The organism is Paraburkholderia ribeironis (assembly GCF_900019265.1).
GTDB lineage: Bacteria > Pseudomonadota > Gammaproteobacteria > Burkholderiales > Burkholderiaceae > Paraburkholderia > Paraburkholderia ribeironis.
Genome location: NZ_CYGX02000045.1, coordinates 364 through 57,463, shown reverse-complemented (window position 1 = coordinate 57,463; position 57,100 = coordinate 364). Strand labels below are relative to the sequence as shown.

Sequence of the window (57,100 nt, the reverse complement as noted above, 5' to 3'; positions counted from 1 at the left end):
GATCAGATTCAGGCGGATACCGACGATGCCGGCACGCGCCATCGTCGCCAACGTGTCAGGTCCGCAGTTCGGCTCGATGACGGCGACGCCGCGAAGCCGTTCAGGCGCGCGACGTAACGCGTCGAGCAGATAACTGCAATCGGTGCCGAGAAAGCTGGGCTGCACCAGTACCCCATGCGACACGCCGTGCTGATCCAGTTGCGCGAGATATGAATCGAGCGGCGCATCGTAGTCGGGCGCGTAGCGACGCTGTCGTGCGAGCGGCAAGCCGCACTCGAACACATGTGCATGCGCATCAATCGACGCGATATGGGGCGGACGATGCACTGCCAGTGTCTGACTCGCGTCCGAACCCTGCTTCTCCATCATTGATGTTCCTCTACTATCCTTCAGTGACCTCGTGACAGCGGTCTTCTTCAATGTCTGCGCGCCTGCAGCAGAGTGCCTGCATGCTCCGCTTCAGGCACGACTTCATCGAGCGCGCGGCCGCGCGTTTCCGGCAGCATGAGTACAGACAGCACCACGATCGCATAGGCCAACCCTGCATCGATGCCGATGGCGGTTCCGAGCGACATGGTCGCCGACATGTGGCCAACGAGCACCGGAAAACCTGCCGACACGACGCGGCCGAAGTTATAGCAAAAGCCGACGCCTGTGCCGCGGATGCCACGCGGATAAAGCTCGTTGAAAAGCGCGCCCATGCTCGCCGGAATCCCTGCTGCGAAGAAACCGAGTGGAAAGCCGAAGAACAGCATCGCGGTGTTGCCGAGTGGCAGAAACACATAGCCAACAACAGTCAGCACGCAGCAGATTGCAAACAGGAGGATGGTCTTGCGTCGCCCGATACGGTCGAGCATTTGCGCGCTCGCGAGGCACCCGCAAAAGAATGCGACGATCACGACGGCGAGATAGCCGCCGGTGCCGAGCACGGACAGATGGCGTTCGGTCTTCAGAAACGTCGGAAGCCAGGTCATCAGCGCGTAGTATCCGCCATGCGCGCCGACACCGAGTAATGCACCAATGAGCGTCATGCGCAGCACTTGCGGAGAAAAGATGCCGACGCGAGGTCCTGAAGCCTGTGCATCCTGTTGACGCGCTGCGCGCGCCGGCGGCGCCGGTTCCTGCACGCCACGTCGAACATAGAGGATCAACAGCGCCGGCAGGATGCCGATCGCGAACATCGCGCGCCACGCCGTCTCGCCCGGCAGCATCGAGAACATCAGCGCATAGAGCAGCACCGCCGCTGCCCAACCGACGGCCCATGCGCTTTGCACACTGCCCATCGCCTTGCCGCGATGCTCGTTGCGGATCGTTTCCGCCATCAGCACAGCGCCAGCCGCCCACTCCCCGCCAAAACCGAAGCCTTGCAAAGTCTTCAGGAGAAGAAACTGGGGATAGTTCTGCGCGAACGCACAAAGAAACGTGAACACGGAGAAGATCGCGACCGTCCATTGCAGCGTCTTCACGCGTCCGAGCCGGTCGGACAACATGCCCGCCAGCCACCCGCCGAGCGCGGACGCCACCAGCGTGGCCCCGCTCACCAGTCCCGCTTGCGTGCGGCTGATCGACCATTGCGCGACGATGGCCGGAATCACGAGGCTGAACATCTGCACATCGAGTGAATCGAGTGCCCATCCGCCGAAGCACGCCCAGAACGTGCGCCGTTCGCTGCTGGAAATCTCGCTAAACCACTTGAACATGGCTGTCTCCTGCGTTCGCGATCCGTTCGTGCGGATCGACGTTTTGGTATGAGCGGCGACCGTCAGCGGATCTCGGCCTGATAGATGAATTCGCTGGCGGGACCGCGCGAACGCCGCCATTCGAGTGGTTGCCTGTCGTATCCATACGCGAGCCGTTCGATCACCACGGCGGGCGTACCCGGCTCGATGCGCAAGAGCCGTGCGTGCAGCGGGCGGATTGCTTCGACGGTCAGTGTTTCAGTCGCGGAGGCCACGACCTGGTTGCAGGTCGCCTCGTACACGGGATACAGCAGGTCGCCGATCTCCGTCAGCTCGAGTTGCGCGAACGCGGCAAAGCGGACGTACGGTAGCCATATCTCTTCGGCGAGCATCGGCACGCCGTCGATCAGACGAAGACGCGACATCTGGATGACCCGCGCGTGGCTCGATATCTGCAATGCCGCAGCGACGGCGGACGGTGCATCGACGACATCGCGACGCAGGATGCGGCTCTCGGGAATGCGCCGCTCGCCCTGGCGCGTCTGGAAACGGAAGAAACGGAACAGCGAGCTGTCGAAGCTGGCGCGGCGCACGAACGTCCCCCTGCCCTGGAAGCGCTCCAGCAAACCCTCCGCGACGAGCAGATCCACCGCCTTGCGGACCGTGCCTACCGCCACGTCATAGCTGCTGGCGAGCGCCTGCTCGGTGGGAATGGCTTCACCAGGCCGCCAATGGCGGGCCGCGATCAGAGCGACCATTTCATCGCGCAGGCGCTGGTAGCGCGGTAGCCGGTCATCAGCGTGCATCTTTGTCTCCTCCAAATTCATATATATGATTGCATGGATCGATGTTCCATCATCCTGGTAGTAACCCTTCAATACCTTAACGACAAAGAAACAGCGGGTTTATACCCATTGCCGGCCTGACCAAGCCCACTAAACATATATATGAATTTAAACCGGAGACCTTCTGTGAATTCAACCCCGCTCGCCGAGCAGGCTGTCGTGAAGAAAATCGCGTGGCGGCTTATGCCGCTTCTGATCGTGATGTTCCTGATCGCCTTCATCGACAGACAGAACGTCGGTTTCGCCAAGCTGCAGATGGTGCATGCGCTCGGGATGTCCGAAGCGTCATATGGCCTGGGCGCTTCGCTCTTCTTCATCGGCTACCTGATGTTCGAAGTGCCGAGTACGCTCGCGTTGCATCGCTACGGCGCACGCTTGTGGCTCGCGCGAATCATGGTGACGTGGGGCGTCGTCACGGTGGCGATGGCCTTCACACATTCGATGGGCCTCTTCTACGTATTGCGGTTCGCGCTGGGCGTTGCCGAAGCCGGCTTCTATCCCGGCGTGATCTTCTATCTGACGCTGTGGTTTCCGCAGAGCCATCGCACGCGCATGCTCGGCTTCTTTACGCTCGGCAGCGCGCTTGCCAATATGCTCGGCTCGCTCGCGGGCGGTTTGCTGCTGTCGCTCGATGGCAACCTCGGTCTTGCAGGCTGGCAGTGGGTGTTCGTGGCGACGGGCACACCGGCAATCGTCATCGCGCTAGTCGCGTTGCGCTATCTGCCAGAATCGGTCGAGCAAGCGCCGTTTCTTTCCGGCGCCGAAAAGAACCTGATGGTCGCTGCGCTTAAACGTGAAGCGCCGGCCGAAGCCATTTCCGAACACCCGTGGCGCGCGCTCGTCGACAAGCGCGTGCTGCTGTTCGCGTGCGGCTACATGATGATGTCGACGTCGCTCTATGGCGTGACCTACTGGATGCCGACCCTTCTGAAGAGTAGCGGTGTTTCGCATTCAATGAATGGATTGCTCAACATGATCCCGTGGATGCTTTCCGCGCTGCTCCTGCTCTGGCTGCCCGCGAAGTTAAAGCGCGAGGGCGTCGTGCTCAAGGCGATGACGGCGGTGGCGAGCGTTGGCGTAGTCGGCTTCGCGCTGAGTCTCGTACTGCCGGGCCTGCCGCTGCGATTCGCTGCGCTGGTCCTGGGCGGCGCGTGCATCCCGCTGCTGTATCCGTGTTTCTGGTCGCTGCCGCCGCGTTTCTTCACGGGCGCCCGCGCGGCGGCGAGTATTGCGGCGATCAATTCGATTGGCAACCTGGGCGGCTTTTTTGCGCAAAACCTGATGCCCTACATCGGCAAACTGGCCGGCAACACGAGTGCGCCGATGCTGGTGCCGGTCGTCTGTCTGACGCTGCTCGGCGCGGGTATGTCGGTCGCGTGGGCATCGAGTGATCGCGGCACGCGTGCACGCGTTGCGGCTGGGCAATAAGCGGAATGCGCGTCGCGCCGGCTGCATCTGGCCTTCGCGCGAGGCCGTCATCGGGTGGCGGGTGAGGCGAAGTGCTGCCGCAGTGTGCCGAAGCAAAATGTTCCTCTGATGGTCCGCCCGGTGTTGGCCCGCGGTAAGCCATCGCCACGCCCCGCTTCTCACCTTCGCTTCTCACCTTCATAAACACTCACACGAGGGAGTGCGGTTGAAATTCATACGAACGATGATCGAGTATGTCTTTCCACAGGAGGGAGACGACTCCTCACTTCTTTTTCTCGCAATCGCAGCCGCCGCGTTGAACGTCGCGGTCATCGTGCTATGGCTGTGGATCGTCAATACCTTCCTTCACTGACCACATCGGGCATTGCGTCTTTGTCGAACCGAGCACGTACGCGATGAAGACCTCCTTCTCCATGGCCCGATGACCAACGATCATCGCGGTTCGCGCCTGCGCCGCAGGAGAACCGCGAACGTTATCCCAGTCGCTAGCAGCCCGATACCGCTCAGAAGAAGAAGGCTTGATGTCGAAGTCCGTTGAATGAGCAGTGCGCCCGACAGAATGCCAATGGATTGCCCCAGGAAGAGGAAGCAGGAAAACAGCGACACGGCTATAAACCAGTCCACCTATGCCGTATAGCCCGACGACCAGGGCCGCCTGCGAGATCGGCAGACCGATTGCTTCATGGACGTGAGTGGGCAAAAAGGCGAGCGCGCCATAGGCGAGGCAACCCTCGACCATCGTAATCGCAAGCACGACGCGAGCCCAGGACGTTTGGAACACGGATGCCGTATTGTGCAGAAACTGACCTTGCACGGGATCGGCAACGCCCTCTCGCATTCGCGCCTGCATGAATGTCAACGTTCCGGCAATGCCGAACATGACCGCGATGACCAGGAATGCAATTCGCCAGCTTGCGACAGACGGGATCGCCCCACCCGCCCACTGACCGAAGATGGTCCCAAAGACCGTCGCTCCGAGAAGCCTGGCGAGTATTTCCTGGCGACGTTCGTAACCGACGGTGTCACCGATCCATGCCATTGTGAGCGGGACGATACCCGCCGCGGCCGCTCCCGAAACAGCACGCGCGACAAGAAGCTGGTTGAGGTTATCTGACGCGAAAGCGCCGATATTGCCGACTGCACATCCCAGTGCAGCGAAGGCGATTATCTTGACCTTGCCGAAGCGATCACCCAAAGGTCCAAAGAACAACTGCATGACGCCATGGGCAAGCGCAAACACCGAGATGGCGTAGGCTGCGTGCTGGCGATCTACTGCAAAGTTCGCCTGGAGCGACGTCAGCATGGCGTCGCATATCCGCATCGAAGCCAGACTTGCGAAACAGCAACAGTAAAGTGGCCACAGTCGTCGACGAAGGGTGCGCTTCCCCAGTTTGCTGTCTTGTGCTTTCAACGCGAGCCTTGTCCCCAGTGTTTCGATGACTATTGCGTGCGATCGTGAGACGACCAACATGCAGAAAATAGCGAGTTTTTTTGTTTACTGCGTCCCAATGGCAATGGATCCGATGAGCGGCTTACATTGCCCAGTTGCCAGTGTCGCCGCTCCTGCTTCCCACCTGCAAGCTGAAATAGGCCGCGATATTGGCGATGTCACGATCCGAAAGCGGCGCCGCCATCGCGTTCATCGTGACGTTCCGCCGACTCTTACCTTCACGGTAAGCAAGCAGCGCATTCTCCAGATAGGCACGCTGCTGCCCCGCGAGGTTCGGAACACCAGGTATCTTCGCCACGCCGTCCACGCTGTGACACGCGAAGCAGACCGCGGCGCGACGCTTGCCTGCATTGGCGTCCGGGGCGTTCCCCGGAATCTGCGCATGTGCCACGGCGCAGTGCAGCGAGAGCAGGACTAGTCCGCGGCGAATACAAGGCGTTTACCAGAAGGCCAGCGCAGGCTCTCAGGCGGCCATCAATGGCATTCTGGACCCGACAGGCTCTTCTAGTGGAACTGTCCAGGCAATCGCACGAGTAGGTCTGCGCACATCGTTCCAGCGACAAACGGTGCGTAGCTGGATAAGAAGGCTGAGGTCCCGCGAGCGACAGTGCGGGCCTCTGTTGCCTGAACTTGCGGTCTACGGTTGGACTGCCCACGCGCCGGATTAACCCTCTCTGCCTTTTTTTCGTGCAAACCAGCCACCCCCGGGCAATCGACAAGTTCGGCTATTGCCGGATGCCAATCCTCCCAGAACGCTGTTGGTTGTTTGCAAGAAAATGAAGTTGGCTCCAGCGCTTCCATCCCGTCTTTGCTGCATCGAACCCGACTTCCAGAAATGGAGCACCGTTGTATGAACGGCTTTACCCTAAGCATGAAACAGCGCCTTACAGCAGCCTATTTCTCTCTCGGCCTGCTATGCATTTTCGTCGCAATTCTTGGGATCAAGGGTATCGACGATGCTAACGAGCGTGCGCAACGGGCATACGAAGGTGTCACCCGTCCCGGACAGCAGGTTGAAAGATCGTTCATCATGACACTCGGCAGCGCTATCCAGCTCATGGAAGTGTTAGCTTTGACTGATGATGCCGCCAGACGGCAGCGCCTTCAAATCGTTGAGGAATTGCAGAAAGCCAGTAATGAACAGTTCGGCATGTTCGAGCGCAGCAAAAAAGCCGCTGCCTTCACGCCGATCGCAAAGGAGCTTGTCGTCAATCGGCGACGGTTTGTCGAAGCGCTCTCAAAGGTTGAAAGTCTGCTGCGGGCGGGAAAAACATAGGACGCGATGGACGCGGAAACCAACGAGGTCCGCCCGGCCGGTGTGTCGCTGTTTCAGAACATAATGCAAATTGGCGATCTTCTGGACGTTGAGGCGAAAGCGGTTCGCGATCGCGACGTTGTTGCGTATCGCCGCATCATGACTCTAATGATCGCGCTATTGACAACCGGTGGGCTGGCAGTCGGTGCATACACCTGGGTACAGCTTGGAACGATTCGCCGCAGTGTCCGCGCAATGCAGACGACGCTGGATTCCGCCAGCCAGTCACTTGATCTTACACACCGGGCACCTGTCGAACGGATGGACGAGATCGGACAGACTGCTCACGCGTTCAATCAGTTGATGGATCGCGTGTCATCGACACTACTTACTGTCCGCAACTCGGCGGAATCAGTCGCCACGGCGTCGACGGAAATAGCGTCGGGTAACGCAGATCTATCGGCACGAACGGAAAGACAGGCTGCGTCCCTTCAGCAAACGGCAGCGTGCATGCAGCAACTGACCGGTATCGTTCAACAGAACAACGAAAATGCGCGCCAAGCCGCTACCCTGGCCAACCAGGCGTCAGAAACGGCAGCGCGAGGAAATGCGGTCGTCATGCAGGTAGTCGGCGTAATGCTGCAAGCGAGTGAGAGCTCGAACAAGATTGCCGATATCACCGGGATGATCGAAAGCATCGCATTCCAGACCAACATCCTCGCACTGAACGCTGCTGTCGAGGCGGCCCGCGCGGGAGCGCAGGGCCGCGGGTTCGCGGTGGTAGCTGCTGAAGTACGCTCGCTCGCCTAGCGCGCTGCAACCGCGGCGAAGGAAATCAAGAAAGTTCCGCGGTAGTTGGTTGGCGACCACTGCCGCCCCGACAGCCGATACGCAGCGAGCGCGTTTTGGGGCGGCAGTTCAAAAGCAGCGTAATGGCGATTCATCCGACTATGGACCCGACATGCACACCGCTTCGATGTTGTTCCCATCCGGATCGATCAGGAAAGCTGCGTAGTACGTCGGGCCGTAGTCGGAGCGCAACCCGGGCTTGCCGTTGTCCGCGCCGCCCCCGTGTATGCCTTCATGGTGGAAACGCTCCACGGCTTCGCGGCTCGTTGCCTCGAACGCGACGTGCACGCCGCGCGCCGTCGCGGCGTCCGTACCTGCCCCATGCAGCCACAACTGGGCCTGCCCCGGCTTGCCGAACCCTGCAAGCTCGCCTTCATGCATGCACAACTCGAAGCCGAGCGGCGCCAGCACTTGCTGATAGAAGCGCACGCTGCGCGGCACGTCTGATACTCTCAAGCCAATGTGATCGAACATATGCGTCCCTCCTGAATGGCAATTGACCGCATATGGAGCATAGAACGCACAAGCGGATCATACCTAGGGGAAAATTGCCCTGATCGCAAGACACTGCGACGTGCCCCTGCCCGCGTTTTCAACCGTCTTTTGCTCGAAACCGCTGGCCATAACCGACGTCCAAGTCACGCTGGCGGATCGCACCGACACGGCTCCGACAACGTCGTTCATCTTCTTGCGGCGCAATCCGAACGGTACGGGAAGAAATTGGCGCCGGAAACGAATGGATTTTTCTATTTTTTCAGGTTGCGCTGCCGCGCTCCGCCCTATTGCAGGGGCATGCAGACACTGACTCGCCTGTGGCACCGGACCGGTTGAAGCGAGGCACATGCCGCCTCGCGTTTGGACAGCGAAGCGGCACCGTCAAGCCATGTCATCGCGCATTGCTGCGCGTCGGAGTGCTCATTCAATCGGGTCGTAAGGCAGACCGACATAATTTTCGGCAATCGTCTTGAGACCCGCCTCCGAGCTCGTGTAGTAATCGTAATCCGTACGTTGCATGCGCTTGTCAAATGCATCGCGATCCGGAAATTCATGCAGGAGGTTGGTCATGAACCACGAGAACCGCTCCGCTTTCCAAACCCGTCGCAACGCCACCTCGGAGTACTTTTCGATGAGATCGACTCGACCTTCCTGATACACGCTACGCAGAATGCGATACAGCGTGCTAACGTCGCTGGCTGCCAGATTCAACCCTTTCGCGCCCGTTGGAGGGACGATATGCGCCGCGTCGCCAACAAGGAACAGCTTGCCGTATTGCATAGGCTCAACAACATAGCTGCGCAGCGGGGCAATACTCTTTTCAAGTGAAGGACCAGTTACGATCTTGCCGGCGACATCCGCGGGTAGCCGCGTCTTCAATTCCTGCCAGAAGCGCTCGTCGGTCCAGTCCTCAACCTTCTCGGTGAGCGGCACCTGCAAATAGTAGCGGCTGCGCGTTGTAGACCGTTGGCTGCACAAGACGAAGCCACGATGGTGATGTGCGTAAATCAGCTCGTGATTGACTGGCGGAGTGTCGGAAAGCAGACCCAGCCATCCGAACGGATAGACGCGCTCGTAGTGCGTGAGAACTTCCTCAGGAATAGTCTTTCGCGATATACCATGAAAGCCATCACAGCCGGCGATATAGTCGCATTCCAGCCTGATAGTCTCGCCGTTCTTTTCGAACGTCACGTAGGGTCGCTCGGATTTGACATCGTGCAACTGAACGTTCGCCGCTTCGTAAATGATCGGTGCACCGCTAGCTGCGCGAGCGGCCATGAGATCGCGCGTAACTTCGGTTTGACCGTACACGAGTACCGACGAACCGCCGGTCAGTTGCTTGAGATCGATGCGATCGCGTCGACCGCCGAAAACGAGTTCGATGCCATCATGGATCAATCCTTCGGCGTCCATGCGCTGACTGACGCCCGCCTCGCGCATCAGATCGACGGTGCCCTGTTCGAGAACACCGGCACGAATGCGCCCGAGAACGTACTCGCCGCTCTGCCTTTCCAGAATAACGTTGTCTATACCCGCCTTCTGAAGCAGTTGACCTAGCAAGAGACCGGACGGGCCCGCGCCAATGATTGCAACCTGTGTTCGATTCACCATGATCTCCTCCAATTCCTTTGGGGGACGCTGCGCCTTCCCTTTCACGGCAGGTCACTGCATCTCTAATGTTGTATTTTTCGTCAATCAGCCGACTTTGATAAGGCAAATTTCAGATCTAGAATTGCACTTTTCAAATATCCACGTCGGGTCGGCCCGGCTGGCGGTAAGCTCAGATGAAACATGCGACCCTGAAAACCATCCCGGTCTTCAAGCTGTATGGCGAAGGCGCCGCATGGCGAACACCGGATCTGCTGCATTGCGAATCTATTCCTGAGCGCAGCAGCGTGCACGATTGGGAAATTCATAGGCATCGGCATGCCGATCTCGCTCAACTACTGTACGTACAACGCGGAGTGGCCGTGCTTGAAATCGAGGGAGAGCAGACGCGGGTCGATCGACCGTCGATACAGGTCGTGCCACCGATGTGTGTGCACGGGTTCCATTTCAGCCCGGACGTCGATGGGTTCGTGATCACAATCGCGGCGCCATTAATGAACTGGCTACAGAAGCAGAGCGATACCGGACGGCTGGTTCTCCAACATCCGGGGTGTTACACAGCGGATGCCGACCAGCCTTACCTGGATATGCTTTGCACCACGTTGAACCGCGAATACTCGAACCTCGAACCGTCCCGTGATCTGCTGCTGCGCTCGCTGGTCAGCGCGCTGGTAGTATGGGTAAGCCGACGCGAGCGGGAGCGTCACGTGATTGGCGAACGACGCGATCGCAGTCAGGCCTACCTGACCGCGTTTTCAAAACTGATCGAAAAGCACTATCGCGAACATCTTCCGATCAGCCAATACGCCGCGCTTCTCGGTGTCACGCCGGTTTACCTCAATACACTCTGCCAGCGCCTTGCCCATCAAAGTGCGCTCGCGCTGGTTCATCAGCGGCTTTTGCTCGAGGCGAAGCGCAATCTTGTCTACACGACGCTCAACGTGAATCAGATCGCCCATCTGCTCGGCTTTACAGAGGCGGCCTATTTCACCCGGTTCTTTAAACGGCTGACAGGAACTACGCCGAATACTTTCCGCTCCGGAAAGTGAAAGTCACGCTAACGCTTGTACGCCAGCATGCATGGCCGGCTCAGCAAAGCTACGGACATGGACGCGATCTCGAACGCCCGCCTGACGCAAAAACGTCATAACCAGCGCGCCAAGGCGTGTAGCGCGTGGGAAAGAGAACACAGCGAACCTTTCCCCGCTCCATCGCCTTTGGCGTTCTCCAAGAGCCGTCCTGAAGAAAGACCAGGATGATCTTACTTATAGTGACTGGCGCGCACCTCAGCCGCGGCGGCCAGTGCTTCCCGATAGGCTGCTCTTTTTGCTTTGACCTCCGGTTTCAGTTGCTCACGTTTCTCGCGGCTCTTGTGATATGTGTGCGCTTCGATGAAAAGACGCAGGCTCCCACCTGTTACCGGTCCGAGATTACGCTGGACGGGTGGTCGACCCGGATCTACCCATAGAATCTGCTGCATTTCGTTGGTTGCCGGATCGACCCAGCTGATGTAGCCACCCGGCAGAATTTGTCTCGGCCTCTTCACTGCTCCCGTAAAGCTATAGCGCGCGTCGGCGGTGACAGCGGGGTCGTAGAAGTGCGGCGTAATGAAATCGGAAACCGCTATTCCATCGATCGTGTAGGTGTACGGGTCGGCTTCACACGGATCACAGGCCTCAACCAGATACTCGAAGCGGCCCGTGCCATCCTGGATCTCGTCGCCTACGATCTCTATCGAGTTCGAGGTCTGTAGCCGGTTGCCATTCGGGTCGATGAGCATTTCTATGGTTTCGTGACTTGCATCGACTGCCCATTCTTCGCTGCCCGGCGTGACGATTACTTTCGCGTACGGCTGGTTATGGCGAGTCATATGGAAGCCGCCTTCGTCCGGAGGCAGGGTTTTGACGAGCTGTACGGGCCACACACCCTGGGGAATTCTTTTTGGATCGGCCAGATACGAAACCGAGGCACTGACTGGCCAATATTTCGGCAAATCCCGTGTCACCTGGATATTGAGCGCCGCAGCCACCGCGGCCATTGTTTGAGTATCGACCGTACCCGTCGTGTCGACGAGCCCAACTTTGGTTGCCAACATAAGTGCCTCCTGTTCATCTGCTTGCGGTCACGTGAAAGAGCCATGTCGGGCAGGAACCTGCCCGATCTTTCCGCATCGTCTCCATTCGGCAGAGCGGGGGGCGATGCGGAAAGAGGTGGTAATTGCGGTGGTACTTATATTGAATGCTGCTGGCCATGGGCAGATTCACCACAGTTCACCACTATCAACCAATCAATGAGTCGCGCCTGAAGTCAACTGTCCGATCATGTTCCGGATCGCGCGCATCTGAACGCCTTGCTGGTCGGCGAAATGACTGTCCGTGTAACCCCACCAGTCCCAGCATCCGTTCGGGTTCAGTCCCGCAATCGATACTGCCTGCGGATATAGCACGACGATCCGGTTGTTGTCCGCCCATTGCGTGTAGCCCGCGTGCCGCACGAACGTCGTGCCATAGAAGAGGCCGGGCCGCGAGTCGAGCGGGACGTAGTCCTGACCCTGCTCGCAACCGTGCAGCGCGACGTGCAGCCGGCAAGGCGCACCGGCATCGCAGGTGCTCGGTACATAGAGCCATCCTGTAGTGTCCATGCCCGTCGTCCACGTAAAACCCGATGGACGGTTCGCCGGTAGATAGCGACTCTGATCAAAACGGATGAAGCGTCCCTGTCGCGTCGCCGCACTGGGCGGCACGAGCGGATCTGGGCCGTAGATCCAGCCCAGCATCTCCTTCGCGCCATCAACATCGCATTTGCCGATGAACGGCGATTCGCTTTTTGCGCACGCCACGCCATAGTTGATGGTGGGCATGGTGTGGCCTGCATCGGCGATTTCGATGTTCTTCATGCTCTGCGTCGGCACGCCGAGTGCCGCATAGAACTGCTGCAACTGGGTAACAACGGCCGTGGGCACGGTCGCATCCCTTGCCCCCGAGATCGTGACGATGCGTTGACCGGTGACACCAACGACATCGTCGATCATGTGATTGGCCGACAATGTTTTGGTGCGCGAGACGAGCTTCGGCACATCGGTGCTGCCAGCAGAGACCTCGCACGCGCTGGTCGGCTGGATGGTGCATGAGCATCGGGTTGTGGCGATCAGAAGGTCGTTTTGCGAGCAATAGTACGGACCGGCCGCGACGACGCCCACACCCTTGATGATCGACGAATACGCAACGGCCAGCTGCACCGCCATGAACCCTCCCGACGAGATGCCGGAGACCGACGTCTGCGAGATATCGATGTTGAGCGCCGGTAATGGCGGATAGCTGACTGCCTCGCCGTAAGAGCGAGCGGACAGTATCGACAACGCGATGGTACATATGTAAAGGATCACTTTCACCGGCGGGCCTCGCACTCGGTTGCATTGCTTGCAGACACATTGCCGAAGAATCTGTTCCCTGCTCCAGGCGTGCTTTGAGAGGCAGCGCACTTGCTTCGTGCTGGCGGCACGAGGGGCGAATACGACGAGTCGATGTATGTCGGCGCGTTTGCAAAGTCGAATGCTTATCGGTAGAACGAAGTGCGCAGCGACCGTTTTAAGCTCAGCCCGCAATTGATCGCCGATGCTGCCGTATACGTGGCGTACCCCGCGACGTAGATGGGCCCCCTGGTTGTTGATCGGCGCAAGGTGTACTTCGCATGTGATATAAAGGCTGGCCGCATGCATTTGCGCGAGCCTGAAATTGTCAATTGCCTGAAGCAGATCACGAAGATCGAATCCAATCGCCCAAAACTGTGTGCTAACTCACATAATGGAGCGCCTTGTCCTCGTGACGCACGAACAATCGCCTACTGTCTGCATCATCAGATCGGTGATTTGACAGCGGACGCGACGAGGAGGAAAGGCCATGCAAAACGATGTGCTTAAGCAGGGCGATAGTGGCGACGATGTCAAAACATTGCAGCAATGCCTGGCGCGCCATGGTTTCAATCCCGGAGAAATTGACGGTATGTACGGGCAAGCTACCGTCGCCGCAGTCATCGCATTTCAAAAGAGCGAAGGATTGCTACCGGATGGGGTGGCGGGACCGCGTACTCTGTTAGCACTTGGCCTTGCCGATTCGAACGATTTGCCGTCGGCTATCCCTGCGGTAACTGTCCAGGTCGTCAGCCAGATGTTCCCGGTGACGCCGATCGGAAATATAAAAGCCAATCTGCCGTCGGTGCTTTCCGCGCTGGTGACGAACAACGTGGCCGACAAATCCATGGTCCTGATGGCGCTTTCCACCGTGCGCGCCGAAGCGGAGTGCTTCGAGCCAATCAGCGAAGGCCAATCCCGATTCAACACGTCGCCGTCAGGCCACCCCTTCGATCTTTACGACAATCGCAGAGACCTGGGTAACCAGGGGGCGCCGGACGGGGCGCAGTTCAAGGGTCGAGGTTACATCCAGCTCACTGGGCGGTCGAATTACGCGACGTTCGGACCGAAGCTCTCGCCACCCGTCGACCTGATCGCAAATCCGGAACTGGCCGGCGACCCGGCTATCGCGGCGAATCTGCTTGCGTTGTTCCTCGCGGACAAGGAGCTTGCAATCAAGAACGCTCTGCTTGCGGGAAACATGGCAAGTGCGCGGGAACTGGTCAATGGTGGCACAAACGGTCTGGATCGTTTTGAAGACGCCTACCAGCGCGGAGCCGCACTGATTCCCGATTCTTTCGGCAGCTAGCCTGCGATGCGGAGCCAACGATGGCCACTCCTGTTCTTGCTGCCGTGCCGGACGATGAACCGGTGTCGAGCACCTTCGACGAGCTCATCTTCAAACGCGATCTCAATGAGGTCCACCTGCTGCTCGACTTCATATCTGGGCGACCCGACTCGCACATCTGGGACATCGGCGACGTCAAATTCCCGGATCGAAATGACGGGAACGGCGCGCTTCTGACACCGTACCAGGTCATCGAGCGCATCTGCGAAATGCGTTTTCCGCCACCGAGCGGACAAAATATGGCGGATAAGGCAGATAGCGCGGCACTTCTGCTCTACGTGAAAGACAAGTTGAACTCGGTCGCCTATCCTGCGTGCGGCCTGACGATCGCTTATACATACATCTTTCTTGAGGAGATCGAGGGCGTCGCGCGTCAAGCTGCATCGTCCGTGCGTTCCCGGGCGCGTGCCCTCGTGGCGAGAACGGCCTATCCGGGTCTTGTTGTTAGTGCAAAGCGATTCCGTCGTTTTCATAAGAGTGTGGCGTGGATGGGCGCCGCCATCACCCTGCTTGCGGCGATTCTGTTGTGGCTGGTCGTATACGGCGTGCAGTTGACGTCCCGGTTCGAAGAAAACCAGAGGAGTACGGCTGACGTGACGAGCCAGATTTACGTACAGGTCGACAAGGAAAACGCAGCATTGGCGCCTGAAAAGCAGACCCACGACAGCGTTCCGACGCGCTGTCATGCAGACAGGATCGAGCAGCAAAGCAATGAGATCAGGCTCTTGTGCAATCAGTGGTCCTACTTTCAGGCGCGCTATGACAAGTCGATCAGCGACGTTGCCACGTTTGCCAACCATTGGCCATCCACCTGGCTGATGGTGCCGTTTCCGACCTCGCCCGGACTGCGGGAAAAGGCCGAGCTTGGTTACGTCGCAAAACAGGTAAATATCCAGTCGATCACACTGGTGCTCTCCGCGTACGCGAGCTATGTATTGCCCGTCATGTTTGGTGTGGTCGGCACAATCGCCTCTTTTCTGCGCGACATTGGCAACCGGATCACTAGCAGCACACTTGCGCCACGTGATGAAACGCTCGCCATTATCCGTCTGATTCTGGGGGCAATCGCGGGGCTTGCCGTCGGGCTGTTTTTCACTCCCGCGTCCGTTTCGGCGCAAGTGAGTTCGGGGGCAGGCGTGCTGACGCTGTCGGCGTCGGCGATTGCGTTCCTTGCCGGCTATGGCGCCGACGGCTTTTTCCGAATGATCGATATGATGATTACGCGAGTGTTCAGCCTCGATCGTCCAGACAAGTCTTCGCCGGCCAGATGAATCCTGGGGCAGGCACCGACGATCCGAACGGTACGATAAGCGCTTCTCCGCAGCAGAAGAAGAAACGGCGTTTTCGTTTGCCGCGACTGAATTGTCGTCCTGCCAATTGGCCTTCCATTCCTGCCCACGAAACCCAGGCCGCTACCCATTGCGCGGGCACCACCAACGTCCATTAGCGGGCAGGCATTCTGTCGGTCCAGACAGTCGGCTCGCCTGATAGACTCCGCATCGTGCCGAGTGGATCGTAAACCATGGGAGAGCCTATGCTGCGAACATACCGCGGAAGTTGCCATTGCCAATCGGTGAGGTTTGAAGTCCGCGTCGATTTCAGTAAAGGTACGGTGAAATGCAACTGTAGCTTCTGTAGCAGACTGCGGTTCTGGCTCGTCCAGGTTCGGCTGGAAGAGTTTCGTCTTCTTTCTGGTGAAAGCGCACTTTCGCAGTATCAAGGCAAAAACCCGGTAGCCCGACATCCCTTTTGCAAGCGGTGCGGTGTCCACGCGTTTGACCGCGTGGATATGCCAAACGGCACGGGATACCCGTACATCAACGTGAACATGATGTGTCTTGACGAGCTTGACCTGGAAGAAGCCTTGAATGCGCCGGTCGCTTACCAGAATGGGCTCGCGAATGACTGGAGCAATCCCCCTCCGGAAAGCCGACATCTTTGACGTTGTCGCTAAGGAAACCGATATCGAGCTGATAGCAGTTTCCTTAGCAGTCGCATCGAACTCGAGAACGTTGCAATGCATCAGTATTCGCAAACGCGGCTAAACCGTACGGGTCTCTCACTGCCCGACCTTTTCCGATTCGACCACGATGTCCAGCACGTAAGCGACTGACGGTCCGTCGGCGGGCGGGTTATTCACCGTATAGCGCTTCACGCGCAGCACGTTGCGCATGCCCGGTGTGTGGGTATAGCCCTCAATGGCCTGATCCAGCGGTTGCCACGCGCCGGGTGTACCGGTCACCAAACCCTGCTCGTCGAAGTGACGTTCGCGCACCAACAGACATTGCTTGTCTGGAATCAGCGGATGGTTGCACGGCACGGTCTGTGCGGCCACTTCGAGGAAGGCCGTTTCACCGGGGCCGCCGAAACGCGTCTGAGCAGTAGGCACGCCGGTAAAGCTCAACGTATCGCCGCTATCCGTAACCAGTTGCAGGCGCGGTGTGTCGCCGCGGGCCAGCAGGTTCACGTTGAGGCTGCCTTTCAGGCGCTGCGCAATCGCATCGTCGAGCGCGGCGAGGGCGGCATCGTGGCAGGCCATCAAGGTGCTCACCATCGGGCCAATCCGCAGCCGCCCTTTCTTGATGCTGTAATCGGCCCCCATGTTGTTGCAGCTATTGACCACCGTTAACCGGTCAGCACTAAAGTCCAGTTGCACCGGTCTGTTCGTCCCGACGAACAACGCATCGATGCGCCTGCCCTTGCTATCAATTGCGTCATTGAGTTGCCAGTGGTACTGGCTGAGGAGGCCCGACCCGGTCGTCGAGGTCGCGTTCGCGGCGGCCTCGGCGGACGCGCCCGCTGACGCGGCCGGGCTTGTCGCTTCAGGCGTCTGCAAGCAACCGGCAAGAGCGAGTGGCAGCAATAGCATGCAGGGTTTCACGTCGGCACCTCCGATAATTCAGTGAATGCTCCAGATCAGCTGGTCGCGTTAAGGGCGGATGGACGGGAAAATCAAGTCGCTCACCGGAAGTCCTAAGAAGCCAGTAAATGGTACAACCCGGCGGCACTGCGCTGGGTTCCCAGTCGCGAACAGATCGCGCAACGCCCGGACAAGGTGTGTTTGAAGCTGGAATAGTTGATGCTTGAATGCCGCAATCAGCGGCGCGTGTCCGCTCGCACATGTCCATGAAACAATCCGGCGACGTACGTATTGGCATTTCCGGCTGGCGCTATGAGGGTTGGCGCAATAGCTTCTACCCTGCCGGTCTGAAACAGACAGAAGAATTGCAGTACGCGTCGTCGTCCTGTGTCATTTCGAAGCAACGTGGGCACACTGCGTGCTGCACCGACAGGTAACGTTCGTATTCTCGACGGGACCGCCATGGCTGTACTGCACTCGCCCGGGATGACCGTTGGCAGAACGATAGGCAAGGTTGTCGCGTGGATCGTCGCGGTGCTGATCATTCTGATCGCGGCGCTCATGCTATTCATTTTCACATTCGACTGGAATCTGGCGCGGCCGCTCGTCAACGAGAAAACAAGCGAAGCGATCGGTCGCCCGTTCGCGATCGAGGGCGATTTGACTGTGGGCTGGCATCGTCCCGCGGGGGAAACGGGCTGGCGCGCGTGGGTGCTTTGGCCGAGCTTTTCCGCACGCCATATCACGATCGCCAATCCGGATTGGACGAAAAACAAGCACTTCGCGACCCTCGACAGAATCGACTTTCAGGTCAAAGTGCTTCCGCTGCTCACGCACGACATCATCATTCCGACGATCACTCTGACGAACCCGGCAATCGACCTCGAGCGACTCGTCGATGGACGCAACAACTGGACGTTCAAGCTGAAATCCTCGGCGCGACCGTTGGAGTGGAAGCTCGACCTGCATGACATCTGGCTCAATCGGGGGAACATCGCGTTATCCGACCAGCAGCTAAAGATTGATATGCAGGTTGTCCTCAATACACTCGGCCAGCCGATCCCGATCGGCGAAGCACTCAAACAGCAGGAAGAAAAATCACGCGGCGCGTCGGCCGATGCGGTCGGCAAAGAAGGCGCGAAACAACTGAGCGCGCAGGCGAAAGCGGCTGCTCCGAAAGCATCGGAAGGGTCGTCGTCCGTTGTCGCTTCCGGCGCTGCGCGTGCGCCTGGCCCAGCCGCGGCAAGTGGAACGGCCACGGCCGTCGTGCAACAGAAGAGCGTGCCGCAATACGGCATCGGCTGGAGCGCGAATGGCACGTATAAGCACTCGCCAGTGTCGGGCAGTGGCAAACTCGGCGGCGTGCTCGCCTTGCAAGACACCTCGCGTCCCATCCCCGTGCAAGCCGACTTCAAGGCGGGCGACCTGCGCGTCGCGCTGGTCGGCACTGTCACCAACCCCGCGCATCTGGCCGCCGTCGATCTGCGACTGTGGCTGCAAGGCTCGAGCCTCGATCGTCTGTATCAGCTGACGGGCATCACGCTGCCCCAGACGCCGCCCTATGCAACCGAAGGCCACCTGATCGGCAACATCAGGTCCGGTAGCAGCGTGCTCCGCTATGAACACTTTACAAGCCGCGTCGGCGGCAGCGATGTGAATGGCACGGTCGAGTACACGCAGCGGCAGCCGCGTCCGCTGATCGAAGGCGAGTTGGTGTCGAATCTGTTGCAGTTCAAGGATCTGGCGCCGGTCATCGGCGCGGATAGCAATGCGAGCAAAGCGAGGCGCGGCGAGACGGCGCGCCAGCCGTCATACAAGGCGGTACCGACCGAAGGGTTCAAGACGGATCGCTGGACAGCGATCGACGCCGACGTGAAGTTCACCGGCCGCCGCATGATCAAGGATCCCGCACTACCCATTACTGACCTGTACACGCACGTCGTGATGAAGGATGGTGTGCTGTCGCTGGAGCCGCTGAAGTTCGGCGTCGCAGGCGGCGCCCTCGCGTCGAACATCCAGCTCAATGGCAGCACGACGCCGCTCAAGGGCCGCTTCTCGACGCAAGCACGCCATCTCAAGCTGAAGCAGTTGCTGCCGACCGTGAAAACAATGGAGAGCGCGCTCGGCGAAATCGACGGCGACGCTGAGCTGTCAGCGACGGGCAACACGCCGGCAGCGCTCGCGGCAACGTCCAACGGCGAGGTAAAGCTGCTCGTCACCGACGGCACGATCAGCCGTCTGCTAATGGAAGAAGCGGGCCTGAACGTGGCGAACGTTGTCTACGAAAAGCTCTACGGCAATCGCGATGTGTATATCAACTGTGCAGCCGCCGATTTCGTCGTGACGGACGGCGTGCTCGATTCGCACGTGTTCGCGCTCGATACGCAGGACGCGGTGATCAATATCGGCGGCAAGGTGAACATGAAGAACGAGTCGATGGACCTCGGTGTTCATCCACACACGAAGGGCTTCCGCATTTTCACGCTGCGCTCGCCGCTGTACGTCAAGGGCACTTTCAAGAATCCCCATGTCGGCGTGAATACAACCGCGCTCGCGCTGCGCGGAGGCGCGATGATCGGTCTTGGTCTGATCAATCCGTTTGCCGCGCTGATTCCGCTGATCGCGCCGAGCAACCACAAGTCGCTGCCATGCGGGCAACTGATGACGGCCATGCAGTCAGAACAACCGACAGCGCCGCCGCCGGGCCAGCGCCAAAGGTCCAGCGGGCTGCGTCTGCCGGCGGGCACGCCGGGCGCAGCCACCGCCGAACCGTCTGCGTCCACACCAGCAGTGGCGGCGTCGAGGTCCTCGGCACCGTCAAAGAAGACCACGCCGTCGAACGGCGGTGCGGCACTGCAAAGCCCAGCGAACTCAGCGGATCACACAGGAAGTTGACGAGCAAACGGCCACATGTGGCCCCTCGACGAGATGCGCGTGACTCGACGCGGCGAACCCTGATTGCTGTGGCGCGCTGTTGAGTGGCACGGCGTCGAACTCGGCATCCTGTTGCAGAAGCGGCGCGCGAGTTCGTGGATGGACAGGACGGAGTCCGGAGAAGGACGGAACGCGTAGTGCGCGTTACCGCGAGAAAACCGCACCGGGATAGATTCCCCGATATTTCTCGAACGCATAAGGCCCATACCTTAGGGCGGGAAACGGCTTGCTGGACAAAACGGGAAATAAATCAGGCGGTTCGACGATCGTCTCGTAATCGGGTTGAAAAAAGAATGGGAGGGAAATTCTTTCCCCTTCTGTCATCACGCGATGCCGCGTCGCGACATACGTGTCACGCGTCCAATATTGCAGCATGTCCCCGACATTGCACACGTATGCGCCGGGCACGACCGGCACGCTTACCCACTCGCCGTCGGTTGTCAGAATCTGAAGCCCCGGGCTGTCAGCCAACAGCATCGTCAGGCATCCGTAGTCCGTGTGGGCGCCGCAGCTCTGGTCGCCAACCTCGACTTGCGGGACCTGACCAACATGCGGAAAGGCAGACGACATCGCTCGAAGGGAGGCAGGATCAGGGTAATGTGCAGTCCGGAACTGCCAGAAAGGTCGTCCATTAAAGGCGCGCCTGAAAAAATCATCCTCCAGCCCCAGACCCATTGCAATGCCGCGCATAAGATCGAAGCCAAGATGAATCATATGTTCGATGTAACGCGTGAGCGCAGCACGATAACCAGGTAGTTCCGGCCACAGGTTAGGTCCGTGCATCGGTTTGCGCGCCAGCACATCCGGGTGGTCGTGCTCGAATTCAACACTGAATTCCATCAATTCATAGCTGTTAGGCTTGCCATCGGCCAGTTCGGATAAAACGGGCGCATATCCGCGAAAGCAATTGCTATGCTTTTCCAGGGACAGCGTCAATTTTTCCTTTAGCGGCAGATCGAAGAATGCCCGCGCATGTTCAAAAGTGGCCTTGATGCTATCGAACGGAATCCCGTGATTGACCACGAGGAAGAACCCGACATCCCGGCACGCCCGGTCAATCAGTTGCGCTGCCTGCTGGCTTCCCTCCTTGTCCCCATGCCTGAGTGCGCCAATGTCGATGATCGGCAGGTTTGCTTTATCCACGATGACGCTCCTCCACCAAGGTGGTGACCCACTGTTCATCACTAACGGGATGTGGCTTATGTGCACGCAGACTCCAAAAGCCGCCTGGAGCAGTGGCTTTCGATTCCCTGGCGAGACGATCCGAAACCAGGCGCCGCCAATCCAGCCCCGGAAGAAAACACCACGCCAGCAAAACAAGCGCGACCAGAGCGGGACACCAGCGCATGTCAGTGGCAACCGGTTCAGGCCTGGCCATTCGTGGATCCAGTAGCGCGGCCTCGAGCGCGGCCGGTGTCGACAATCGACTGTAGTTAAAGCCGATCTCATTGGCCAACGCCTTCAGGTAGGCTTCGCGGAGTTCCGACAGCTCTTCATGACTATCGGGATCGATGGGCGCCCCAGGCATCGCGCTTGTTTGAACGACGTCGCTCGCGCGCCAATATCCGCTCTGGCGACCATCGGCACCGCTTTTCGGAATAGGCGCAGGCCGCTCTCCCCCCATGCCGATCAGCCATCCGTTGACCGCACCACGCTTCACGTCAAGTACCGATGTGTCTCCCGCAAGTCGCGGCGGCGCCTCCTGACCATCGGTGATGAACACCACAGCCGTTCCTTGTCCGAGTCTCTCCGCCTGCCTTACGGCTGAATAGAGGCCGCCGTTCGCAATGCGACTTGCGTTTGCCCAGCGCATCCGGCCATCAATGCCATCGAGGGATGACTGCAATACATCGTAGTGCGCGCAGACCTCGATGGGCGACAGTAGCAGCAATGACCGGTTGCCGGTGAATACGCTCCATCCGATCCTGGAACCGCACGGCATGCGCTGTAACGCATCGTGTGCAGCCGTACGGGCGAGTGCCAGGCGGCTCATTGGTACACCGTTCAGAGTAACGTCCGGGACGTTCGTACTTTGCGTAATGTCGAAGGTCACGACGTACGTGAAAACATGACGTGTCGTCACTATGTCGGGCATCCATATCGCGGTGCCAAGGGCTACTATCGCTGCCGCGGTCATCCAGTGCTTTTGGTCGAACGAGCGAAGCAACGCCAAAACTCGCTTCATGGCAGGTCCCCGGCGGTGACGTCCTGCAACTTCAGTTTGCGCGTTTCGTGCGGTTGCTGGGCTGCGGCGTCAAATGCATCCGGGTGCTCGGGTCTTAGCCAGAGTGCCCGCTCGAGGTTGTATCTCGCATCCCAATTGTCTGGATAAACGCGTAGCAGATCACGATAGCGTTGTTTGGCGAGTTCGATCAAAGGCGTCGACGTGCCCGGCTTGCCGGCACCGTTGGCGATTCCTTCACGCATGTACATGTTCGCAAGATCGAAAAGCGCGGCACGACCGGTTTCTCCGAGCGGCTCCTGATGACCCAATTCGTTAAAGAGGTTCGATGCGGCGTCGTATTTACCTGCCTTCGACAATGCGACAGCTCGTGCGAGCCTCACTTCGGCTACATCGTTCGCAGTTGCACGATTGGGGTTTTCTCCGGACGGCTTCTCACTTGCACGCACCACTGCGGCATTGGTGTCGAGCGCGCGCTGCAGCAGCCAGCCTTGATACGCGCACCACGCCGCCCCACACAATGTCGCGGCGGCAAACAACAGGTGGATCGAACGCCGCTTCATAGCCAGCTCCGCAAAATAACAAACCGGAATCCGAACAGGAATGCACAGCACAGCAGCGCTGCAGCAAAGCAATACGAACTACGATCCCGCGCCGGCAATCGTTCAACGTATGACACGGGGAAATTCTGTTGCGCTCCGATATCCGCCATTGCGGCAGCTGTTTCGCTAACGTTGTCCGCCTGGTAGAGACGATAAGGTGTTTTCAGGGAGAGGAAGAAACGATGTAGTTCAACTTCCTCGGAACTCTCGTCGCTGGGTGCAATCGCCTTGAGATTGGCGCTATTTGCGCTGCTGCGCAGATAGACAAAGTACAGTGTGGCGCCAGTGCGTTCGAGACCGGCTGCGATACGGGTACGCATTTCCGCTTCGAGGTGGTCTCCGCCGTCCGACACCAGCAGGATGACGCGATTGCCGGTGTAGGCGCGATGATCGAACTGGTCGATCGCGGCGAGCACCCCGGCTCCGATTCTGGTGTCCGGCATGCCACGGTCTATCCCGGTACCGGAGATGGCTGCCTGGATCGCCATGTTGTCCCCAGTGAACGGCACCGCGAGCAGGGGATTGAGTCCGAACATCATGAACAAAAACCGATCATGGGGCCGTCGCGCGACAAACCGGCTCAGAACGTCGCGTGCGGCCTTGCCCTTCGACTCGCCTTCGGACAGGGCCCCTGCGCCCCTCACACCGGCCGGCGGGACAATGGCGTCCATACTCGCGCTGCGATCCAGCAAGATGATGAATTCCGCGCCACGTCCCACGCGAACCACCTGCTTTGCGGGTTGCTGCGGATTGGCGAGGCCAATCACGATGAGCAACATCGCCAGCATCGCGACGCCGCGCCAGGCGGCACTGACCACCGGTCCCAGACGATCGGCGGGCAACCATGCGACGTAGGGAAATCCCAATGTGTCCCTGCGCCAGCGTAACAAAGGTAGCAGGACCAGTGGCAACCACATCAGCATCCATGGACTAGCGAAATCGACTTGCATGATCATCGCCTCTCACGCCGCTCCGCGCGACGCAGGGCACGGCACAGATCGAGCAATGGATAATGCGCGTCAGTCGCGGAGCGCCCAAAGAAGCGTTGGCCCGAATGGGCGTAGAAACTTTCAAGTTGCTGCTGCAACGGCCTCAGATGCGGTGCGCGGCGAAACAGGCGATGGAGCAGGCCCGCATGAATGACTTGTCCCGCAGTGTCGTTCAGCGCGCGGTGCATGTGCACCCATGCTTCGGGCTGATGGGCGACCTCGTTTGCGTTGAAGCTCCGCAGTTTCCGCCACGCCTGCGCAAACGGCAGGTGTGCCGCATCGTGACGATTGCGCAAGACCCACCACGCGAGCCACGCGAGCAGGATCGCGGCGAGAACGGCTAGCGAGCCGGCAAGCTGGCGACGCAACGACAACGTCGGCAAGAGCGTTGCCCCATGGTCGGGACGCAGCTCCAGCATGTCGCCTTTCCCAAACACAGTGGGCGGCGTAAGAGCGGCAACACTGAGTGGCCATTCCGGCACGCTCAGCGCAGGCCCTGAGCGGACCGGCAACGTCAGCGCTGGCAATGTGATGACGCTCAATGTCGGCGGCGCATTGATGATCTGGTACTCAAGTACCACCCACTGTTCCCCGTTCGCATTCGTTTCCACTCTTGCCGCCCTGCGCTCGAGCCATGCACCGGTACGTTTGAGTGGCGGTAGCGCACCGGGCTCAAGTGCGTGTCCGCCTGCCTCTAACAAGACACGCTGCGTAACCACGTCGCCGAGCACATAGCCGAATCCGCGTGGCTCTTCAACCGTCGCCGGCACAGTATCAATTGCGGGTGGCGTCGTCGCGGCGCGCGAGCTGATTGCCGCAATCTGCACTAGTGCTGGTATGAGGAACACCGCCACGATCTTGCCCAGATTTGCGCTACATAGTAACCGGCGAAGATGAAGGGGGATCGTCATGAGATCGACTCGAAAAAGTAGCGTGACAAAGCCTCTGGGTCGAACGTCCCAATGGCGTAAAAAGGCCGCATCGATCGGCCGGCAAAGTGTGTATCGAGTTCTGCGCGTCGGCGTATCACGGCGTCGCGCCATTGGACTTCTATCCCTGGACGTCTCCATAGCGTGCGCCGCTGGCCCGATTCCATATCACGCAGCATCAACAAGGCATTGCGCGACGGTGGTTCCAGCTCCGCCGGATCCCACACGACGATCGGCACGATACAGGCGGAGGCCAATGACGCAATCAGTGTGGGCAACACGTCCAATGACCAGTGAAAGTCTGAAACCAGAAACACAAGCGCTGGCCGTCCGGCAAGCCGAGCGAGCGAGCGCTGGCACCCTGCCCCCCCACTACCTTTTCGATCTTCAATCTGGCGGCAGTTGCGCAACATATGCTGCATGACGAGGCCGATACCTCGGCTATGTGTTGGCGGCAGAGAAAGGTCATCGCGTACAACGGTGTCGAATGCCAGCATGCCCACAGGATCGCCAACCCGAAACGCGCTGCGCCCTAGTGACGCGACGAAATCGCCAACCACCTCCAGTTTCGATCGACTCGAACCGAAATGCATCGAGGGCGAGACATCGATCACCGCATGCACCGACACTGCCGCACGTTGTCGATAGGTGCGTACCAACCACTCCTCGCGCACGTTCCGCAGGCTCGCACGCAGATCGAGCCGTCGCGGGTCCGGACTGTCAAAGAGCCGCGCGTGCGCCGCGAATTCCTGACCGGCGCCAAGGCTCGCGCCGCGGTGCGATCCGGGGCGATGGCCGCTGATACGCGACGTGATCCGATAATGAAATTCGTGAACGGTATTCATGGGGTTGCGACGCGCCGCAGGATTTCGCTGATGAGCGCCTCGGATAGTTCGGCGCGGCGCAATTCATATATCGGCGTGAAAAACACGCGATGCGCGAGCGCCGCTGGCATAACCGCGTGAATGTCCTCGGGCGTCAGATGCGATCGACCGGAAAGCCACGCGGCCGACCGCGCAGCGCGCAACAGCGCACTCATTCCCCGCGGGCTTGCACCCGCAAGGATCAACTGCTCGATATCGACATCGTCAATCCGTATGCCGTAGCGCGCCGGTTGCTCTGTCGCCTCCCATAATTGCAGCAAGTACTTTTCGATCGTCTCACTGGCGCTGACGTGGCGCTGAATTGCTGCGCCGACCGCGTTGAGGTCACGCCACGAGAGCAAACCAGGCGTAACCTGCTCGAGCAGTACATCGACATCATGAAACATCGGGTCGAACACGAGCCTGCTACGAACCTGCGCGTCCGCAGGTGTCGGCATGCTCAGTTCGAACATGAAACGATCGCGTGCGGCTGAGGCGAGCTCGAACGTCTCTTCCTTTTCGACCTTGTTGCGGTCAGCAAATACCGTCATATGCGGGAAATGGTATTCGCGATTGAACGCCGACACCGAGCGCTCGGCCATCGCACGCAGCAACAACGACTGAACCTGCGGGCGGGCGCGATTAATCTCGTTGAAGAAGAACGTCGTGAGCCGTTCGCCATGGCGTAATAACGGTCCGGGGTCGATGCGAGGCTTACCCTCGGCATCGACGTACGTGTGGTAGACGAGGTCGCCCGGCATGAGATCAATGGTGCCCTCTACACGTTCGAATTCGCCGCCGATGACGCGTGAGAAGGCCCGCAGAATGGTTGTCTTGCCGACGCCGACGTCACCTTCAAGCAGCACATGACCGCGTGCAAAAAGTGCGATGTTGATCAAGCGGATGATCGGCAGTTGCCCGATCACCACCTTCCCTACTTCAGCCTCGAGTTGCAGCGCCTGTGAACGCCAGTCTTGCAATGCTTCATCGGACAGCATTGGGTCCTCCGTTTGAGGGTTCTGAGTCGCCCGGTTATGGGCGTGGACGGGATATCTATGCAGCGAGGTGCCTGACGATTCTGGGGGCAGTAAACTCCACCCCGTACGCAAACCGCATGACAGGGCCAAAGCTTGTTGCTGAAATCGGACCGGTAAAATAGAGACCGCCGACGGAAGACTCGAAGTACGCGGACAAACGTGGCGACTGTTCGAGCAATTGCAGTTTGCCCACGATCACTGGACTCAGAAATGACAGCCTGCGTACGTCGTTGCGGTATCCGGTAGCGGCAATCACGTGATCGGTCACAACCGACTGCCTCTTGCCGTCCGTGCTTCGCAGTTGCAACTGGATTCGGTCATTGACGAACTCGGCCTGATCGATCTCCTGTCCCAGGAGTAATGGCACCGACATTGCACGTTCGCGCATGAACCATCCGACTGACGGGCCAAGAAACTCTTTCACAGTTCGCACACGGGTGTCGTCTGGCAGATAACGGTAGATCCGCGGCATAACGTCGGTGCAAATGCGTTGTTTCCAGCCTGGACCAACGCCTGACATCGGCCTCAATACGCTCTCACGCAGGCCGCGCTTGAGCGGTTCGTCTGGATTGAACTTGACCGCCGGACGTCGCGCGATCACGAGCGCCGTCGCACCGGCTTCGCGCAGCAGCACGCCCAGATCAAACGCAGACGCCCCTGCGCCCAGTACAGTCACATGCTGGCCATGAAACCGGTCCAGCACGTGATGCTCGGCGCTATGTGAAATCCGGTCCGTCGGCAGGTGGATCAACGATTCCGGAATATGACGAAAGTAATCGACACCCACTGCGAGCACGACCTTCCGGGCGGTGAGTGCTTCGCCATTGTCGAGTCGTAGCGCGAAGCCTTTCGGAGACTGTTCGAGCATATCGACCCGTACATCCTCCAGTTCCGGCACAAAGCGCTGCTGGAATGCGAGTCCGTAGGCAGAAAAGGTATCCAGTCGTACTGGCAATCCGACGTCGTGATACGGGATACCCTGTTCCCGACAAAAATGGCGCAACGTAAAAACCCGGCCCGGATCGCATATTGTCGAAGAGAAGCCAGCCGATTTCAGCTGCATGCCTTTTGGCATTTGCGTACGCCAACTCTGCATCGGGTTACCGAATATGCGGAAAGACCGGCCGGATCCGCGCAGATGGGCGGCGATCGACAGTCCGAAAGGTCCGGCTCCAACAATCGCGATATCGACATGGTTGCGCATATTTACTCCGTGACGGCGCGACGTACGGTTTTCTGCCCACACTCGCTCTGAGGTCGAGCTTGATCCCGGGTTTGCTCGAATCTATATCCCGACGGAAAGTCAAAATCATCACCAGACCGCGCGGCAGCTAAAAACTGTTCGACTGTTTTCGACGTCAGTCCGATTGCACCACCGCGTATTGCGGTCGCCGAGACCTGATCCGATCGCACGACGGCACAAGGGTAGATCCAGCCGCTGTCGTCGAATAGATGCCTGACCCACATGCCGCCCGTATCGCTGCCGTGCAGTCCATGTACTGGCAGGCCCCGGTGCCGCCGTTTCACTTCGTTCAGGACACCGATAAATCCGTCGCGCTCGTAGATGTCAGGCAGATCCAGTACGGTCACTCGATCGCCAAGATCCGAGTCAGTGACCGAGGCCCGCAGCAACTCACGCCGTAGTTCGTATTCGTAGAACCGGTTGCCGGTCGGGAAATAATTCTTTGCGGGGTCCGCGCGATCCGTCTTGCTATAGACCCTCATCCCGGCGTCGTGGCTTATCTCGATCTCACCACGCTCCAGCGCCAGCCGATGAAGCTTCGGCACCGTGGTGCAGTGGACGTAGATCCTCTCTAGCCGCCGGCTATCCAGCACATCATGGAGGATCTGGAGGTGGGTTTTGTGTACCGGATTAAACGTCCCGAAAAAGACGCCAATACCCTTGCGCGGATACCGGATCGATCGCAGATCCGACAGCATGCCCATAACGAGGTGGGCAACGAATACGATGCCGCACAGCCCCGCAAAAAACAGTGCTGATCGCTCGATAGCACAGGCGGCCACGAGCCATGAGGAGATCGCGAGTGAAAGTATCAGGTTGCCCGCACGGTCGCCGTGACCATGGTAAGCGAGACCGAATGCAATCGCGTGCATGCCACTCGATGCAGCGACGAGCAGACAATATCCCGTCGTGTCGAATGCACTGGATCCAGGGTGGGCATTCGTAAGTATCGCGCAGACCACGACAACTGGAACGTGAAATCCGGTCCGCACGAGACGACCCGGCGTAACCCGGCCCGAGCGCAGATTGATCGCATCGTCGACACGTATCATCCAGGCCGAGAACCGAACCAGCAGCCACGCCGACGCGAAGATGCCTATGACCGAAACAGACACAGACTCAATAGATCCCCCGCTGCGTAACCACACGACCAGTGTCGGTAACACAGTCGCTGCGAGTGCATAGATTCGCGATTTCTGGCTGGAGATGAAGCGAAGTTCAAACAGGCGCGCCGACTTCATTGGCGCCGCCGCGATAGTGAAGGCGCGGTCGCTCCAGACCGATCGCAGACCATCTCAATGTGAAGGATACGGTCCTCGATATACGGTTCCCCACGAGGCTCGAATCCAAACGAGCCATAGAAATCTTTCAGGTAAAGCTGAGACGAGATCTTGATAGGCACGCCATCCTGGCGCTGATTGATATAGGCCAGTCCACGAGCGACAAGCTGGCGACCGATTCCAGCATGCCGTCGGCTTCGATGGACCACAACTCGCCCGAAGCTATGGAATCCCGGTTCAAACAGACCTTTGGGCAAGACTCTCAGATAGGCGACGAGTTGATCGTCCACGAATCCGGCTATGTGGTGACAAAGCGGATCTCGACCATCGGCGTCAAGGTATGGAACATCCTGCTCGACGACAAATATGCTTTCCCGCAGGGTTATTGCGGCATAGAGATGCTCGATCGGCATCGTCGCAAAACTCCACTCCTGCCACGCCACGACATCGTCCGAACGCGAATCATCCGGCGTTTCGTCGCTATCCTTCAGCGGGCACCCACTGTCATAGCAGCTGTTCGACGCCATGCTGGCCTCCATAAAGGATGTCGGCCGTCCGTCCGCGAGTCGCATTCAAAACGTTGTCGAACGCCAGGTTCACAACCGATCGTCGTTCGCCGGCGCGCATGAGCGGTGCGACCCGATGCAGGTTCATGTCAGCGCGCAACAGGTAGGCGTCGCCTGGCTCGTGACGATAGCGGTCAACGAGACCGTTTTCCGTGGCCCAGGCGATCAAATCAGTAATGGAGTCATCGGGTTTCCGGTTCTTGCGGTGACACAGATCGGTCCAGTTCGGAATGACTTCAAGATCGCCGCCACCGTCGTCGCCCGGAATTTCCAGGAATATCACAAGGGCATAGGCCGGATCGTCCAGGTGCCAACCGTGCGTGTCGCCATCGTGATGAAGAAAATTCGCGACCATGAATTCTTCCGGATGGGAGCAGGAAAATATCGCTCGCCCGACCACGCTTTCCACGCAACTACGCAACGCATAGTGATGGTACAGACTATAGAGAAGCGGTGAATACGATTTGATAATCGAACCACCGAGCACCGACAGATTGCGCGGGGTCTCATAACCGGGCATTTCAAAGTTCCGGCGAACCGCAAACTGAAGTAGCTCGACGAGTTCATCCTTGATAGAGTCCAACACTCTCGATGTCACGAGCGCGGGAAATCTGACATACCCCATGCGCACGAAATCATCGCGCATCTTTTGAAGGACATTCGGGTCGTATATTTTTGGTGTAATCAGATCCCAAAGCTCGACAGCCCAATTAGCTGAGTTTCGTCGCTCGGCTATACTTTTGCCAGCCTTATGGATATCATCATTTATAACCATAGCTTAGCTCCCTTAGTATAACTAAGTTACTTCATCAGCCCAAATGCTCGGGCGAGATGTAATCGGAGGCGAGACGCGAGCAATTGAATTGCGTACCAGGAGTAGATATTCACTCTGCGATGCGAACCTGGCGCCCTGAAGAAAGAGCAAAAGAAATGCCAGAAATTGTTAAAAGTTCGAATTCGGTCCGAATTTTGATTCCATCGCTGATGCAGCGTGAAATGCAGAGGGGAGCCAGCATGAGACCATTTATACTTTCTTTATTTTTTGCATCTTTCATTAACACAGTGTCACATAAACGTGGCGCGAACTGTCACGTAATCGATAATTAAATCAGAACTTATGCTTACCAAAATAACTCCTTATCGAGTCGTTTATTTTAGATATGGATGTCCAACCGATTGAACAAGCCGGTTTTGTCACATTGCTGGGTCCGTGACGTCAGATCTGGCGATGAAGAAAGTCAAATCGCTTTATCACGGTCATCGCTTTCCGGTGGCAGTCATCAGCCTCTGCCTCACGCAAAGTCATATGCCCTCAACACCATGCCCTCTCAACTTCAGTTTTGCGGCTGCATCAAGTAGGTTTTGATCTGAGGCATGAGCGTCGCATCCGCACCGGTGACGTTAAGCGTGCCCGTCGCCGAGAATCCGGCCGGCGGTACCAGCGCATTGCCGTCCAGCGTGTTCGTGCCGCTAATACTAATCTGAGCGGGCGAGCAGCCGGTCGCGAGCAGCGAGACTGGCGTCCCTGCTATCGCCGTGAACGCATCGCCCGAAACGCGGAACTGACACACGTTCCCCAACGCGCGGAAGCCTGCGTAGGCCGAACGCGAAACCTGGTTACCAGTCACGGAGACGAAGGTCACCGTGCCCGATCCGGTATCGAGCTCAATTGCGGCCTGTTGGCTCGGAGCAAGCCCGTTATTTATGTTAGTCGAGTTCTGTATATCCGAGATCACGTTATTCGTAATCAGAACGTTAGTTGCACCGTACGTGGTCCAGCTGTCTTCCTGGGCGACCAGCACGCCAGCGGCCCTCTGCACACCTTGCACCGTATTGCCGGTGATCGTCACGTCCGCTCCCCCGACTACCGATATGCCCCGGCCCCAGTAGTTACCCGACAGTGCATTGCCTGTCACCAGCACATTGCGGCTCAGCACCCTGTCGCCCTGGTAACTCACCACCGCTATCATGTCGTCGCCATTGCCCGTCACGGTGTTCCCCTGCACGAGCACGTTCTGCGAGCCATGTGTGATATGGATACCGTCCGCGAGCGTCGCTTTCACCTTGTTGCCCGCAATCGCGATATTGGTGCCACCAAAAACAAAGATGCCGCCACTGGCACCGCCCTGGATCACGTGGAGCCACCACCGCCTCCGCACGCAGCGACACTTACTCCGGCGGCGGCTGTCGCCGTCCATGCAATTTTTCGAACGATGTCCACCCGTTTCATTGCAGATCGGCAGGGTTCGCCTGCCGCAGACACGACCGATGCGTCGCCACCGCCTGGCGCCACACGGGTCGCCGGGATGCCTTGCGGGTCAGCCTGGACATCGTCACCGGACAGCTTGTTGAAAGGCACCGCGGGGACCATGCCACACAGTGGCAAACACCTCCCCGCACGGCATGGGTTTGTTGTCGTTATATCTGGTTGACGTGGTACCCGGATGTTGAATCCGCCTTGTCTCTCGACCGGTTTCACTGGCCGGCCAAGTGAGTGCGCCGCTGGGTCCGGCATACCTTGGCACTGCACCCATGAGCGTAACCGGTGTCGCTGCGACGCACCGAGTGTTGTTTTTCATATGCTCGCTTGTCGTGTTGCACTGCCGCGGATCGTCTGAACGTTCTCCGCACCTTCGGCACTATTCCAGCGGCCCCTTGTTGCTTGAAAGACAGTCGTGATGCAATTCGCGTGCGGCGGTCCGTTACGCTCGAGCTTTTGATGAGCACGAGCCGATGGGTAAGTTGAAAGATATCGACAAGTCGTTCGACGGGCGCCGCTTCGACCGCGAACTATCATACTTTGCGCGCGGTGGTATCTGCGTTATACGCTCAACGTTTGAGACATCGCTGAAATGATGACCGAGCGCGGTCTGTCGCTAACGCATGTTGCGGCCATGCTTGAGGGCAGCCCGCTTGAGCGCGAAGTGTAGCCGATCGCGGCCGTGTGCGCCGAAGACCTGAATGAGACTTTTCAGGGAATTTATCGCTGCGGCGAGTCCCGTTCGTCCGAGCCGACGGGATCGGTCAGTACGTCACGAGGTTTCATGGGTTTGTCGCGGTAACGATCAAGGGGCGAACGTTATCGACATGTGAAGTACTGCTTATGGAGCGAGGCCGTGGAATTGATCAGCGGCGAACGGATGGGTTCCGCGAGTACGCTGCATCTGCCCTTTGATGATCATATGCATCTATATGAACGCGTCCCTTTGCCCAAACTTCGTCGTCGAGTATGGGTTTGGCCATGTCCTTTTCGTCGTCGAAACAACGATCGGGTTAACAGTTAACAGCATTCATCGAAAGTAAACGGCCCCCAGAGTCATTTGTTAAAACCTCTTTGGTGCGCGACGACCTCACAATAGTTAACGCTTATTCCCTTCACGGTGGTCATCGACTCTGCTGCTGGCACGTTAATCGGAGACGCACGTACCTTCGTGCATCATCAGGAGATCACATGAAGAAGTCGCTTTTGATCGCCGCTTTCGGCACGTTGTTTGTCGCGTCGACGACCTTTGCACAGACAGCCGCACCCGCTGCCGCTCCTGCCAAACCAGCGGTCACCGCCATTTGCAAGGACGGCACGACCTACTCCGGTACAACCATGAAGGGAGCGTGTCGCGGTCATCATGGCGTTGACAAGAACGCTGGAGCGACTGCTGGCGTGGTCCCAGCGTCTGCGCCCGCAGCAAAGCCGCTAGCGGTTGCTGCGCCCGCGCCCGCCGCGGCGATGGCGCCCGCTCCTGGCGCCGGCGCCGGACAGGTTTGGGCCAACACCAGCACCAAGGTTTACCATTGCCCGGGAGACCAGTACTACGGCAAGACGAAGCACGGCTCGTATATGAGCGAAGGGGACGCAAAAGCCAAGGGCTACCATGCCGATCACGGCAAGACGTGCCAGTAAGTTAGTCTGCGACTCGCGTCACCAATGCGTGGGGAGCGTCGCGCCCGATCGATAGTAATTGCGGTGGAACAAGGTGTTCCGCCGCAAAGCCGATTACGAATGGCGTGAGAGCAGGAGAAGTGGTTTGGCAATCCTGGAAGACTGCCCATAGACGCCAAAGTGGCCACAGTAGGCCCCACCAAACGAGTGCTGGAGACTGCTTTAACGATTGCTGCGCCCCCATCACGCACAGAAGCACCGCGGAGCTAATTTTCACAATTGCTAAATATCTCCATCGACGGCCACGACTATCATACGGCCGTCGATAGTCACATTTAGTTACGTGTCATGGAAGTTATTTACAAATTCTCGCGTGCTGCTTACAGCGCAGTCATGGTTTTTTCCGTGCTCCTAATGGTTGCTGCCGTGTTGCTAGTGCGATATGCGTAGCGTCAGCTCAGCATTTCGTTGGATCACGCCGGCGAAGTCGCATGTCATTGACGCCAGGAACCGGCGTAATCTGGTTCTCGGGGTCATCATCGCCGGGTTAGCGGTGCTGATATTCGCGGTGACATTGCAGGCGCTGTTGACGCAAGCGCAGGAACGCCGGGCAAGCACCGCACTGAGGCTTGCGCAGGCAAAAGGGCATGGCTGACGCCGGTCAAGCATGTGCCGCAATCATGCGTGCTCTGTTACTTTCCGCTCAAGATAATGGCATTGATAGACAAGTTGCTGGGAAATGCGATTGGCTCCAGCTCCGGGCCGCGCAAAGCAATCGTGCGCGTCCTGCTTGACGATGCAGGTCGAGTTCAGGACGTTGTACTGAAGCGAAGCTGCGGAAACGTTGACGGCGATGCCCGTGCGCTTGCGGAGATCCGCCAGATGAAATTTCCGCGCGGTCATCTCGGACAGGGCTCCAGGACATCGCGCCGATGGCATGAGCTCGCCTATGCTATCGATTGAGGCACACAGAATCCGCAACCGCACCGCAAGGCGCGGTCACTTAAATCCTGAGATACACCGCATGGGTCGGCTGGAGAGTCGCAACCCGGTAGTAGATCATATTCAGTAAAGCGACAAAATGCACGGCCACTCATCGGATCGGTTCATCGTAGGCGTACTGCTTGGCGGCGCAATAACCGCGGCGCTGGCGGTCGTCATGACCTATTTTTCGATTCCGTCTGGACACTACGGGACCGGCGCTGTCCGGCTGGCCATATCAGGGGTGATAGCTTCCTGCATCCTGTTTCCAAGGCCATTGCTCTTCAAAACGCTCTTACGATCCCGGCGGGATGTTTTTCTTTTAGACGAAGATCTCAATGCACTCTTGCTGGGTCGAGCAGTCGGCGTTATATGTGGTCTGTTCGCAGCCGTAGCGATAGTCGCTAGTCTGTTCTAGCCCAGCACACCCGCATGGGGCGCACGCCGGAGCGAACGAAATCCCGAACATGATCTTTCTCGCAGATGGATCCGGCCGATAGCGTTGCGCCGCGGCGCATGATCTGACAACGCCATCATCGATTGAGACGCAGTTTGAAGTGCAACGGAGTCCGGTCTCGCGGACAGACGCACGGACATCGGGAAGATTTCACGGAGGAATCAATGCCATGAAACGTATCGCTTTGCTGTGGAACGTCGTCAAACGCGATTTGCAGGTACTGTTGTTTGCGTTACGTCATCCCGACCGCCCAGGTTGGCTGATGCCTGCTACCGCAGTACTGGCGCTTTATGCCATCGCTCCTTTCAATATCGCCATTCCTTTTGTCGGCGTCATCGACGATGGCGTACTCGTGCCAATGGCATTGCATCTGATGCTACGCTGCCTGCCGGTTCAGTTGCGCAACAGAGGCCGCGCGTACTAGGCCATCGCCGCAGATGAATCTCAGCCTGCGCAAAGGCTGGTAGGCCATTGAAGAGCGAATCAAGTAAGGTTCACGTGTGCAAAAAAAAGCGCGCCGGTCAGGAGAGGACGGCGCGCACAATTACTGCGAGAGATCGCGCGCTTCGTGGCGCGGTAACCCCAATGCTAAGCTAGTTCTGCTGATGCGAGGTTTAATTGTTGTCAATTCATGCTTCGAGTTGGTCAGACGGCGGAAGCCGACGTATCGGCTGAGGACGACGTGGCATCGAGTACCGGCGGATGCGTGACGATGGACCGCAAATCGACATCCGACGCACGAAGCCGCGCGACATCGGGCACCGGACGGCGCGTTTCATCGGATGAGGCGAACAGCGTTTCGAACGCGCGTGCCGCGTCGAGCAGCGCCAGATCGCCGCGAAACCCGCCGATCATCTGAAGCCCGAACGGCATGCCGCGATGATCGACACCGCACGGCAGCGACAGCGCCGGATTGGTCGCGAGCGTCACCACATACGTGAGCGACAGCCAGCGGTAGTAGTTCTCCAGCGAAACGCCGTTCAACGACTTCAGATACGGCTGCGCCCACGGAAATGGCGAGACGGGCGTGGTCGGCGAAAGGATCACATCGTAGCGCTCGAACAGCGTCTGGAAACGGCGGAACAGACGCGTCTGATCGGCGTGCGCGCGCACGCAATCGGCGAGGCTCATGCCGATGCCCATTTCGTAGTTCGCACGCGGATTCGGGCCGAGCAAATCGGGAACGGTTTCGTAAGCCTTCTGCAGTCCCGCGACGAACGCCTCCGCGCGCAGCACGTCGAAGCAGCGATGCGCGCCTTCGAAATCCACCTCGACCGGCTGGCAAACGCCAACGTGCGGCTGCAGCGCGTTGATCTTGCGGCGGAACACGGCGCGGATGTCGTCGTCGACTTCGCAGACGCCGAAGTCCTCGGTATAGCCCACGCGCAGCTTCGACAAGTTCACGCTCGCGCGGCCATCCATCGTCGGCGACATCGCGAACGGATAGCCGAGCGGATCGCTGTCCGACTGGCCGACGGTTGCCGCGAGTTGCAGCCAGGCGTCCTCGACGGTGCGAGCCATCGGCCCGACGACGGCGAGCGGCGTCCAGCCGAGCGGCTTGCGGTCGCTCGGCACCAAACCGGGCGACGTGCGCATCCCGACCACGCCGCATTTAGACGCCGGAATGCGCAGCGAGCCGCCGGTGTCCGAGCCGCTCGCGAGCGGCACCAGGTCGAGCGCGAGCGCGGCGGCCGAGCCGCCCGATGAGCCGCCCGCGTTCAGGCGCGGATCGAACGGATTGCCGGTCGCGCCCCACACGGGATTGAAGCTGTTCGCGCCCGCGCCCATTTCCGGCACGTTGGTCTTGCCGACGACGATTGCGCCGGCCGCGCGCAGGCGGCGCACAAGCGTGTTGTCGCGTGCGGGCACGTTCGCGCGATAGAGCGGCGAACCGTAAGTCGTCAGGATGCCTTCGGTTTCTTCCAGATCCTTGATGCCGATGGGCAAGCCGTGCAGCGGCCCGACCGACTCGCTGCGCGCGAGGGCGTCATCGGCGGCGCGGGCTTCGATGCGGGCGCGCTCGAAGCTGGTCGCGGTGATGGCGTTGACGAACGGATTGAGCGATTCGATGCGCGCGATGCAGGCATCGAGAAGTTCCACGGCGGAGATGTCGCGGGTGAGCAAGAGCGCGCGCAACGCGACGGCGCTATGGCGTGTGAGTTCGTGACGGTCGTTCATCGAGTGGTCCTTGTGACGACGGAGCGAAGAGTGCGCTCAATGTAGACGACGCGAAATTGGCAGGCCAGTGATGTTTATCGAACGGTGACTTCACTTTTGGACAACGCACGCGGGCGGTGGCAATGCCTTGCTCATGCGCTCGATGAACGATTGCAGAAGCGGCGGCAGCTCGCGTCGGACTAGCGTCTGGATTTCGATGGCGCGCTCGCTCGTCGCCAGTTCGGGCACCGGCAACGCGACGAGTTCGCCCGCCGCGAGCCGCGCTCGCACGAAGAGTTCGCCGCCGAACGTCACCGCATCGCTCGCCAGCGTGAAGCCGAGCAGCGTTTCGAGCGTGGCGCTGCTCAGCACGCTCTTGCACGCGACGCCTTCGCGGCTGCAATAGATGTCGATGAGCTTATGCAGCGTCGAATGAATGCCCGGCAACGCAAGCGGATAAGCAAGCAGTTCGCGAAACGATACCTGCGATGCCGGCGCGAGCGGATGCGATGCCGCGACAATCGCGAACACGGGCGAAGGCATGGAGAACGCGACGTGAATGTCCTTCGCCGGACCAAAACTGAAGGTCAGGCCGACGTCGACTTCGGCCTCGCGCACGCGCTGCGTGACGCCGGCAGCCGTATCGACGACGACTTCGAAGCAGGCGGGCGCGACCGAGCGGCGGAACTCCGCCATCGTCTGCGGCAGGAAACCGGCGGCGAAGCCTTCCGTGCACGCGATTCGGATGGTGCGCTCGGTTTCGCCGCGCAGTGCGTCGATTTCCAGCGAAATCTGCTCGGCATCGAGTTGCGAGCGGCGCGCGTAGGCGGCGAGCATTTCGCCCGCCTTGCTCGGCACCATGCCGCGCGACTGGCGCACGAACAGCGGCGTACCGAGTTCGTCTTCGAGGCGCGAAATCTGCCGGCTCACGGCCGACGGCACGACGTTGAGGCGAGTCGCGGCGTCGGCGACCGAGCCGGTATTGACGACTTCGAGAAAGTAGCGGACGGCGGCTTCCTGAAGGATGCGAGCGCTCATCATGTACTCAACGCAATGACCAGGTATCCCGCATCATAGCGCCCGGCTTGCTTACCGTCAGGCTTCTTCCATCGTCGCCAGACGCCGGGTCGCTTCCGGCGCGAGGCGAATCGACAGGCTGCCCCCGAGCGCGAGCAAGGTTGCGGCGATCAGGAAGCCGAACACGGCGTCGTAATTGCCCGTGATCGACACCAGCAGGCCGATCACCACCGGCGCGACAAAGCCTGCCACCTGGCCGCCGAAGTTGACCATGCCCGCGCCCGTGCCCATGAGCTTCTGCGGCAGGAACCTGGTCGGCAGTGCGAACACGCCGGCGAACACGAACGACTTGAAGAAGTAGACGATCGACTGATACGCGATCACGCCCGTCACCGTTTCCGCCGTGTACATCTCGTAGAGGAAGAAGCCGGAGATCGCACAGCACGCGGCCATCAGCCACTTCTCGCGGCCGTCGAACCAGCGCGTGAAAATCCAGCCGGCGAGCGCGGTCGAAATACTCGCGGCCACGAACGGCAGCGGCGTGAGCATCCCGACCGACTTCAGGTCGAGATGGCGCTCGGCCAGCAGGTAGGCGGGCATCCACGCGTCGAGCCCCTTGCTGACGATACCCATGCCGAACCACGTGATCAGGATCTTCCACATCAGCGGCATCTTGAGCAGCGCGCGGGTCGCGGCGCCGTCGACGCGCTTCGAGTTTCCCGCTGCACCACGGGCGGCGGAGGTGTCCTTCACGGCGAAGAGATAGACCAGCGCGAACACGACGCCGGCGACGCCCGCCACGACGAACGCGTAACGCCAGCCGAGCAGCAGGATCAGCGGCGCGATCACGAGCGGCGCGATGAAGCTGCCAACATAGTTCGACGACATCAGCAGCGCGGTCATTTTCGGACGGTCGACCCGCGCGCACGATTCGGTCACGCCCTTGATGGCCGCGCCCGGATAGCCGCCTTCGCCCAGGCCGAAGATGAAGCGGATCGCGATCAGCGACGCGAGCGACCACGCCAGCCCGGTGAGCAGCGTGAACAGCGACCAGAACACCACCGACGCGACGATCACGCGTTTGCTGCCCCAGCGGTCGGCGATCCATCCACCCGGAATCTGCATCGCCGCATAGCCGATGAAGAACGTGCTCATCACGACGCCGAGCGCCGCGGAGCCGACGTTGAACTCCTTGCCGATGGCGACCAGCGAAAGCGCAATCGCGGAGCGATCGATGTACGAAATGCAGTAGCCGAGATAGAGCAGCGCGAACACGGCGTAACGCGCTCGCCGGCTTTGGTTGGCTTCGATCATCGTGAGGTCCGTCGAGAGGGAAGAGGATCGGGGCTCGCGCCGGTGTGGCCGGGTGTGCCCACCACGAGCAGTCGGACCGATGCTAGGCAGCCACAAATGCCCCGACAAGTGACATATTCCGATGGCTTCGTTCCCGAAAAATCACTTTGGCCTGGTGAATCATCGAATGCACGAGTGTGGTCGGGGCTAGCGTGGGCGCTGTCTGGTTGTTGCTGGCGCGGCAAGCTATCTGCAAGCCCTCCCGATACTCAGAAAGCAGTAGACGGCGCCGAGACCCGATGATGCAGTAGGCAACCGCGTATTTGCCCGCCGAATCGGCATGCTTCGCTATGCGGTGTATGTGCCGGAAGCTCGCAAGGACGAGGCGCTGGATCTCCGTGGGTGACGTATGAGGACGGGATGGCAGCGCTTGCCCTAACGCGATGGATCGATGAGGCGCTCCCACACGGTGGTGGCCTCGCTATCGTGGCAGTCAACGATGCGGAGTCGCTGCTGCAATGTGTGCAAGCCGGGCTCGGCCGGTCGTTGTTGCCATGTATCGTCGCCGATCGCACGGCGGAGCTTGCGCGCGTCGACGTTTGGCGTCAGCGACGGCAAGGCGCAATCGGCCGCCGCAATGCATGGCAGGAGCCCAGCCGGATAGCGACTGGCTATCCGGTGCTAGACGTATTGGCTGACACTGACGTATGCAACCAAGACACTGACCCGTGTTTAAACGTCTTTGGTGTCGAATACGAGAAGCTCGACACCGGCCTGGGCGAAATTGGCCAGATCGCCCGCTGTCGCCCGGCCTTCGGGTGAATTGAGTCCCTGTTGCAGGGAATCGATCGAATCAAAGCTCAGGATCGCTGCGAGGTAATACGGGGAGTCCCCTTGCGGGGTCGCTACCGGCCCGGCACTAACTTCATAGCGCCGAAGCCCGGATATCGTTTTGGCAAGAGGCACATGCTTCGAGAAGTAGTGCGCGTCAAATGCGTCCGGGTTTGACGGCGTCTTGTATAGTGCGACGAGCTTTGCCATAGTCATGTCTCCTTGAGTACCCGGCAAGATCGGTGCACGACAGAATGAGCGTCTCGCACTCCAATCTACCGATGGCCGGGATCATGCCGGATTGGTACGGTTTCGCGTAGAGAACCGTCTTACCTTGTTGAGATTTGAGTCTGGATTCTACGCTGGCTGTTAATTCGCATCGAAACCTTTCACGATTGTTGACAATCAGCGGACCAGCGCGAGACAACGTGGTTTTGCGACACGCCTGGCAAACAGCGACTCATGCAACCCATTTGCTGAGTCGGCTGACTGGTGAGCCCAACCGCTAGACCATGAGACTACACTTCGCCGTTGGCCAGCGTCGCTTCGATCCACGCCAGCACTGCCGATACACGCGCGAGGTGCCGCACGTCTGGATGGGCTAACGTCCAGATTTCGCGCTCGAGTAGCGCTGCGCCACCAAAGTCGACGCGCGCAAGCCCCGCCGTGCGATCGGCGACGATACATGGCAACAACGACCGGCCGAGCCCGGCTTGCACACATTGCAGAAGCGACTCCGCATCGTTGACTGCCACGGCAGCGAAGCCCCCACCGTGCGGGGGCCACCTCATCGATCCATTGCGCCTGGGGAAGTGCTGCCATCCCCTCTTCATACGTCGGCTGGCGGGCTCTGGCTGGTAGAAGCGGATACGCCGGACGCGGTCGATCGATTGGTACGGGCCGATCCGTTCTGGCCCACCGGCTTGCGTCGATCCGTTCGCGTGTTGATCAGGAAACAGGTCTTCGCGGACGGCGCACGTCTTTGAGATTGGGTTTCGTCCGACGCAGATCTGCGCAAAGCCACTTTCCAGACACCAGGCAGGTGTGACGCGAACGCCAGGTCGCTCGTGTGTCGATTGTGGTGAATCCAGGGATGCCGTCGAACGACTGCACCTTGCCCGCCCTCTGCCTGCGCAATCGGCGGCACGCGACCTGAAGGAGACCTTTGGTCGTCGCCAAAGCGGCCATTCGCAATGAGCCAAGATGCCGGTAGCAGATGTGCTCAGAGAGGAATATGAACAAAGGGCTGGCTCTTCTACTTATATTGAGTGTCTTGCTAGTGATATTCGCGCTACGTCAGTTCCGCTGGGAAGGCGTGAACTTCTGCAACGGCAGAGGCGGCACATTTGTCTGTGGTCACGGCCGGTGACACGTGCATCGATGCGCAACGGCTGCAAAGGTCCGCATTCCGTCCGACGCGGGCCTCGATTGGTTGCACGCTCAGTGCCCATTCACGATCGGCATAAGCGACCTCATTTGAGCCAGTCACAGAAACTGCTCTATCGTCCGTTGCCTGACCGCAACGAAACGATCACGATTGCTGCTGGCTGTCTGCGCGCAAAAAAAGGCTTGTGCGGCGATATACACCGCTGCCGTACTTCAACTATTACCGGTGAACGCCCGAGGTTCCATGAACGTATGCCGGAAGTACTCGCGTACCGCGTGCATCGCCGGACTTAACTCGGCACTTCTGCGCCATGCGAGGCCCACGCTCATCGGCGGCACCGGATCGCGTAGCTGCATGGTCTCGATGCGCCTGCCCTCCAGCGACCACGGCCGGTACACCATGTCCGACAGAATCGCCACGCCGCTTCCGTTTGCCACCATGCTGCGTACCGCTTCAACGGACGATGTGCGCAGTTTCACATTCGGTCGGTACGGCGTCTCGCTCCAGTAGCGCAAAGCCGTAAAAGCCGCTTCGTCGACGGTCAACATCACGAACGGTTCGGCAGCGACATCGGCAAGCGTAACGTTCTCGCGCTTTAACAACGGGTGTTGTGCACACAGCCACAGGCGCCGCACCGAATGAATGACCGGTTCAAGTACCAACTCCGGATTCGCAACGTTCGATGTGAGCAGCACGGCCATATCGTATCGGTCCGCGATCAACCCCTCTTCTATCGACTCGCGGTTCAACTCGTGCAGTTGGATGGTGAGCCGCGGATAGAGCGTGTTCAGGCGCTGCAGATGATGCGGCAAAAAATAGCCGAGTACGGTGTAGCTCGCGGCAAGCGTCAGGGTGCCCGTAAGCGTGCTTTCGAGGTTCGGAATACGCATTGCCTCATCCACCGACGAAAGGATCGTATACGCCTGGTTGAGGAAACGCCGCCCGGTATTGGTTAAGGTCATCCCGGAAGCTGTGCGCATGAATAGTTGCGTGCCGAGGCTGTCCTCCAGCTCCTTGATAGCATTGGTCACGGCGGATTGCGAAATGGTCAGTTGAATGGCCGCCTGTGAAATCTGACCGAGTTCAGCCGTGGCGACGAAGTATTTCAGCTGCCGGAGGGTCAAGGCCATGAGGTCCACCTGAAAAAAAGATATTGCATCGCGCAATATCTTACCCCCTCAAGTACTTAGAAACGACTCCGGCTCCGTCACCCTTAACGCGTCTGCTGCGCGCCTGATTTCCCCTCGCCTCGGAGCGACTGAAACTATCGAAAAAACAGATAACGTGCCATATAAAAATAGAACTATTTTGGCGGCCGGCGAGCAGATAACGTTCATCCGAACCGGTCTGGCACGCGTCTTTCAAGCTAACCAGGCTGTTGACTCAGGAGAGATTTAGCATGAAAAAGTACAGCGTCGACCTGAATTCCGACACGGGGGAAGGTTTCGGTCCATGGAAAATCGGCGATGGTGTCGATGAGGACATCATGCCTCTCATCAGTTCGGCCAACATCGCGACGGGGTTTCACGCAGGCGATCCAAACATCATGGCGCGTACGGTGCAACTCGCGAAACAGGCAGGTGTCGGTGTCGGCGCGCATCCGGGATTTCGCGATCTGGTGGGCTTCGGCCGCCGCAATATTGCCGAGACGCCACAGGCACTCGTCAACGACATCGTTTTCCAGCTCGGTGCACTGCGCGAATTCGCCCGCCTTTACAACGTCAGCATGCAGCATGTGAAACCGCACGGGGCGCTATACATGCTTGCCGCGCGAGACGAAAACTTGTCACGCCTGCTGATCGGGACGCTTCAGACTCTGGATCCGACGCTATTGCTGTATTGCATGGAAGCGTCGGTGACGTACCGGATCGCGCGTGAACTCGGTCAGCCGGTGATCCGCGAGTTTTACGCCGACCGCGACTACGATCGCAGCGGTTCGATCGTCTTTACCCGGCGTGTCGGACTGCTCGATCCGGCGCAGGTGGCGGCGAAGGTGTTGCGCGCCTGCGTGGAAGGACGGGTGGCCACAGTCGACGGCGACGACATCGACATCGATTTCGACTCGGTCTGTATTCATAGCGACACGCCGGGCGCACTCGAACTCGTCGAGGCCACTCGCGCAGCGCTGAAAAACCACGATATCCGTGTGGCAGCCCCCTCATACACGGTCGCCCGCGAATAGCAGTTACCCCAAGAAACTTGAGGAGCATACCCATGGCACTACACGATATCGTCAGCCCTCTACCCGGCACCTTCTATCGGCGCGCGTCGCCGGAAGCCGCGCCATACGTCGAAGCTGGCGTATCCGTCGAAAGCGGCGCGGTGATTGGGCTCGTCGAGGTGATGAAGCAGTTCAACGATGTCGAAACAAGCGTGGCAGGCCGCATCGCCCAAATTCTTGTCGACGACGGCGAGCCGGTCGATGCAGGACAGGTCTTGATGCGGATCGAAGGGTGAATACGATGAACACGTCGAACACGGGCGGCTCGGTTGGCATGTTCTATCAGCCGAAGCGAATCCGCACGGTGCTGGTTGCCAATCGCGGCGAGATCGCGGTGCGCGTCATCCGCGCGGCGCACGAACTGGGTATGCGGGCGGTCGCGGTGGTCAGCGATGCCGATCGCGACAGCCTGGCCGCGCGCATGGCCGATGAGGCCATTCACATCGGCTCTGCGCACGCGGCGAAAAGCTACCTGAACCCGGCGGCGATTCTCGCTGCCGCACAGCAGTGCGGGGCGGATGCCGTTCATCCGGGATACGGTTTCCTCTCCGAAAACGCAGCATTCGCAGCGCAGGTCGAGAACGCCGGGATGATCCTTGTTGGCCCGTCGTCGAGCATCATTGCAACCATGGGCGACAAGGCGAAGGCGCGAGAAACTGCGCAGCGTGCCGACGTACCGACGGTCCCGGGCAGCAACGGTGTCGTCCTGTCGCTCGACGAAGCACGCGAGATCGCCGCGAGAATTGGCTACCCGGTGATGATCAAAGCGGCAGCCGGTGGCGGTGGACGCGGCATCCGGGTAGCGCACGACGCTGCGCAACTCGATGCTGAATTGCCCCTTGCGCAACGCGAGGCGCATGCAGCGTTTGGCAACGATGGGGTATATCTCGAACGATTCATTGCGCGCGCCCGGCATATCGAAGTGCAGGTGCTAGGCGACGGTAACGACGTTGTCCATCTGTTCGAACGCGAGTGCTCACTGCAGCGGCGCCGCCAGAAAATTCTGGAAGAGGCGCCGTCGCCCTCGCTCACGCCGGCACTGCGCAAGGCGTTGTGCGCGTCCGCGACGCGGCTTGCAAAGCAGGTGGGTTATCGCAGTGCCGGAACGCTGGAATACCTGTTCGACGAAACGCGCGACAAGTTCTACTTCATTGAAATGAATACACGCATCCAGGTCGAGCATCCGGTGACCGAGGCCATCACCGGAATCGATCTGGTGCGCGAAACGCTGCGTATCGCGGACGGCGAACCATTGCGTTTCAGCCAGAGCGATATCGTGGCGCGCGGCGCCGCGCTCGAATGCCGAATCAACGCGGAAGATCCCGAACAGGACTTTCGTCCGAACCCCGGCCGCGTCGACGAACTGGTCTGGCCGGCAGGCCCAGGCGTGCGCATCGATTCGATGCTTTACCAAGGTTACGCCGTACCACCATTCTACGATTCGCTACTCGCCAAGCTGATTGTCTTTGACGAAAGCCGGCCTGCCGCGCTCGCACGGCTCAAGCGGGCGTTGAACGAACTTCGCATCGGGGGCATCAAGACCACCGCGACCCTGCACCGCGCACTGCTTGAAGACGACGAAATTCGCGCCGGCCGTTATCACACCAACTATCTGGAAGCATGGATGACAGACTGGCGTGCCAAACGGGTGGCAGCCACAGCCGGGAACGAGGAGGCGGCATGACGATCCGATACACATTCGGGGGCGATGAGTTCATCTTCGTGGAGATCAGCGAAGACATGTCGCTCGAAGCATTCTTCAAGGGTACCGCGATCACACGCGAACTGCAGCGCCGCAAGGTGGACGGCGTGACCGAAATCTGCCCCTCTAACGCGTCTTACCAGGTTCGCTACGATCCGGACGTGATCGAGCCGGACACGCTCCTCGCGTTGCTCAGGCAGATCGAGGTCGAGGTCGCCGATGCGACGGAACTGGACATCGCGACCCGCATCGTCGAAGTGCCCGTACTCTACAACGATCCGTGGACGCACGAGACACTGATGCGTTTTCGTGAGCGCCATCAGGACCCGGCTTCAACCGACCTCGAATACGCGGCACGGATCAATGGGAAGAAAGATATCGAAGACTTCATCGCGGCGCACTCCGACTCCCCGTGGTTTGTCTCCATGGTGGGCTTCGTAGCCGGCTTGCCGTTCATGTTCCAGATGGTCGAACGCGCCCGTCAGTTGCAGGTGCCGAAATATCTGCGGCCTCGCACCGATACGCCCAGGCTGACAGTCGGCCACGGGGGTTGTTTCGGCTGCATCTACTCAGTGCGTGGCGCGGGGGGCTATCAGATGTTCGGCGTGACGCCCGCACCGATTTTCGATCCGGCACAGCGTCTGGACTACCTGCGCGATTTCATGGTGTTCTTCCGCCCTGGCGACATCGTCAAGTTCAAGCCAATCGATCGGGACACGTACGACAAAGCCGTAGCTGCTGTCGATGCAGGGACTTTTTCATTGCGTGTGCGCGATGTGAATTTCTCGCTCGGAGCATTTATGCGCGACCCCGAGGCCTACAACCGCTCGTTGATCGAGGTGCTCAATGCCGACTAACCCGCTCCACGCCATCGAGGTCGTCAAGCCCGGACTGGCAACATCGGTGCAGGATACCGGCCGGCAGGGGTATTACCATGTCGGCATCCCACCTTCCGGTGCGCTGGATCAGTACGCATTGCGCGCGGCCAATCTATTGGTTGGCAACCCCGAAAGTGCGGCCGCACTCGAATGCACCCTGCTCGGCCCTCAACTTCTGTTTCATGTGGACACGCTGATTGCCGTAACGGGCGCTGAAATGCAGCCCAAAATCGACGGCGTGCCACAGGCATGCAATGTCGCCCTGCGAATCAAGTCAGGCAGCATGCTGACGTTCGATTACGTAAAAGGCGGTGCGCGAGCTTGTCTCGCGGTGACAGGCGGTATTGACGTGCCGATGGTGCTCGGGAGCCGCTCCACTTACACGCTCGGCGCTTTCGGCGGACATGAAGGGCGGCGCCTGCAAAAGGGCGACCGGCTCGGCATCGGGCGCGCCCGAGGACCCGCTCGTGAAGGCACGGAATTGCCCGAGAGGCTGCGTACACCGCTCGCTCGCGAAGTCGAATTGCGCGTGCTGCCTGGCCTCTACCATCACTGCCTGACAGATGAGTCAGCCATCACGTTTTTCGAGGACACGTGGACGGTCGCCCCTGAGGCAGACCGCATTGGTTATCGCTACAGGCAAGGCAGACCGCTCAAGTTTCGCGAGCGCGAGCAGCCGTTCGGCGCCGGCTCCGATCCTTCGAACATAGTCGACGCCTGCTATCCGATTGGCTCGATCCAGGTCCCAGCCGGGCTCGAACCGATCATCCTGCATCGTGATGCAGTGTCCGGTGGCGGCTACGCCACTATCGGCACGGTCATCAGCGCCGACATGGATCTGATCGGGCAAATGCAACCGAACCATCAGGCGCACTTCCTGCCCGTCACCATGACGCAGGCGCTTGCTGCCCGTCGCGATGCTCAACTGCGGCTCGCACGGTTGCGCGAAGTACTGCTGCGCTAGCGCGCAAGCAGCGCATTCACGGGCCGGCTGGATCATGCGCCGGCCCCTTGGTCGCTAATTGAATTTTCGGGAATCCGATCGTGCAGCGCCGCGCGCCGCACGCGGGCGCGTGCGTTCGCCCATTTTGCGCCGTACTTGTGGTCTTTCTTTTACATGTCGCCACGGCACCGAGCATGGTCGCTATCACGGCGTCATTCCCAAACCTGCAGATTTATTGAGGAGTACGATCATGGCCAATCTGACACAGGAATCAGCCGAAAGCGATCTCGATCTATCAACCGTTGCCATACCTGAGAACGCACGCATGCCGGCGTTTTCCCTCACAATGGCCTGGTGGGCGGTTTGCAGCGCGGTGTTCTACATTGTCGTCGGCGCAACGCTCGCACTCAATTACGGTGCGCGAAACGCATTGATCGGAATGGCGCTCTCGGTGGTGTCGTACGGTATTGTCAATTCCATTATCAGCCGCTATGCGATTCGCACCGGCCTGTCCGTCGCGCTGTTTTCGCGGGTGTTGTTCGGCAGCGCAGGCGCCGCGCTCGCCACATTGATCTTCTTCGCGACCGCAGTCTATTACGCGGTATTCGAAGGATCCGTGATCGCCGTTGCGGCGCATAGCCTGTTTCCTGCGCTCGACTACCGATGGGCGGCGCTGATCGTCGTTTGCTACAGCGTGCCGCTCGTGTTCGGCAGTGTGCAGCACTGGCTCGACAAGTTCAACGGCGTGCTGTTGCCTTTCTATCTGCTCGGACTGGTCGCTGCCGTCGTGCTTGCTACACATGAATACGGCTACAACGCAGCGTGGCTCGACTTCGGCCCGAAAGACAGCACACCGGCCAACGGCTGGTGGAGTTGTTTTGTCTATTACATGGGCGTCTGGGTGCTGATGATGTTCACCTTCGACTACGCCCGCTTTGGTCGAAAGGAGGACGCGGGTTACCACGGCCGCTTCAACTTTGGCATGCCGTTCTATCTGATCACGTTTCTGCTGAACGGAGCGGTCGGTATCTATCTGGTCAGCACGATTCCTGGCCTCGGCACGCTCTCGGAAGTATCCGTGGTACTTGCGCTGCTCAAGCTGATGGGGATCTGGGGCCTGCTGTTCGTGTGGGTCACGCAGTCGCGCATCAACACCGCGAACTACTATCTCGCGGCCATTAACATGCAGGCTTTCTTTCAGAAAGTGGCGGGCCTTCGCGCGCCGAAATTCGCGTGGGTACTTGTCGTCGGCGCCGTTGTTTATGCTTTGATGATGGCCGACGTATTCTCGAAAATTCTGCAGGCCCTGGCGTATCAGGGAATCTTCGTGGTCGCCTGGGTCGGTGTGGCGCTCGCTCACATCCTTTCAGCACGCTACGACGAATTGATCGGCGGCGAAATCGAATGCCGCGATTCGCATGTGCCTGCCTTCAATCCAGGCGGACTGACCGCATGGTTTGCCGGTGCGTTCGCCGGCCTTGTATTGATGAATGTGCCGGGACCGGTGCAGTCGTTCTCCGCGCCAGCGAGCTTTGTCGTGTCATGGCTTGTGTATCGGAGCATGCTCACTTCGGCTAAGCGAACGTGGTTTGTACGTGGCTAGAACATAGGCCGACCTCGAAGGCGGCCAGGCCGCCTTTCAGAAACTTATATCTCGGGGTTTTTACGGCGCACTTGGCAGTCGGGAACAGGTGACGGCCTGCGGGGCCTCGCCGACCCCACGCCATTTGGGTTTTTCGCGGTAACGATCAAGGGGCGAACGTTATCGACATGTGAAGTACGGCTTGTGTTGTGACTCATAGAATTGATCAGCGGCGGACGGATGGGTTCCGCGAGCACGCTGCATTTGCCCTTTGATGATTGTATGAATCGGTTCGATGCCGGCCAGCAGGATCCGGGCACGGCGGAAAGTCTTGAACCCCGGCATGGGCCGCACGCGCCGCCTGATCGCCCGGTGATCCTGCTCGACCACGTGGTTCAGATATCTGCACTGGCGGATCTTGATGCGCGCTTCACGATCGGCATTGATCGCTTCGAGCGCAGCGGGATTGGTGCCGCTTTTACCGAGGCTTACCGTTTTAAGCACGCTGTTGCGCGCGATTGCTTTCTCTCCAGTGCCGGCAGCAGCTTGTTGGCCTAGCGGTGCACGATCGAATGATCGACCGCAATGCCGCGCTCAGCCATCATTTCCTGAAGATGACGCGAGCTCAGCGGATAGGCCACCTACCAGCGCACGCACGTCACGATCACATCGAGAGGATAATGCGGCCACTTGAGCACTCGGGTCACCGTCGGAATTAACGTCTTCATCACGCTTTCAATCGTTCGTGTCGTTTGTCACCTCATAGCGGATCGCCTTACCGCAACAGAGCCAGACCATCGCTACATCAAGTCGAGGACCGATGTCACGCTCGGCTTCAAACGTTTCAGGAGCGCCGCGATCACTCTTTCAGACATTGAGTTGATGCATCGCATTCGCAAAGGCCAATTCAACTCGCGAAGCTCGGTCTCAAAGATACTGCTGCGCCCGCCGTCTGGAACACTGTCCTGTCTGCCCAATAAGACCTCGTTTATCAGAACCCGTCTCTTCCAGACCCCTATTTGCACCCGACCCTCGTCCATCACATGACAGCCGTACGCCACTTCAAACCTGGGGAGGCCTATTGCGAAAATGGAGTCCGACCATGAAACGGTCGAATCGTATGTTCACAACATTACATGATCCAAAAAGAGATACTTTTCGGCTGCCCTGGGCCGCTGCGCTCATTGTTGACGGGCGTGGAGGGATACGGCCTTAGCTGGCAGGGTTTTCCGGCTGATAAGCAGCCGAATTTCAAAATCAGGAAGCAACCTCACTTTGCAATTGTTAACTGTGTGCGCATAAGTTTGTCGCTACCATTCGTTATGCCAGTTACATTGCGTTACGTTTAGTTGCATGTTGCGGTGACGCTGGCAACTGCGTTTTCGGATGTCCTGGCGCGGGACCGTTTCAACGATGCACGATCGGCGGGAGCCGATTTTGACGAGCGGGTGTCGTCTTCATCGCCTGTCTGATCGGAGGCCAAAATTCAGCTGACTACCCGACGTATATTGATAGCAGTCCTGATAAATTAGAAGAAAAATTCCAATGCGCAATTCCGGCTGAAAGTGTGCGGTTCGTGAGCGCTGACGGATGCTCGACCGGTGGTGCTCTCTCACGTTATTCGCCACGGGAAGCTGCATTGCAATTGAGCACGACGCTGGAAATTCTCGTGCAACCAGTTCTCCTCAGGTGGCAGGTACGCGGACTCAGTTTCACAGCCGTTGCTTCGTTTTGTTCGAAATTTCTATTTAATTTATGCGTCGGGAGATGCTCTTATGTCGCTCAACAAGATCCTGCTCGCCACCGCTTTGCTCGGCACTGCTGGCGTGTCCCTTCCCGCCTCCGCCGCCGGCCCTGCCACGGCCACCTTTCAGGTGATGATCACTATCCAGCAGGCGTGCTCCGTGACGGCTGGCGCTGCCTCCAACATCAACCTCGGTACGGTGAGTTCCACTGCAGTGAACACCACCGGCAGCAACACCATCAGCGTGACCTGTTCGAAGACGACGCCATACTATGTTGGCCTCGCGCCGTCAGCGGCCAACGGCGGCACCACCACTGGTAGTGGTGCCATGAGCACGGCCGATGCGCTGGCCGGCAACACCGACAAGGTCCCGTACCAGTTGACTTCTACTCCGGGTCCCGCAGGTACGCCATGGGGCAATACCGCAACCTCTACATCGGTGGGCAATGGCGTGGCCGGGACCGGCACAGGCCTCGCGCAATCACTGACGGTTTATGCCACTGCCGCGAGCGCCAACTTCACGCCGGACAGCTATGCTGATACTGTTACTGTCAACGTGAACTTCTGACCCTCCGTCATGAAACGCACCCGGTTGCTGCATGCGCTGTGCAGCGGTCTGCTCGTCAGTTTGCTGGCAGCAGGTGGAGGTGCCGATGCAAGCGGTTTGCAGGTGGCACCCACCACGCTCAGCCTGAAGCCTGCGCAAAACGCCGATGGGTTGTGGCTCAGCAATACCGGCGAAAGCGTGGTGCATGCACAGGTGCGCGTATATCACTGGACGCAGGATAGCCAGGGCGATCAACTCACTGAGTCTCGCGGCCTCGTGATCAGCCCGCCAATGCTGCAGTTGGCAGTTGGCGATCGCCAATTGGTCCGGGTCATCCGGGTGGGTGCGCCACCCACTGGTGCGGGCGCGGTGGAAGATGCTTACCGGTTGGCAATCGACGAGTTGCCAGTCGATGCGCAAGGCAAGCCGGGGTTGCAGTTCGTGCTGCATTACTCGGTGCCCGTCTTCATCCAGCCTGCCGGAGCGGCTGCCGCTCCGCCACAACTGCAATGGAGTCTACTGCGTGATGGCGACCATGTGATGCTGCAGGTGAGCAATCACGGTGGCAGCCATGCCCAGCTGGCAGGCCTGAGTTACGTCGACACCATGGGTCGCCGTACCGACATCACCCCGGGCCTACTTGGCTACGTTTTAGCGGGCGCAACCATGCGCTGGATGCTGAAGCCATCCGCCGCGATCTTCGCCGCTGGCGGCACTCTTGAGGCAATGGTGAATGGCGAGAAGGCCACGCAAAACCTGTCTCTGGCCGACCGTTCTCACTGAAGCCATCCTGCTGCAGAGCCTGCTCGTATTCGGGGCCCATGCTGCCGATACAGTCACGTCGGCCGGCTCTGCAGCTAATAGCGCGCAGCTCACCGATAGCAGTGACAGCGTGAGCCGTCTCGGCGGTACCGACCTGTACCTCGAGGTCACCCTCAACGGTGCCCAGGGTGGTCTGGCCCATTTCGGCTATCTCGACGGCGAGCTATGGGCGAGCATCGCAACCTTGCACGAGCTCGGCTTTGCGCTGCCGTCCAGCACACCCGATCCGGTACGCCTGAATAGCCTGAACGGGGTGCAAGCGAACTACGATGCCAGCCGCCAGGCGGTGGCCATCAGCGCGCCCCTGAGCATGCTCAAGCTGGGTACGACGGTGCTCAATGCACCCGAAAACAGTCGCCCCCACGCAACCGCCTCGCCCGGCATCCTGTTGAACTATGACATCTTCGGGACCGAGGGCCAGCAGGGCAGCAGCCTGAGCGGGTTCACGGAACTGCGCGCATTCAACAGCAGTGGCGTATTCAGTTCGACAGCACTCTCGCAGGCCATCCATATCAACGGCGCGGGCTGGCAGAACAGTTCCGTGCGTCTGGATACCAGCTGGAGTACCTCGTTTCCCGACAGCCTGCTGACGTTGCGGCTCGGTGACACGTTGACGGACGCGTTGTCGTGGTCGCGCTCCACCCGCATCGCAGGCGTACAACTGGGCACCAATTTCACGTTACAGCCCTATCTGATCACCGCGCCGCTACCGGCCTTCTTCGGTTCGGCCACGCTGCCCTCGAATGTGCAACTGTTCATCAACGGCATGCAGCAATACAGCGGCCAGGTGCCGGCCGGACCGTTCCAGCTCAACACCATCCCCAACATCAGCGGCGCCGGCAACGCGCAAGTCGTGCTGACCGATGCATTGGGCCGCGCCACCACCCTTAATTTCTCGTTGTACAACGAACAACAATTGCTGAAGCAGGGCCTCTCCGACTGGTCGGCGGAATTCGGTGTCGTGCGCGAGAACTATGGGCTGACCTCTTTCAGCTACGGCCATGATCCCGTTGGCAGTGGCACGTGGCGCTACGGTGTCAGCGACCACCTCACCGTTGAAGCACACGCCGAGGGTACCAGCAAGCTGATCAACGGCGGCGCGGGCGCCGCCTTGCTGCTGGGCAGCGCCGGCGGTGTAGTTTCCGCGTCTCTGGCGCAGAGTGCGTATGCGGGTCATAGCGGCTCGCAGTACGGGCTGGGCTACAGCTGGCGCAACGACCGCTTCAACTTCAGCGTCAACGGCATTCACACCCGGGGCACATATACCGATGTGGCCACGCTCTATGGGTCGCCGCCGCCCAGCGTCAGCGGACAGGTGGTCGCCGGCTACAGCACCGAGCATCTGGGCAGTTTCGGCGTGAGCTACGTGCAACTGCGTTACCCACAGCAGGATGCCACGCGTTTTGCCACTGCCTACTGGTCCAAATCCATCGGGCGGTCGTTATCGCTGAGTCTCAGCTTCAATCAGAATATAGGGAACGCAGCCAGTCGAAGTATGTTTCTGGTGGCCACTATCGCACTGGAACACGACATCACGGTGAGCAGCAGCGTACAGCGCAACGGCAACAGTACGGGATTCGTCGTCAATGCGAGCCAGTCACCGCCCAGCGAGGGGGGCTTCAGTTGGCGCGCTGCCCTGCGCCAGGGCAATGATCAGAATGGCGGCCAGGGTGAAGTTGATTATCTGGGGCGCTATGGCCAGTTGCAGGCAGGCGTCAGTTCCATCGGCCAAACCCGCTACGGGTACGCGGGCGCCACCGGCGCGCTGGTGCTGATGGGCGGTGGCGTCTTTGCTACACGGCAGATCAGCACGGGTTTCGCCGTGATATCCACCGATGGCATTCCTCACGTGCCGGTGAAGCTCGAGAACAATCTGATCGGCACGACCGACAGCCAGGGCCTGCTGCTGGTCTCGCCGCTGAATGCCTATCAGAACAACCAGCTCAGCATTGATCCCATGGATTTGCCCGCGAACGTACGGATCGATCGCGTCAAGGCGCTCGCAACGCCCACCGACCGCGCCGGAACGCTGGTGCGCTTTGGCATTACCCCGATACGCGCCGCCTCGATAATCCTGCATGACGACAGCGGCCAGCCCCTGCCACTCGGAAGTCGCGTGACCATCCAAGGCCAGGCCGACAACGGTTCCATGACCGGTTTCGACGGCACGGTCTACCTGGACACCCTGGGCGAGCACAATACGCTCATCGTTCACACTCCTACAGGAGTGTGCCGGGCAAGTTTTGACTACCACAACGTGAGCGAGACCATTCCCACTCTCGGTCCGCTCCTTTGTCGCAAGGACATCTCCCCATGAGCCACCGCTGTCAGTGCACGCTACTGCTCATTCTGATGCTGCTGATCGGCGGCCTTGGCCTGCCGCACCCGGCTGAAGCCCAGACCGTCAGTTGCGCCAACCCCACCGTCAGCAACGTTCAGTTCGGCACCGTCGACTTCACGACCGGCACCCTCAATGTCAGTGGCTCGATCGGGTGGTCCTGCACCAGCACGGGAATCCTGGGTCTCCTCCTGTCGCCTCAGGCAAACATTGTCATGTGCCTGAACCTCAATACCGGCACTGGTGGCACCCAGGCCAACCCGCGCCTTCTCAGCAACGGCAGCAACACCCTGCAATACCAGCTGTATGCCAATGCGACGCATAGTCAGATATGGGGTTCCACGGCGACCTCAGCGACACCGATACCGATAAGTATTTCCGTAGCCATTCCAGCCGGGCTGATCCTGTCGACCACGATCACCGGCCAGACCCCATTCTATGCACAGTTGCCTGGCGGACAGACGACTGCGCCGGTCGGTACTTACAACAGTACGCTCTCCGCGACCGTCAACGGTTCCTACAACACAAACACGAGTACGCCACCAAGTTCCTGCACGAGCGGTCCGAACGCCCTCAATCCCGGGAGTGCAGCATTTGTCGCGTCGGCAACGGTGCAGAAGGCCTGTGTCGTTACCGCCAACAACGTCAACCTTGGTGCAGTTCCCTCGACCGCCGTCAACACCACCGCCAGCAATACGCTCAGCGTGACATGCACCAATGGCACGCCTTTTTTCGTGGGCCTGGCGCCTTCAAATGGCAACACCGCAGGCGCCGGCGTCATGAAGGGCACTCGCAGCGGCAACACCGATCAAGTGCCTTACCAGCTCAGTTCCACACCCGGTCCCGGCGGAACGCCGTGGGGCAACACGGCGACCTCGACGACGGCAGGTAACGGTAAAGCCGGTAGCGGAAGCGGTTTGGCCCAGTCGTTAACGGTCTACGCAACCGCACCCAGTGCTAATTACACGCCAGACAGTTACTCCGATACCGTTACTGTCAATGTGAACTATTAGATTTACCTTACGAAGGCTTAAGTCGATCGCCACGCTTTCTCGTCTGGAGCTTCCCCCAAGTCAACACCAACCCGCGTGACTTCAAAACACCGAAGTTCAGTGCGCAAATTCAATTGTAGTCCTGAGCAAAGTATGCAAAACGTTTTACCTGCGCTCGATAGTACGTATGGGAAGCTGCGCAGGCCGCGCGTGATGAAGGCATTGAACTGCAGGTGATCAAACTGGAGCAGGCAAGAAAGAGGTTGTACTGCTGCCTCGACGGTGGGTGGTCGAGCGCAGCTTTGGCTGGCTCGACCGCTTCCGCCGCGGCCTCGGGACGGGGAAGTCCCTTTCATTCTCTAGTCGCAGATCCCGATTCAGTAGCAGATCCCGATTCCTTCAATTCGGGATCTGCTACGTGAGCCCACGCTGCGCGTGAGCTCACTACGACTACCACTTCCAGCCTACACCCGCGTTGATACCGACGTCGTGACCCGTAGTCGAAATACCCGCGCCATAAGACCACCTCCCGTTACCGGACAAACCCTTGAAGTTCATGGCGACAGCGCCATAGCCCTTATACTGGCCAATCCCGGCACCCAATTCCTGCTCACCCGGAGCAAGCGTCGGCATGTACGTTCCGGACATAGCCATGGCCATTGCGACACCAGAGTACGCGGCACGGGCAACGTTATTCACGTTGCTCTGGACGCCCTGCAACTGCGACATGTTCACCGCGTCGGTCGGGTTCACACCGGCTGCGACATTGGTGATACGCCGTTCGTTACCGGGTGAACCGACCGAGACCGTGTTGTCCTCGTTGGCAACCGAACCAGCGCCCAGCGCAACCGAGTTCACGCCGGTGGCCTGCGCCGATGCACCAAGTGCGACCGAGTTGTTGCCCGCTGCGAGCGAGCTGTCACCAATCGCCACGGTCGGATCACCCGTCGCCTGCGCGTTATAGCCCATAGCAACAGCACCTGCTACCGACGCAACCGCACGGAAGCCAATCGCGGTGGTGTTGACGGCGACCGCCTGGCTATTTGAACCGTACGCGGTGGCACCGTTGCCCGCTGCCGTCGAACACAGGCCCGTCGCCGTCGAGTCCATACCGCTTGCAGAACCGCACGTTGCCACGTTGACTGTCTTTACTTGCGTGCCAGATCTGCCGAGCGTTTGAGCAGTGCCGTCACCGTTCGATGCCCCCTCCAGCGTCATACCGACGGTGGCTCCCGACGCAGTAGCATACTGACTTGCACTCAGGAGCGGGGCTACCGAAGTCGACAGCAACGCTACGCTGCTATTGGTCGTACTCAAGCCCGTCGACAGACTTGCGACATTGCTGTTGGTCGTCGAGAGTCCCGTTGACAATGAACTGAAACCCGTCGAAGTCAAAGTGGACAGCGACGCCACATTGCCGTTGGTCGTCGAGAGACCCGTCGACAGCGACGTCACATTGCTGTTGGTCGTCGAGAGACCC

The 57,100-nt window shown here is 59.4% G+C and carries 50 protein-coding genes and 8 pseudogenes (1 of these 58 cut by a window edge); 26 read left to right on the top strand and 32 right to left on the bottom strand.

From position 1 onward, the window contains the following. The 3 genes from BN2475_RS20140 to BN2475_RS20130 all read right to left on the bottom strand — a co-directional run. On the bottom strand, positions 1 to 369 hold the beginning of the coding sequence (locus BN2475_RS20140) for an amidohydrolase family protein (protein ID WP_094781258.1). Its footprint begins 507 nt before the window's first position; only the first 369 of its 876 coding nucleotides appear in the window; the start codon lies at positions 367 to 369; its stop codon lies beyond the left edge, outside the window. 47 nt (positions 370 to 416) lie between these two features. After that, positions 417 to 1,700: an MFS transporter gene (locus BN2475_RS20135; RefSeq protein ID WP_094781257.1), complete on the bottom strand. Its 1,284-nt coding sequence runs from the start codon at positions 1,698 to 1,700 to the stop codon at positions 417 to 419. Positions 1,701 to 1,762: 62 nt separating this feature from the next. Next, entirely contained in the window at positions 1,763 to 2,485 is a 723-nt protein-coding gene (locus BN2475_RS20130; RefSeq protein ID WP_094781256.1) for a GntR family transcriptional regulator, read from the bottom strand. Between the two features lie 141 nt (positions 2,486 to 2,626). Between BN2475_RS20130 and BN2475_RS20125 the strand changes: the two genes are divergently transcribed. Continuing rightward, the gene (locus BN2475_RS20125) at positions 2,627 to 3,952 is read left to right on the top strand and encodes an MFS transporter (RefSeq protein WP_094781255.1); all 1,326 of its coding nucleotides are present in this window, start codon (positions 2,627 to 2,629) and stop codon (positions 3,950 to 3,952) included. A gap of 316 nt (positions 3,953 to 4,268) precedes the next feature. On the opposite strand, the gene BN2475_RS20120 is transcribed toward BN2475_RS20125, so the two are convergent. Next, positions 4,269 to 5,255, bottom strand: a complete 987-nt coding sequence (locus tag BN2475_RS20120) for an MFS transporter (RefSeq protein WP_245841431.1) — start codon at positions 5,253 to 5,255, stop codon at positions 4,269 to 4,271. 229 nt (positions 5,256 to 5,484) lie between these two features. Continuing rightward, positions 5,485 to 5,793: a c-type cytochrome gene (locus tag BN2475_RS20115; RefSeq protein ID WP_218023707.1), complete on the bottom strand. Its 309-nt coding sequence runs from the start codon at positions 5,791 to 5,793 to the stop codon at positions 5,485 to 5,487. Between the two features lie 459 nt (positions 5,794 to 6,252). Here BN2475_RS20115 and BN2475_RS20105 point away from each other — a divergent pair, with 459 nt between their 5' ends. The 3 genes and pseudogenes from BN2475_RS20105 to BN2475_RS20100 form a co-directional block, all read left to right on the top strand. Beyond that, positions 6,253 to 6,678 (top strand): Tar ligand binding domain-containing protein, encoded by a 426-nt coding sequence (locus tag BN2475_RS20105; RefSeq protein WP_159444588.1) that lies wholly within the window; start codon positions 6,253 to 6,255, stop codon positions 6,676 to 6,678. Between the two features lie 6 nt (positions 6,679 to 6,684). Further along, positions 6,685 to 7,020: pseudogene (locus BN2475_RS36560) on the top strand (HAMP domain-containing protein); the annotation flags it as partial. Continuing rightward, positions 7,021 to 7,464, top strand: a pseudogene (locus BN2475_RS20100) (methyl-accepting chemotaxis protein); the annotation flags it as partial. A 141-nt stretch (positions 7,465 to 7,605) separates the two neighbouring features. On the opposite strand, the gene BN2475_RS20095 reads toward BN2475_RS20100, so the two are convergent. Then, positions 7,606 to 7,980 (bottom strand): VOC family protein, encoded by a 375-nt coding sequence (locus BN2475_RS20095; protein ID WP_094781251.1) that lies wholly within the window; start codon positions 7,978 to 7,980, stop codon positions 7,606 to 7,608. 441 nt (positions 7,981 to 8,421) lie between these two features. Beyond that, a complete protein-coding gene (gene pobA, locus BN2475_RS20090) occupies positions 8,422 to 9,612 on the bottom strand; it encodes a 4-hydroxybenzoate 3-monooxygenase (protein WP_094781250.1) in 1,191 nt (396 codons plus the stop codon). A 173-nt stretch (positions 9,613 to 9,785) separates the two neighbouring features. Between pobA and BN2475_RS20085 the strand changes: the two genes are divergently transcribed. Further along, positions 9,786 to 10,658 (top strand): helix-turn-helix domain-containing protein, encoded by an 873-nt coding sequence (locus BN2475_RS20085; RefSeq protein WP_094781249.1) that lies wholly within the window; start codon positions 9,786 to 9,788, stop codon positions 10,656 to 10,658. Positions 10,659 to 10,870: 212 nt separating this feature from the next. Here the strand turns inward: BN2475_RS20085 and BN2475_RS20080 are convergent, their stop codons facing one another. Together BN2475_RS20080 and BN2475_RS20075 are read right to left on the bottom strand one after the other, a co-directional pair. Then, positions 10,871 to 11,704: a hypothetical protein gene (locus BN2475_RS20080; RefSeq protein WP_094781248.1), complete on the bottom strand. Its 834-nt coding sequence runs from the start codon at positions 11,702 to 11,704 to the stop codon at positions 10,871 to 10,873. Positions 11,705 to 11,896: 192 nt separating this feature from the next. Beyond that, positions 11,897 to 13,000 (bottom strand): extracellular catalytic domain type 2 short-chain-length polyhydroxyalkanoate depolymerase, encoded by a 1,104-nt coding sequence (locus BN2475_RS20075; RefSeq protein ID WP_245841430.1) that lies wholly within the window; start codon positions 12,998 to 13,000, stop codon positions 11,897 to 11,899. A 508-nt stretch (positions 13,001 to 13,508) separates the two neighbouring features. On the opposite strand from BN2475_RS20075, the gene BN2475_RS20070 reads away from it, so the two are divergent. From BN2475_RS20070 to BN2475_RS20060, 3 genes are all read left to right on the top strand, one after another. Beyond that, positions 13,509 to 14,327: a peptidoglycan-binding protein gene (locus tag BN2475_RS20070; RefSeq protein WP_094781247.1), complete on the top strand. Its 819-nt coding sequence runs from the start codon at positions 13,509 to 13,511 to the stop codon at positions 14,325 to 14,327. Between the two features lie 20 nt (positions 14,328 to 14,347). Further along, complete coding sequence (locus tag BN2475_RS20065; protein ID WP_094781246.1) at positions 14,348 to 15,637, top strand: hypothetical protein; 1,290 nt, start codon at positions 14,348 to 14,350, stop codon at positions 15,635 to 15,637. Positions 15,638 to 15,900: 263 nt separating this feature from the next. Beyond that, positions 15,901 to 16,308, top strand: a complete 408-nt coding sequence (locus tag BN2475_RS20060) for a GFA family protein (RefSeq protein ID WP_094781336.1) — start codon at positions 15,901 to 15,903, stop codon at positions 16,306 to 16,308. Positions 16,309 to 16,425: 117 nt separating this feature from the next. Here BN2475_RS20060 and BN2475_RS20055 read toward each other — a convergent pair whose 3' ends face one another. Continuing rightward, positions 16,426 to 17,202, bottom strand: a complete 777-nt coding sequence (locus BN2475_RS20055; protein ID WP_245841429.1) for a DUF4377 domain-containing protein — start codon at positions 17,200 to 17,202, stop codon at positions 16,426 to 16,428. A gap of 290 nt (positions 17,203 to 17,492) precedes the next feature. Here BN2475_RS20055 and BN2475_RS35675 point away from each other — a divergent pair. From BN2475_RS35675 to BN2475_RS35670, 3 genes and pseudogenes are all read left to right on the top strand, one after another. Next, positions 17,493 to 17,609 (top strand): annotated as a pseudogene (locus BN2475_RS35675) (DUF72 domain-containing protein); the annotation flags it as partial. A gap of 79 nt (positions 17,610 to 17,688) precedes the next feature. Then, a complete protein-coding gene (locus BN2475_RS20045) occupies positions 17,689 to 20,121 on the top strand; it encodes an AsmA family protein (protein WP_094781244.1) in 2,433 nt (810 codons plus the stop codon). Between the two features lie 15 nt (positions 20,122 to 20,136). Beyond that, positions 20,137 to 20,247 (top strand): annotated as a pseudogene (locus tag BN2475_RS35670) (IS6 family transposase); the annotation flags it as partial. Between the two features lie 57 nt (positions 20,248 to 20,304). On the opposite strand, the gene BN2475_RS20040 reads toward BN2475_RS35670, so the two are convergent. The 13 genes and pseudogenes from BN2475_RS20040 to BN2475_RS34855 form a co-directional block, all read right to left on the bottom strand. After that, the gene (locus BN2475_RS20040) at positions 20,305 to 21,303 is read right to left on the bottom strand and encodes an isopenicillin N synthase family dioxygenase (protein ID WP_159444587.1); all 999 of its coding nucleotides are present in this window, start codon (positions 21,301 to 21,303) and stop codon (positions 20,305 to 20,307) included. After that, positions 21,296 to 22,345 (bottom strand): vWA domain-containing protein, encoded by a 1,050-nt coding sequence (locus BN2475_RS20035; protein WP_174641994.1) that lies wholly within the window; start codon positions 22,343 to 22,345, stop codon positions 21,296 to 21,298. The genes BN2475_RS20040 and BN2475_RS20035 overlap by 8 nt, the downstream gene beginning before the upstream one ends. Beyond that, positions 22,342 to 22,905 carry a tetratricopeptide repeat protein gene (locus BN2475_RS20030; protein WP_094781242.1) on the bottom strand — a complete coding sequence of 188 codons (564 nt, stop codon included), beginning with the start codon at positions 22,903 to 22,905 and terminating at the stop codon, positions 22,342 to 22,344. The genes BN2475_RS20035 and BN2475_RS20030 overlap by 4 nt, the downstream gene beginning before the upstream one ends. Beyond that, on the bottom strand, positions 22,902 to 23,900 hold the full coding sequence (locus BN2475_RS20025; protein WP_094781241.1) for a vWA domain-containing protein: 999 nt from the start codon (positions 23,898 to 23,900) through the stop codon (positions 22,902 to 22,904). The genes BN2475_RS20030 and BN2475_RS20025 overlap by 4 nt, the downstream gene beginning before the upstream one ends. Further along, the gene (locus BN2475_RS34310) at positions 23,897 to 24,844 is read right to left on the bottom strand and encodes a calcium incorporation protein MxaA (RefSeq protein ID WP_159444586.1); all 948 of its coding nucleotides are present in this window, start codon (positions 24,842 to 24,844) and stop codon (positions 23,897 to 23,899) included. The genes BN2475_RS20025 and BN2475_RS34310 overlap by 4 nt, the downstream gene beginning before the upstream one ends. Then, the gene (locus tag BN2475_RS20015; protein ID WP_094781239.1) at positions 24,841 to 25,707 is read right to left on the bottom strand and encodes a DUF58 domain-containing protein; all 867 of its coding nucleotides are present in this window, start codon (positions 25,705 to 25,707) and stop codon (positions 24,841 to 24,843) included. Before BN2475_RS20015 ends, BN2475_RS34310 begins: the two co-directional genes overlap by 4 nt. Continuing rightward, on the bottom strand, positions 25,704 to 26,723 hold the full coding sequence (locus BN2475_RS20010) for an AAA family ATPase (protein ID WP_094781238.1): 1,020 nt from the start codon (positions 26,721 to 26,723) through the stop codon (positions 25,704 to 25,706). Before BN2475_RS20010 ends, BN2475_RS20015 begins: the two co-directional genes overlap by 4 nt. A gap of 55 nt (positions 26,724 to 26,778) precedes the next feature. Further along, entirely contained in the window at positions 26,779 to 27,966 is a 1,188-nt protein-coding gene (locus BN2475_RS20005) for an NAD(P)-binding domain-containing protein (RefSeq protein WP_094781237.1), read from the bottom strand. A 2-nt stretch (positions 27,967 to 27,968) separates the two neighbouring features. After that, positions 27,969 to 29,246: a hypothetical protein gene (locus tag BN2475_RS20000; RefSeq protein ID WP_094781236.1), complete on the bottom strand. Its 1,278-nt coding sequence runs from the start codon at positions 29,244 to 29,246 to the stop codon at positions 27,969 to 27,971. Further along, positions 29,243 to 29,812, bottom strand: a complete 570-nt coding sequence (locus BN2475_RS19995) for a GNAT family N-acetyltransferase (protein WP_218023706.1) — start codon at positions 29,810 to 29,812, stop codon at positions 29,243 to 29,245. The genes BN2475_RS20000 and BN2475_RS19995 overlap by 4 nt, the downstream gene beginning before the upstream one ends. Then, on the bottom strand, positions 29,790 to 30,626 hold the full coding sequence (locus tag BN2475_RS19990) for a HalD/BesD family halogenase (RefSeq protein ID WP_143325824.1): 837 nt from the start codon (positions 30,624 to 30,626) through the stop codon (positions 29,790 to 29,792). Before BN2475_RS19990 ends, BN2475_RS19995 begins: the two co-directional genes overlap by 23 nt. Before the next feature lie 559 nt (positions 30,627 to 31,185). After that, positions 31,186 to 31,986, bottom strand: coding sequence for a right-handed parallel beta-helix repeat-containing protein (locus BN2475_RS19985; RefSeq protein ID WP_342744643.1), 801 nt, complete (start codon positions 31,984 to 31,986; stop codon positions 31,186 to 31,188). 966 nt (positions 31,987 to 32,952) lie between these two features. After that, positions 32,953 to 33,039 (bottom strand): annotated as a pseudogene (locus BN2475_RS34855) (IS6 family transposase); the annotation flags it as partial. Positions 33,040 to 33,302: 263 nt separating this feature from the next. Here BN2475_RS34855 and BN2475_RS19980 point away from each other — a divergent pair. Together BN2475_RS19980 and BN2475_RS19975 are read left to right on the top strand one after the other, a co-directional pair. Further along, the gene (locus tag BN2475_RS19980) at positions 33,303 to 33,749 is read left to right on the top strand and encodes a hypothetical protein (RefSeq protein WP_094781233.1); all 447 of its coding nucleotides are present in this window, start codon (positions 33,303 to 33,305) and stop codon (positions 33,747 to 33,749) included. 421 nt (positions 33,750 to 34,170) lie between these two features. Beyond that, on the top strand, positions 34,171 to 34,383 hold the full coding sequence (locus BN2475_RS19975) for a hypothetical protein (RefSeq protein ID WP_094781232.1): 213 nt from the start codon (positions 34,171 to 34,173) through the stop codon (positions 34,381 to 34,383). A gap of 23 nt (positions 34,384 to 34,406) precedes the next feature. Here the strand turns inward: BN2475_RS19975 and BN2475_RS34305 are convergent, their stop codons facing one another. Continuing rightward, on the bottom strand, positions 34,407 to 34,631 hold the full coding sequence (locus tag BN2475_RS34305; protein WP_159444585.1) for a hypothetical protein: 225 nt from the start codon (positions 34,629 to 34,631) through the stop codon (positions 34,407 to 34,409). 704 nt (positions 34,632 to 35,335) lie between these two features. Between BN2475_RS34305 and BN2475_RS19960 the strand changes: the two genes are divergently transcribed. Continuing rightward, positions 35,336 to 35,590, top strand: a complete 255-nt coding sequence (locus BN2475_RS19960) for a YkvA family protein (protein WP_094781229.1) — start codon at positions 35,336 to 35,338, stop codon at positions 35,588 to 35,590. A 221-nt stretch (positions 35,591 to 35,811) separates the two neighbouring features. Here the strand turns inward: BN2475_RS19960 and BN2475_RS19955 are convergent, their stop codons facing one another. From BN2475_RS19955 to BN2475_RS19925, 6 genes are all read right to left on the bottom strand, one after another. Continuing rightward, a complete protein-coding gene (locus BN2475_RS19955) occupies positions 35,812 to 37,344 on the bottom strand; it encodes an amidase (protein ID WP_094781228.1) in 1,533 nt (510 codons plus the stop codon). Between the two features lie 90 nt (positions 37,345 to 37,434). Beyond that, positions 37,435 to 38,361, bottom strand: coding sequence for a LysR family transcriptional regulator (locus BN2475_RS19950; protein WP_162844491.1), 927 nt, complete (start codon positions 38,359 to 38,361; stop codon positions 37,435 to 37,437). A 57-nt stretch (positions 38,362 to 38,418) separates the two neighbouring features. Next, positions 38,419 to 39,654 (bottom strand): MFS transporter, encoded by a 1,236-nt coding sequence (locus BN2475_RS19945; RefSeq protein WP_094781226.1) that lies wholly within the window; start codon positions 39,652 to 39,654, stop codon positions 38,419 to 38,421. 711 nt (positions 39,655 to 40,365) lie between these two features. Continuing rightward, positions 40,366 to 40,674 carry an EthD family reductase gene (locus BN2475_RS19935; RefSeq protein ID WP_094781334.1) on the bottom strand — a complete coding sequence of 103 codons (309 nt, stop codon included), beginning with the start codon at positions 40,672 to 40,674 and terminating at the stop codon, positions 40,366 to 40,368. 308 nt (positions 40,675 to 40,982) lie between these two features. Then, entirely contained in the window at positions 40,983 to 41,255 is a 273-nt protein-coding gene (locus BN2475_RS33695; RefSeq protein ID WP_159444584.1) for a LysR substrate-binding domain-containing protein, read from the bottom strand. Between the two features lie 808 nt (positions 41,256 to 42,063). After that, positions 42,064 to 42,981, bottom strand: a complete 918-nt coding sequence (locus BN2475_RS19925; protein WP_094781223.1) for a LysR family transcriptional regulator — start codon at positions 42,979 to 42,981, stop codon at positions 42,064 to 42,066. A 269-nt stretch (positions 42,982 to 43,250) separates the two neighbouring features. Between BN2475_RS19925 and BN2475_RS19920 the strand changes: the two genes are divergently transcribed. From BN2475_RS19920 to BN2475_RS19895, 6 genes are all read left to right on the top strand, one after another. Then, positions 43,251 to 44,033 carry a 5-oxoprolinase subunit PxpA gene (locus BN2475_RS19920; RefSeq protein ID WP_094781222.1) on the top strand — a complete coding sequence of 261 codons (783 nt, stop codon included), beginning with the start codon at positions 43,251 to 43,253 and terminating at the stop codon, positions 44,031 to 44,033. 32 nt (positions 44,034 to 44,065) lie between these two features. Further along, positions 44,066 to 44,308: an acetyl-CoA carboxylase gene (locus tag BN2475_RS19915; protein WP_094781221.1), complete on the top strand. Its 243-nt coding sequence runs from the start codon at positions 44,066 to 44,068 to the stop codon at positions 44,306 to 44,308. A 5-nt stretch (positions 44,309 to 44,313) separates the two neighbouring features. Then, complete coding sequence (locus tag BN2475_RS19910; protein WP_245841427.1) at positions 44,314 to 45,756, top strand: acetyl-CoA carboxylase biotin carboxylase subunit; 1,443 nt, start codon at positions 44,314 to 44,316, stop codon at positions 45,754 to 45,756. After that, entirely contained in the window at positions 45,753 to 46,631 is an 879-nt protein-coding gene (locus BN2475_RS19905; protein WP_094781220.1) for a 5-oxoprolinase subunit B family protein, read from the top strand. The genes BN2475_RS19910 and BN2475_RS19905 overlap by 4 nt, the downstream gene beginning before the upstream one ends. Continuing rightward, positions 46,621 to 47,616: a 5-oxoprolinase subunit C family protein gene (locus BN2475_RS19900; RefSeq protein WP_094781219.1), complete on the top strand. Its 996-nt coding sequence runs from the start codon at positions 46,621 to 46,623 to the stop codon at positions 47,614 to 47,616. The genes BN2475_RS19905 and BN2475_RS19900 overlap by 11 nt, the downstream gene beginning before the upstream one ends. A 229-nt stretch (positions 47,617 to 47,845) precedes the next feature. Next, positions 47,846 to 49,198 carry a purine-cytosine permease family protein gene (locus BN2475_RS19895; RefSeq protein ID WP_094781218.1) on the top strand — a complete coding sequence of 451 codons (1,353 nt, stop codon included), beginning with the start codon at positions 47,846 to 47,848 and terminating at the stop codon, positions 49,196 to 49,198. A 159-nt stretch (positions 49,199 to 49,357) separates the two neighbouring features. Here the strand turns inward: BN2475_RS19895 and BN2475_RS19890 are convergent. Next, positions 49,358 to 49,905: pseudogene (locus BN2475_RS19890) on the bottom strand (DDE-type integrase/transposase/recombinase). 58 nt (positions 49,906 to 49,963) lie between these two features. On the opposite strand from BN2475_RS19890, the pseudogene BN2475_RS36555 reads away from it, so the two are divergent. The 6 genes and pseudogenes from BN2475_RS36555 to BN2475_RS35660 all read left to right on the top strand — a co-directional run. Continuing rightward, positions 49,964 to 50,157, top strand: a pseudogene (locus BN2475_RS36555) (IS6 family transposase); the annotation flags it as partial. Positions 50,158 to 50,952: 795 nt separating this feature from the next. Beyond that, on the top strand, positions 50,953 to 51,489 hold the full coding sequence (locus BN2475_RS19880; RefSeq protein ID WP_094781217.1) for a Csu type fimbrial protein: 537 nt from the start codon (positions 50,953 to 50,955) through the stop codon (positions 51,487 to 51,489). A 9-nt stretch (positions 51,490 to 51,498) separates the two neighbouring features. Then, entirely contained in the window at positions 51,499 to 52,251 is a 753-nt protein-coding gene (locus BN2475_RS19875) for a fimbrial biogenesis chaperone (RefSeq protein WP_094781216.1), read from the top strand. Further along, the gene (locus BN2475_RS19870) at positions 52,202 to 54,607 is read left to right on the top strand and encodes a fimbria/pilus outer membrane usher protein (RefSeq protein ID WP_094781215.1); all 2,406 of its coding nucleotides are present in this window, start codon (positions 52,202 to 52,204) and stop codon (positions 54,605 to 54,607) included. The genes BN2475_RS19875 and BN2475_RS19870 overlap by 50 nt, the downstream gene beginning before the upstream one ends. Next, positions 54,604 to 55,641 carry a Csu type fimbrial protein gene (locus BN2475_RS19865; protein WP_094781214.1) on the top strand — a complete coding sequence of 346 codons (1,038 nt, stop codon included), beginning with the start codon at positions 54,604 to 54,606 and terminating at the stop codon, positions 55,639 to 55,641. Before BN2475_RS19870 ends, BN2475_RS19865 begins: the two co-directional genes overlap by 4 nt. A 170-nt stretch (positions 55,642 to 55,811) precedes the next feature. Beyond that, a pseudogene (locus tag BN2475_RS35660) lies at positions 55,812 to 55,948 on the top strand (transposase); the annotation flags it as partial. Positions 55,949 to 56,070: 122 nt separating this feature from the next. Here the strand turns inward: BN2475_RS35660 and BN2475_RS19855 are convergent. After that, on the bottom strand, positions 56,071 to 57,100 hold a 1,030-nt coding region (locus tag BN2475_RS19855), incomplete at its 5' end, for a YadA family autotransporter adhesin (RefSeq protein ID WP_174642002.1).

What these genes read in the sequence shown, in the direction of transcription:
- BN2475_RS20135 (WP_094781257.1), bottom strand. Translation starts at nt 1,700, where the DNA reads ATGTTCAAGTGGTTTAGCGAGATTTCCAGCAGCGAACGGCGCACGTTC.
- BN2475_RS20130 (WP_094781256.1), bottom strand. Translation starts at nt 2,485, where the DNA reads ATGCACGCTGATGACCGGCTACCGCGCTACCAGCGCCTGCGCGATGAA.
- BN2475_RS20125 (WP_094781255.1), top strand. Translation starts at nt 2,627, where the DNA reads ATGAATTTAAACCGGAGACCTTCTGTGAATTCAACCCCGCTCGCCGAG.
- BN2475_RS20120 (WP_245841431.1), bottom strand. Translation starts at nt 5,255, where the DNA reads ATGCTGACGTCGCTCCAGGCGAACTTTGCAGTAGATCGCCAGCACGCA.
- BN2475_RS20105 (WP_159444588.1), top strand. Translation starts at nt 6,253, where the DNA reads ATGAACGGCTTTACCCTAAGCATGAAACAGCGCCTTACAGCAGCCTAT.
- BN2475_RS20095 (WP_094781251.1), bottom strand. Translation starts at nt 7,980, where the DNA reads ATGTTCGATCACATTGGCTTGAGAGTATCAGACGTGCCGCGCAGCGTG.
- pobA (WP_094781250.1), bottom strand. Translation starts at nt 9,612, where the DNA reads ATGGTGAATCGAACACAGGTTGCAATCATTGGCGCGGGCCCGTCCGGT.
- BN2475_RS20085 (WP_094781249.1), top strand. Translation starts at nt 9,786, where the DNA reads ATGAAACATGCGACCCTGAAAACCATCCCGGTCTTCAAGCTGTATGGC.
- BN2475_RS20080 (WP_094781248.1), bottom strand. Translation starts at nt 11,704, where the DNA reads ATGTTGGCAACCAAAGTTGGGCTCGTCGACACGACGGGTACGGTCGAT.
- BN2475_RS20070 (WP_094781247.1), top strand. Translation starts at nt 13,509, where the DNA reads ATGCAAAACGATGTGCTTAAGCAGGGCGATAGTGGCGACGATGTCAAA.
- BN2475_RS20065 (WP_094781246.1), top strand. Translation starts at nt 14,348, where the DNA reads ATGGCCACTCCTGTTCTTGCTGCCGTGCCGGACGATGAACCGGTGTCG.
- BN2475_RS20060 (WP_094781336.1), top strand. Translation starts at nt 15,901, where the DNA reads ATGCTGCGAACATACCGCGGAAGTTGCCATTGCCAATCGGTGAGGTTT.
- BN2475_RS20045 (WP_094781244.1), top strand. Translation starts at nt 17,689, where the DNA reads ATGGCTGTACTGCACTCGCCCGGGATGACCGTTGGCAGAACGATAGGC.
- BN2475_RS20035 (WP_174641994.1), bottom strand. Translation starts at nt 22,345, where the DNA reads ATGAAGCGAGTTTTGGCGTTGCTTCGCTCGTTCGACCAAAAGCACTGG.
- BN2475_RS20030 (WP_094781242.1), bottom strand. Translation starts at nt 22,905, where the DNA reads ATGAAGCGGCGTTCGATCCACCTGTTGTTTGCCGCCGCGACATTGTGT.
- BN2475_RS20025 (WP_094781241.1), bottom strand. Translation starts at nt 23,900, where the DNA reads ATGATCATGCAAGTCGATTTCGCTAGTCCATGGATGCTGATGTGGTTG.
- BN2475_RS34310 (WP_159444586.1), bottom strand. Translation starts at nt 24,844, where the DNA reads ATGACGATCCCCCTTCATCTTCGCCGGTTACTATGTAGCGCAAATCTG.
- BN2475_RS20015 (WP_094781239.1), bottom strand. Translation starts at nt 25,707, where the DNA reads ATGAATACCGTTCACGAATTTCATTATCGGATCACGTCGCGTATCAGC.
- BN2475_RS20010 (WP_094781238.1), bottom strand. Translation starts at nt 26,723, where the DNA reads ATGCTGTCCGATGAAGCATTGCAAGACTGGCGTTCACAGGCGCTGCAA.
- BN2475_RS20005 (WP_094781237.1), bottom strand. Translation starts at nt 27,966, where the DNA reads ATGCGCAACCATGTCGATATCGCGATTGTTGGAGCCGGACCTTTCGGA.
- BN2475_RS20000 (WP_094781236.1), bottom strand. Translation starts at nt 29,246, where the DNA reads ATGAAGTCGGCGCGCCTGTTTGAACTTCGCTTCATCTCCAGCCAGAAA.
- BN2475_RS19995 (WP_218023706.1), bottom strand. Translation starts at nt 29,812, where the DNA reads ATGGCGTCGAACAGCTGCTATGACAGTGGGTGCCCGCTGAAGGATAGC.
- BN2475_RS19990 (WP_143325824.1), bottom strand. Translation starts at nt 30,626, where the DNA reads ATGGTTATAAATGATGATATCCATAAGGCTGGCAAAAGTATAGCCGAG.
- BN2475_RS19980 (WP_094781233.1), top strand. Translation starts at nt 33,303, where the DNA reads ATGAAGAAGTCGCTTTTGATCGCCGCTTTCGGCACGTTGTTTGTCGCG.
- BN2475_RS19975 (WP_094781232.1), top strand. Translation starts at nt 34,171, where the DNA reads ATGCGTAGCGTCAGCTCAGCATTTCGTTGGATCACGCCGGCGAAGTCG.
- BN2475_RS34305 (WP_159444585.1), bottom strand. Translation starts at nt 34,631, where the DNA reads ATGACCGCGCGGAAATTTCATCTGGCGGATCTCCGCAAGCGCACGGGC.
- BN2475_RS19960 (WP_094781229.1), top strand. Translation starts at nt 35,336, where the DNA reads ATGAAACGTATCGCTTTGCTGTGGAACGTCGTCAAACGCGATTTGCAG.
- BN2475_RS19955 (WP_094781228.1), bottom strand. Translation starts at nt 37,344, where the DNA reads ATGAACGACCGTCACGAACTCACACGCCATAGCGCCGTCGCGTTGCGC.
- BN2475_RS19950 (WP_162844491.1), bottom strand. Translation starts at nt 38,361, where the DNA reads ATGAGCGCTCGCATCCTTCAGGAAGCCGCCGTCCGCTACTTTCTCGAA.
- BN2475_RS19945 (WP_094781226.1), bottom strand. Translation starts at nt 39,654, where the DNA reads ATGATCGAAGCCAACCAAAGCCGGCGAGCGCGTTACGCCGTGTTCGCG.
- BN2475_RS19935 (WP_094781334.1), bottom strand. Translation starts at nt 40,674, where the DNA reads ATGGCAAAGCTCGTCGCACTATACAAGACGCCGTCAAACCCGGACGCA.
- BN2475_RS33695 (WP_159444584.1), bottom strand. Translation starts at nt 41,255, where the DNA reads ATGAGGTGGCCCCCGCACGGTGGGGGCTTCGCTGCCGTGGCAGTCAAC.
- BN2475_RS19925 (WP_094781223.1), bottom strand. Translation starts at nt 42,981, where the DNA reads ATGGCCTTGACCCTCCGGCAGCTGAAATACTTCGTCGCCACGGCTGAA.
- BN2475_RS19920 (WP_094781222.1), top strand. Translation starts at nt 43,251, where the DNA reads ATGAAAAAGTACAGCGTCGACCTGAATTCCGACACGGGGGAAGGTTTC.
- BN2475_RS19915 (WP_094781221.1), top strand. Translation starts at nt 44,066, where the DNA reads ATGGCACTACACGATATCGTCAGCCCTCTACCCGGCACCTTCTATCGG.
- BN2475_RS19910 (WP_245841427.1), top strand. Translation starts at nt 44,314, where the DNA reads ATGAACACGTCGAACACGGGCGGCTCGGTTGGCATGTTCTATCAGCCG.
- BN2475_RS19905 (WP_094781220.1), top strand. Translation starts at nt 45,753, where the DNA reads ATGACGATCCGATACACATTCGGGGGCGATGAGTTCATCTTCGTGGAG.
- BN2475_RS19900 (WP_094781219.1), top strand. Translation starts at nt 46,621, where the DNA reads ATGCCGACTAACCCGCTCCACGCCATCGAGGTCGTCAAGCCCGGACTG.
- BN2475_RS19895 (WP_094781218.1), top strand. Translation starts at nt 47,846, where the DNA reads ATGGCCAATCTGACACAGGAATCAGCCGAAAGCGATCTCGATCTATCA.
- BN2475_RS19880 (WP_094781217.1), top strand. Translation starts at nt 50,953, where the DNA reads ATGTCGCTCAACAAGATCCTGCTCGCCACCGCTTTGCTCGGCACTGCT.
- BN2475_RS19875 (WP_094781216.1), top strand. Translation starts at nt 51,499, where the DNA reads ATGAAACGCACCCGGTTGCTGCATGCGCTGTGCAGCGGTCTGCTCGTC.
- BN2475_RS19870 (WP_094781215.1), top strand. Translation starts at nt 52,202, where the DNA reads ATGGCGAGAAGGCCACGCAAAACCTGTCTCTGGCCGACCGTTCTCACT.
- BN2475_RS19865 (WP_094781214.1), top strand. Translation starts at nt 54,604, where the DNA reads ATGAGCCACCGCTGTCAGTGCACGCTACTGCTCATTCTGATGCTGCTG.